The sequence below is a fragment of the Streptomyces sp. ACA25 genome, from assembly GCF_028200735.1.
Taxonomy (GTDB): domain Bacteria; phylum Actinomycetota; class Actinomycetes; order Streptomycetales; family Streptomycetaceae; genus Streptomyces.
In genome coordinates this window covers 56,412-113,530 of the sequence record NZ_JAQKPV010000003.1, presented here as the reverse complement: position 1 = coordinate 113,530, position 57,119 = coordinate 56,412, and the positions used below count along the sequence as shown (strand labels likewise).

General features: G+C 71.8%; 48 protein-coding genes, 2 tRNA genes, 2 pseudogenes and 1 riboswitch (2 of these 53 cut by a window edge). Of the genes and pseudogenes, 27 read left to right on the top strand and 25 right to left on the bottom strand.

Annotation, left to right across the window (positions count from 1 at the left end; translation table 11 throughout):
- Positions 1-313: the 3' portion of a DUF962 domain-containing protein gene (locus PJ985_RS06650; RefSeq protein WP_271682639.1), read on the top strand. Its footprint begins 53 nt before the window's first position; only the last 313 of its 366 coding nucleotides appear in the window; its start codon lies off the left edge, out of view; its stop codon occupies positions 311-313.
- Positions 314-377: 64 nt separating this feature from the next.
- On the opposite strand, the gene PJ985_RS06645 is transcribed toward PJ985_RS06650, so the two are convergent.
- The 3 genes from PJ985_RS06645 to PJ985_RS06635 all read right to left on the bottom strand — a co-directional run bounded on the left by PJ985_RS06645 (position 378) and on the right by PJ985_RS06635 (position 2,264).
- Entirely contained in the window at positions 378-935 is a 558-nt protein-coding gene (locus tag PJ985_RS06645) for a PIN domain-containing protein (protein WP_271682638.1), read from the bottom strand.
- A 4-nt stretch (positions 936-939) separates the two neighbouring features.
- A complete protein-coding gene (locus PJ985_RS06640) occupies positions 940-1,395 on the bottom strand; it encodes a helix-turn-helix domain-containing protein (RefSeq protein WP_271682637.1) in 456 nt (151 codons plus the stop codon).
- Between the two features lie 275 nt (positions 1,396-1,670).
- Positions 1,671-2,264, bottom strand: coding sequence for a dihydrofolate reductase family protein (locus PJ985_RS06635; protein ID WP_271682636.1), 594 nt, complete (start codon positions 2,262-2,264; stop codon positions 1,671-1,673).
- 272 nt (positions 2,265-2,536) lie between these two features.
- Here PJ985_RS06635 and PJ985_RS06630 point away from each other — a divergent pair, with 272 nt between their 5' ends.
- Together PJ985_RS06630 and PJ985_RS06625 are read left to right on the top strand one after the other, a co-directional pair.
- Positions 2,537-3,133 (top strand): Uma2 family endonuclease, encoded by a 597-nt coding sequence (locus tag PJ985_RS06630; protein ID WP_271682635.1) that lies wholly within the window; start codon positions 2,537-2,539, stop codon positions 3,131-3,133.
- A gap of 27 nt (positions 3,134-3,160) precedes the next feature.
- The gene (locus PJ985_RS06625; RefSeq protein ID WP_271682634.1) at positions 3,161-4,516 is read left to right on the top strand and encodes an MFS transporter; all 1,356 of its coding nucleotides are present in this window, start codon (positions 3,161-3,163) and stop codon (positions 4,514-4,516) included.
- Position 4,517: 1 nt separating this feature from the next.
- On the opposite strand, the gene PJ985_RS06620 is transcribed toward PJ985_RS06625, so the two are convergent.
- The 9 genes from PJ985_RS06620 to PJ985_RS06580 all read right to left on the bottom strand — a co-directional run bounded on the left by PJ985_RS06620 (position 4,518) and on the right by PJ985_RS06580 (position 14,551).
- Positions 4,518-5,309 (bottom strand): LPXTG cell wall anchor domain-containing protein, encoded by a 792-nt coding sequence (locus PJ985_RS06620; RefSeq protein ID WP_271682633.1) that lies wholly within the window; start codon positions 5,307-5,309, stop codon positions 4,518-4,520.
- Between the two features lie 161 nt (positions 5,310-5,470).
- Positions 5,471-5,983, bottom strand: coding sequence for a hypothetical protein (locus PJ985_RS06615; RefSeq protein ID WP_271682632.1), 513 nt, complete (start codon positions 5,981-5,983; stop codon positions 5,471-5,473).
- Positions 5,984-6,023: 40 nt separating this feature from the next.
- Positions 6,024-6,614 carry an aminoacyl-tRNA hydrolase gene (gene pth, locus PJ985_RS06610; RefSeq protein ID WP_271682631.1) on the bottom strand — a complete coding sequence of 197 codons (591 nt, stop codon included), beginning with the start codon at positions 6,612-6,614 and terminating at the stop codon, positions 6,024-6,026.
- A gap of 117 nt (positions 6,615-6,731) precedes the next feature.
- Positions 6,732-7,319 (bottom strand): 50S ribosomal protein L25/general stress protein Ctc, encoded by a 588-nt coding sequence (locus PJ985_RS06605; RefSeq protein ID WP_271682630.1) that lies wholly within the window; start codon positions 7,317-7,319, stop codon positions 6,732-6,734.
- 213 nt (positions 7,320-7,532) lie between these two features.
- Positions 7,533-8,510, bottom strand: coding sequence for a ribose-phosphate diphosphokinase (locus PJ985_RS06600; RefSeq protein WP_271682629.1), 978 nt, complete (start codon positions 8,508-8,510; stop codon positions 7,533-7,535).
- 141 nt (positions 8,511-8,651) lie between these two features.
- Complete coding sequence (glmU, locus tag PJ985_RS06595) at positions 8,652-10,115, bottom strand: bifunctional UDP-N-acetylglucosamine diphosphorylase/glucosamine-1-phosphate N-acetyltransferase GlmU (RefSeq protein ID WP_271682628.1); 1,464 nt, start codon at positions 10,113-10,115, stop codon at positions 8,652-8,654.
- Positions 10,116-10,246: 131 nt separating this feature from the next.
- Positions 10,247-11,164 (bottom strand): cellulose-binding protein, encoded by a 918-nt coding sequence (locus PJ985_RS06590; protein ID WP_271682627.1) that lies wholly within the window; start codon positions 11,162-11,164, stop codon positions 10,247-10,249.
- 129 nt (positions 11,165-11,293) lie between these two features.
- The gene (locus PJ985_RS06585) at positions 11,294-13,576 is read right to left on the bottom strand and encodes an SUKH-4 family immunity protein (protein WP_271682626.1); all 2,283 of its coding nucleotides are present in this window, start codon (positions 13,574-13,576) and stop codon (positions 11,294-11,296) included.
- Between the two features lie 6 nt (positions 13,577-13,582).
- The gene (locus PJ985_RS06580) at positions 13,583-14,551 is read right to left on the bottom strand and encodes an HNH endonuclease (protein ID WP_271682625.1); all 969 of its coding nucleotides are present in this window, start codon (positions 14,549-14,551) and stop codon (positions 13,583-13,585) included.
- 42 nt (positions 14,552-14,593) lie between these two features.
- Between PJ985_RS06580 and PJ985_RS06575 the strand changes: the two are divergent.
- Together PJ985_RS06575 and PJ985_RS06570 are read left to right on the top strand one after the other, a co-directional pair.
- Positions 14,594-15,112, top strand: a pseudogene (locus tag PJ985_RS06575) (YwqJ-related putative deaminase); the annotation flags it as partial.
- 132 nt (positions 15,113-15,244) lie between these two features.
- A pseudogene (locus tag PJ985_RS06570) lies at positions 15,245-15,697 on the top strand (SUKH-3 domain-containing protein); the annotation flags it as partial.
- Between the two features lie 101 nt (positions 15,698-15,798).
- Here the strand turns inward: PJ985_RS06570 and PJ985_RS06565 are convergent.
- From PJ985_RS06565 to PJ985_RS06550, 4 genes are all read right to left on the bottom strand, one after another.
- Positions 15,799-16,821, bottom strand: a complete 1,023-nt coding sequence (locus tag PJ985_RS06565) for a nucleoside triphosphate pyrophosphohydrolase (RefSeq protein WP_443033431.1) — start codon at positions 16,819-16,821, stop codon at positions 15,799-15,801.
- Positions 16,818-17,471 (bottom strand): SurA N-terminal domain-containing protein, encoded by a 654-nt coding sequence (locus PJ985_RS06560; RefSeq protein WP_271682624.1) that lies wholly within the window; start codon positions 17,469-17,471, stop codon positions 16,818-16,820. The genes PJ985_RS06565 and PJ985_RS06560 overlap by 4 nt, the downstream gene beginning before the upstream one ends.
- A 127-nt stretch (positions 17,472-17,598) precedes the next feature.
- Positions 17,599-18,888 carry a DUF6716 putative glycosyltransferase gene (locus tag PJ985_RS06555; protein WP_271682623.1) on the bottom strand — a complete coding sequence of 430 codons (1,290 nt, stop codon included), beginning with the start codon at positions 18,886-18,888 and terminating at the stop codon, positions 17,599-17,601.
- Positions 18,889-19,031: 143 nt separating this feature from the next.
- Positions 19,032-20,276, bottom strand: coding sequence for an acyltransferase family protein (locus tag PJ985_RS06550; protein ID WP_271682622.1), 1,245 nt, complete (start codon positions 20,274-20,276; stop codon positions 19,032-19,034).
- Between the two features lie 313 nt (positions 20,277-20,589).
- On the opposite strand from PJ985_RS06550, the gene PJ985_RS06545 reads away from it, so the two are divergent.
- The 4 genes from PJ985_RS06545 to PJ985_RS06530 all read left to right on the top strand — a co-directional run bounded on the left by PJ985_RS06545 (position 20,590) and on the right by PJ985_RS06530 (position 25,451).
- The gene (locus tag PJ985_RS06545) at positions 20,590-21,378 is read left to right on the top strand and encodes an ABC transporter ATP-binding protein (RefSeq protein ID WP_271682621.1); all 789 of its coding nucleotides are present in this window, start codon (positions 20,590-20,592) and stop codon (positions 21,376-21,378) included.
- Positions 21,375-23,957: an ABC transporter permease gene (locus tag PJ985_RS06540; protein WP_271682620.1), complete on the top strand. Its 2,583-nt coding sequence runs from the start codon at positions 21,375-21,377 to the stop codon at positions 23,955-23,957. Before PJ985_RS06545 ends, PJ985_RS06540 begins: the two co-directional genes overlap by 4 nt.
- Positions 23,958-24,207: 250 nt before the next feature.
- Positions 24,208-25,185, top strand: coding sequence for an SPFH domain-containing protein (locus PJ985_RS06535; RefSeq protein ID WP_271682619.1), 978 nt, complete (start codon positions 24,208-24,210; stop codon positions 25,183-25,185).
- Positions 25,182-25,451 carry a hypothetical protein gene (locus PJ985_RS06530; protein WP_271682618.1) on the top strand — a complete coding sequence of 90 codons (270 nt, stop codon included), beginning with the start codon at positions 25,182-25,184 and terminating at the stop codon, positions 25,449-25,451. Before PJ985_RS06535 ends, PJ985_RS06530 begins: the two co-directional genes overlap by 4 nt.
- A 218-nt stretch (positions 25,452-25,669) precedes the next feature.
- On the opposite strand, the gene PJ985_RS06525 is transcribed toward PJ985_RS06530, so the two are convergent.
- The gene (locus PJ985_RS06525) at positions 25,670-26,194 is read right to left on the bottom strand and encodes a hypothetical protein (protein WP_271682617.1); all 525 of its coding nucleotides are present in this window, start codon (positions 26,192-26,194) and stop codon (positions 25,670-25,672) included.
- 199 nt (positions 26,195-26,393) lie between these two features.
- Between PJ985_RS06525 and mfd the strand changes: the two genes are divergently transcribed.
- Complete coding sequence (gene mfd / locus PJ985_RS06520) at positions 26,394-29,927, top strand: transcription-repair coupling factor (RefSeq protein ID WP_271682616.1); 3,534 nt, start codon at positions 26,394-26,396, stop codon at positions 29,925-29,927.
- Positions 29,928-30,074: 147 nt separating this feature from the next.
- On the opposite strand, the gene PJ985_RS06515 is transcribed toward mfd, so the two are convergent.
- On the bottom strand, positions 30,075-30,734 hold the full coding sequence (locus PJ985_RS06515) for a DUF4352 domain-containing protein (RefSeq protein WP_271682615.1): 660 nt from the start codon (positions 30,732-30,734) through the stop codon (positions 30,075-30,077).
- A gap of 193 nt (positions 30,735-30,927) precedes the next feature.
- On the opposite strand from PJ985_RS06515, the gene PJ985_RS06510 reads away from it, so the two are divergent.
- The 3 genes from PJ985_RS06510 (at position 30,928) to PJ985_RS06500 (ending at position 34,746) form a co-directional block, all read left to right on the top strand.
- Complete coding sequence (locus tag PJ985_RS06510) at positions 30,928-32,760, top strand: N-6 DNA methylase (RefSeq protein WP_271682614.1); 1,833 nt, start codon at positions 30,928-30,930, stop codon at positions 32,758-32,760.
- A 79-nt stretch (positions 32,761-32,839) separates the two neighbouring features.
- Positions 32,840-33,484, top strand: coding sequence for a hypothetical protein (locus tag PJ985_RS06505; protein WP_271682613.1), 645 nt, complete (start codon positions 32,840-32,842; stop codon positions 33,482-33,484).
- Positions 33,481-34,746: a serine/threonine-protein kinase gene (locus PJ985_RS06500; protein WP_271682612.1), complete on the top strand. Its 1,266-nt coding sequence runs from the start codon at positions 33,481-33,483 to the stop codon at positions 34,744-34,746. The genes PJ985_RS06505 and PJ985_RS06500 overlap by 4 nt, the downstream gene beginning before the upstream one ends.
- 88 nt (positions 34,747-34,834) lie before the next feature.
- On the opposite strand, the gene PJ985_RS06495 is transcribed toward PJ985_RS06500, so the two are convergent.
- Positions 34,835-34,905 (bottom strand) — tRNA-Gln (locus PJ985_RS06495).
- A 286-nt stretch (positions 34,906-35,191) separates the two neighbouring features.
- On the opposite strand from PJ985_RS06495, the gene PJ985_RS06490 reads away from it, so the two are divergent.
- The 9 genes from PJ985_RS06490 (at position 35,192) to PJ985_RS06450 (ending at position 45,686) form a co-directional block, all read left to right on the top strand.
- A complete protein-coding gene (locus PJ985_RS06490; protein WP_271682611.1) occupies positions 35,192-36,550 on the top strand; it encodes a sensor histidine kinase in 1,359 nt (452 codons plus the stop codon).
- A gap of 69 nt (positions 36,551-36,619) precedes the next feature.
- Positions 36,620-37,840, top strand: coding sequence for a cytochrome P450 family protein (locus tag PJ985_RS06485; protein ID WP_271682610.1), 1,221 nt, complete (start codon positions 36,620-36,622; stop codon positions 37,838-37,840).
- A 182-nt stretch (positions 37,841-38,022) separates the two neighbouring features.
- Positions 38,023-38,970: a transglycosylase family protein gene (locus tag PJ985_RS06480; protein ID WP_271682609.1), complete on the top strand. Its 948-nt coding sequence runs from the start codon at positions 38,023-38,025 to the stop codon at positions 38,968-38,970.
- A 259-nt stretch (positions 38,971-39,229) separates the two neighbouring features.
- A riboswitch (cyclic di-AMP (ydaO/yuaA leader) is annotated at positions 39,230-39,398 on the top strand.
- 3 nt (positions 39,399-39,401) lie between these two features.
- Positions 39,402-40,118 (top strand): transglycosylase family protein, encoded by a 717-nt coding sequence (locus PJ985_RS06475; RefSeq protein WP_271682608.1) that lies wholly within the window; start codon positions 39,402-39,404, stop codon positions 40,116-40,118.
- Positions 40,119-40,349: 231 nt separating this feature from the next.
- Positions 40,350-41,630 carry a phosphopyruvate hydratase gene (eno, locus tag PJ985_RS06470; RefSeq protein ID WP_271682607.1) on the top strand — a complete coding sequence of 427 codons (1,281 nt, stop codon included), beginning with the start codon at positions 40,350-40,352 and terminating at the stop codon, positions 41,628-41,630.
- 187 nt (positions 41,631-41,817) lie between these two features.
- Positions 41,818-42,318: an FtsB family cell division protein gene (locus PJ985_RS06465; protein WP_271682606.1), complete on the top strand. Its 501-nt coding sequence runs from the start codon at positions 41,818-41,820 to the stop codon at positions 42,316-42,318.
- 97 nt (positions 42,319-42,415) lie between these two features.
- A complete protein-coding gene (locus PJ985_RS06460; RefSeq protein WP_271682605.1) occupies positions 42,416-43,027 on the top strand; it encodes a DUF501 domain-containing protein in 612 nt (203 codons plus the stop codon).
- Positions 43,024-43,983, top strand: coding sequence for a Ppx/GppA phosphatase family protein (locus PJ985_RS06455; protein ID WP_271682604.1), 960 nt, complete (start codon positions 43,024-43,026; stop codon positions 43,981-43,983). Before PJ985_RS06460 ends, PJ985_RS06455 begins: the two co-directional genes overlap by 4 nt.
- Before the next feature lie 293 nt (positions 43,984-44,276).
- Complete coding sequence (locus PJ985_RS06450) at positions 44,277-45,686, top strand: NAD(P)/FAD-dependent oxidoreductase (protein ID WP_271682603.1); 1,410 nt, start codon at positions 44,277-44,279, stop codon at positions 45,684-45,686.
- A 138-nt stretch (positions 45,687-45,824) separates the two neighbouring features.
- Here the strand turns inward: PJ985_RS06450 and PJ985_RS06445 are convergent, their stop codons facing one another.
- Positions 45,825-46,604, bottom strand: a complete 780-nt coding sequence (locus PJ985_RS06445; protein WP_271682602.1) for an ABC transporter ATP-binding protein — start codon at positions 46,602-46,604, stop codon at positions 45,825-45,827.
- Positions 46,605-46,979: 375 nt separating this feature from the next.
- Between PJ985_RS06445 and PJ985_RS06440 the strand changes: the two genes are divergently transcribed.
- The 3 genes from PJ985_RS06440 (at position 46,980) to PJ985_RS06430 (ending at position 48,758) form a co-directional block, all read left to right on the top strand.
- Positions 46,980-47,062: transfer RNA gene (locus PJ985_RS06440), tRNA-Leu, on the top strand.
- 393 nt (positions 47,063-47,455) lie between these two features.
- Positions 47,456-48,310 (top strand): Bax inhibitor-1/YccA family protein, encoded by an 855-nt coding sequence (locus PJ985_RS06435; protein WP_271682601.1) that lies wholly within the window; start codon positions 47,456-47,458, stop codon positions 48,308-48,310.
- A gap of 109 nt (positions 48,311-48,419) precedes the next feature.
- Entirely contained in the window at positions 48,420-48,758 is a 339-nt protein-coding gene (locus PJ985_RS06430; protein ID WP_271682600.1) for a hypothetical protein, read from the top strand.
- Between the two features lie 112 nt (positions 48,759-48,870).
- Here PJ985_RS06430 and PJ985_RS06425 read toward each other — a convergent pair whose 3' ends face one another.
- From PJ985_RS06425 to PJ985_RS06415, 3 genes are all read right to left on the bottom strand, one after another.
- The gene (locus PJ985_RS06425; protein WP_271682599.1) at positions 48,871-49,866 is read right to left on the bottom strand and encodes a hypothetical protein; all 996 of its coding nucleotides are present in this window, start codon (positions 49,864-49,866) and stop codon (positions 48,871-48,873) included.
- Between the two features lie 230 nt (positions 49,867-50,096).
- Positions 50,097-51,317: an acetyl-CoA C-acetyltransferase gene (locus tag PJ985_RS06420; RefSeq protein ID WP_271682598.1), complete on the bottom strand. Its 1,221-nt coding sequence runs from the start codon at positions 51,315-51,317 to the stop codon at positions 50,097-50,099.
- A 104-nt stretch (positions 51,318-51,421) separates the two neighbouring features.
- Positions 51,422-52,477, bottom strand: a complete 1,056-nt coding sequence (locus PJ985_RS06415) for an SGNH/GDSL hydrolase family protein (protein WP_271682597.1) — start codon at positions 52,475-52,477, stop codon at positions 51,422-51,424.
- 158 nt (positions 52,478-52,635) lie between these two features.
- Here PJ985_RS06415 and PJ985_RS06410 point away from each other — a divergent pair, with 158 nt between their 5' ends.
- Positions 52,636-54,018: a cystathionine beta-synthase gene (locus tag PJ985_RS06410; RefSeq protein ID WP_271682596.1), complete on the top strand. Its 1,383-nt coding sequence runs from the start codon at positions 52,636-52,638 to the stop codon at positions 54,016-54,018.
- A 306-nt stretch (positions 54,019-54,324) separates the two neighbouring features.
- Here the strand turns inward: PJ985_RS06410 and PJ985_RS06405 are convergent, their stop codons facing one another.
- Positions 54,325-54,750, bottom strand: a complete 426-nt coding sequence (locus tag PJ985_RS06405; protein WP_271682595.1) for a hypothetical protein — start codon at positions 54,748-54,750, stop codon at positions 54,325-54,327.
- Positions 54,751-54,854: 104 nt separating this feature from the next.
- Between PJ985_RS06405 and PJ985_RS06400 the strand changes: the two genes are divergently transcribed.
- Complete coding sequence (locus tag PJ985_RS06400) at positions 54,855-55,730, top strand: MurR/RpiR family transcriptional regulator (RefSeq protein WP_443033429.1); 876 nt, start codon at positions 54,855-54,857, stop codon at positions 55,728-55,730.
- A gap of 48 nt (positions 55,731-55,778) precedes the next feature.
- On the opposite strand, the gene PJ985_RS06395 is transcribed toward PJ985_RS06400, so the two are convergent.
- On the bottom strand, positions 55,779-57,119 hold the 3' portion of the coding sequence (locus PJ985_RS06395) for a hypothetical protein (protein ID WP_271682593.1). It continues 261 nt past the right edge of the window; the window shows 1,341 of its 1,602 coding nt (coding positions 262-1,602); its start codon lies off the right edge, out of view; the stop codon is at positions 55,779-55,781.

Below are 57,119 nucleotides of genomic sequence, written 5' to 3'. Positions count from 1 at the left end.
CATGCACTCCAAGCCCGCCACCCGCTGGGTGCACTGCGCCGGAACGCTGACCGGGCTTGCCCTGTCCGCCTACGGGGTCCTCAGCGGTCGCCGGAGGCTGCTTCCCGCGCTGCCGCTCGTCGGCTACGCGTCCGCCTGGACGGCGCACTACCTGATCGAGGGCAACAACCCGGCGACCTTCGGCCATCCGGCGTGGTCGCTGCGCGGCGACGCGGAGATGATCCGCATGATGCTCGCCGGGCGCGATGCCGAGCTGTCCGAGATCGCCGGGAAGTGGCTCGCCCAACACCCCGAGGACCGGCCTCGCCGCTAGCTCACGCCCTGGACAACGCGCTCTCCTCGACCCTGCGGGAGGATGAGCGCAGCCTGATCGTCGGCTACTGGCCGGCGCGGAGGGCGGCGGTGGACTCCACAAGGCCGTCTCGCTCCAGGCGACCGAGCACGTCTGCCGTGGTGCCGGGTGGGTATCGCCAGGAGTCGGCAATCTGTTGCACGGCTGCGAAGACACGTTGGCGGTCGAGATCGATCTGGGCGAGAGTGAAGTCATCTGCGGAGACAGCTTCGATGTTCCACGGCGCCAGCGTCTCCTCCGGGAAATCCCTGAGGTTGTTGGTCACGATGAGCTGAGCCCGAGATTTGATCGCGGCAGCGAGGACGTGGTGGTCCTTCACGTCGGGGAGCTGGAGTGCGGACTCCAGGGGTTCGTAGTCCTTGACGAGGCAGTCCCGCACGGCACGCATCATCAACTCGCGCGTGCGGGCCAGCTTCGCCGGATTGAGCTCCGGACGGTTCGCCTGGAGGTTCGTGAAGACCTCGTCAAGGATCCGATCTGTCCATTTCGCTTGCACGAGCCCCGCCTGGGCTATGCGGATGAGCAGATCGCGGAGCGTGCTCGGGTACAGGACGCAGGCGTCATAGATGACAGTGAACGCCACGGGCTCAGATCAGTCCCATCTCCTGGTTGACGGCAGTGAGCTCGTCTGCCGCTTCCCGGCGCTTCCGGTCGTCGTGCCGCTGGTACTCGAGTAGTGACTGTGCCTTGATTCTGCGGTGAGTGCCGACCTTCCGGTAGTCGATTTCGCCGGCCTCCAGAAGCCCGATCAAGAACGGCCGGGACACGTTCAGCATGTCGGCTGCCTGCTGTGTGGTCAGCTCCGCATGCTCGGGAACGATGGAGACGGCGCGACCGGCCGCCATGTGGCTCAGCACCGTCGCCAGAAGTTCCACAGCCTCGCGCGGCAGCTCAAGATCGGCATCACCCTCCTCGATCCGGACGTGGATCCGTTCGGCGTCGGAGGAGCGGGCGAGGGACTTCTTCACAGGTGCCAGGGCCCGCGCCGCAAAATCGGCATTCGCCCCGGGCGGGGGGGTGGGTCGAGCAGTCGAGGCGCTCATGAGGTGACCGTCCCTTCGTGCGCCGGCAAGGTCGTCTCCGCATTCTGTAGATGCATTATCCGCAACAGACGAAATAAGCGCAACAGCGGCTGCTCGTTGCGGCCAGGTCGTACCGCAGCGCACGGCGCGAACCGCCGCGCCATCCTCCATGTTCTGACGCCGGCCGTGAGCAGTGATGAGCTGGGTGAGGTCACCTAGGTGCCCGGGCGCGATGCCGAGCTGTCCGAGATCGCCGGGAAGTGGCTCGCCCAACACCCCGAGGACCGGCCTCGCCATCAGTCCAAGCCAGGGGAGGGCTTCCGGTCGTAGGACAGCACCGCGCAGCCGCTGCCGAAGGTGAGGCAGTCGGTCAGCGTGAACTGGTGCGGGTGGAAGCCGGTCACGAAGGCCGGTATCCCGGACCCCGTGACCACCGGGTACTTCTTGATGACCAGCCGGTCGATCTCCGGCAGCAGCTGTCCGGCCAGCTGCCCGCCGCCGCACAGCCAGATGCCCAGCGGGCTGTCCTCCTGCTTCAGCTCCCGCACCTTCGCGAGCGGGTCACCGGCCACGATCTCGACCGCCGGGTCGGGCTGCTCCGTCAGGCTGCGGGAGAACACGTACTGCCGCAGATGGGCGTACGGGCTGGTGATGCCGACGTCCAGGGCGGGCTGGTAGGTGCCGCGCCCCATGACGAGGGTGTCGAACCGCTGGTTCTCCGTGTCGTCGATGCCCAGCTGCCGGCGGACATGCGTCGGCAGGACCTCCGGGTGGTGCGCGGTCATGTGCGCGACGTGGTCGTCGGAGACCGGGTAGAAGTCGATCTCACCCTCCGGGCCGGCGATGAAGCCGTCCAGGGAGATCCCGACGTAGTAGGTGAGAGGGCGCATGCGGGTCCTTCCGAGGTGAGAGAGCAGACAACCACCATCCTTGGAGTGCCGCGGCGGTGGTGATCATCGAGCATCTCACCCTGCCTGCCCGCCTCGCATGGTTACCGGCTTCCTGGACCGGCTGTTGCCCAGGCACCTGGTCACCGCCGTCGACCCGGAGGGGCCAGGGCACAGCCCTCGGCGGGTCAAGCCCTTACCCGGCTTTCACTCCTACAGGTGGTGTCTCGGCTCCGCCCGCCCGTTACTGTGAACTCTCAGGCATCATTTCGTCCATGGGAGCAGTCATGACCGCTCAGCCGCAGCACCAGTGGCCGGTGCCGCCGCCGGACGGCTACACCGTGGACGACCTACTGACGTTGCCCGACCTCCCGCCGCACACAGAGCTGATCGACGGGAGCCTGGTCTTCGTGAGCCCGCAGCGGGATTTCCACAGCGTGGTGATGTACATGCTGGAAGCGGGTCTGCGCAGCACCGTCCCCCGGGACCTGCGGGTGCGCCGGGAGATGACGGTCGAGCTGGACCGGCGCAACGCACCCGAGCCCGACGTGCTCGTCGTCCGCGCCGAGGCGGTCACCGGCCGGCGTCAGGTCCGCTACCGCGCCGCTGACGTGGTCCTGGCGGTGGAGGTGGTCTCACCCGACTCCGAGTCGAGGGACCGGGACACCAAGCCGCGCAAGTACGCCGCCGCCGGCATCCCGCACTTCTGGCTGGTGGAGATGGGCGGCCCCGCCGACCACCCCGTGGTCCACGTCTACGAGCTGGACGTGCTCACCCGCCGGTACACCCCCACGGCCATCCACCGTGACCGCCTCAAGCTGAGCGTCCCCTACGGCATGGACATCGACCTCACCACCATCGACGAGCTGTAACACCGCATGGCCTGATCCTGACGAACCATGGCCCTCGGGCCACTCGTTGCGCGGGTGCGCCCACCGCAGGATCGACGGGTGACCCAGACCCTCGCTCCCCGCCCCCGCACGGCTCACCGGATTCACCCCGCCTGGTGGGTGGCCGCCGTCTCCTTCGTCGTCCTCATCGGTGCCGCCGGTTTCCGGGCCACCCCGGGGGTGTTCATCGAGCCGCTGCACGACGAGTTCGGCTGGTCGCGCGGCGGCATCTCGTTCGCCATCTCGGTGAACCTGCTGCTCTACGGCCTGACCGCGCCGTTCGCCGCCGCCCTGATGGACCGTTACGGCATCCGCCGCGTCGTCGCCTGCGCCCTTGTCCTCATCTCCGCGGGCAGCGGCCTCACCGTCTTCATGACCAGCCAGTGGCAACTCGTCCTGTGCTGGGGCTTCCTGGTCGGTCTCGGCGCGGGCTCGATGGCCCTGGCCTTCGCCGCCACTGTGGCCAACCGGTGGTTCGTCGCCCGGCGCGGCCTGGTCACCGGCATCCTCACCGCCGGCGGCGCGGCCGGAAACCTGGTGTTCCTCCCGCTGGTGGCGCTGCTGGTCGAGGGGCCCGGCTGGCGGGCCGCCGCCCTGGCGGTCTCCCTGACCGCGCTGGCCGTCGTCCCCCTGGTCCTGTGGTTCCTGCGCGACCGGCCCGAGGATCTCGGGACGCGGCCCTACGGTGCCGGCGAGGACTACGTCACCCCGCCACCGCCGGCGGTGAACGCCGCCAAGCGAGCACTCAGCTCCCTCGCCGCCGCGGCCCGGACCCGGGTCTTCTGGCTGCTCGCCGGCACCTTCGCGATCTGCGGTGCCTCCACCAACGGCCTCATCGGCACCCACTTCGTTCCCGGTGCCCACGATCACGGCATGGCGATACCGGTCGCCGCCTCGCTCCTCGCGCTGATCGGCGTGTTCGATCTGGTCGGCACCGTCTTCTCTGGCTGGCTGACCGACCGGTACGACCCGCGCCTGCTGCTCGCCGTCTACTACGCGCTGCGCGGCCTGTCGCTCCTGCTGCTCCCCATGCTGTTCGCGGAGAGCCTGCAGCCGCCCATGCTGTTCTTCGTGATCTTCTACGGCCTGGACTGGGTGGCCACCGTGCCGCCGACCATCGCCCTCTGCCGGGAGCACTTCGGTGCCGACGGCGCGGTCGTCTTCGGCTGGGTACTCGCCTCCCACCAGCTCGGAGCCGCGCTGGTCGCCTCGGGCGCCGGAGCGATCCGGGACGTCACCGGCTCCTACGACCTCGCGTGGATGTCCGCCGGGGTGCTCTGCGCGCTGGCAGCCCTCATGGTCATGGCAATACGGCGGCCCCGCTCCGAGGAGCAGGGCCGCCGTATTGCCAGTACTACCGTGTGAGTCAGGCCTGCGCGGAGGCGTTCCGGCGACGGAGCGCCAGGTAGCCGCCGGCCGCCAGCAGCACCGCGGCGCCACCGATCAGCGCGCCGGTCGGGGTGCTGGAGCCGGTCTCGGCCAGCTCGGTGTCGTCGCCGCCACCGATGCCGTCGTCGCCCTTGTCACCGTCGGGCGTCTTGCCGTCGGTGCCCTCGTCGCCGCCGGTGGTCTCGTCCCCGGTGGTCGCCTCGTCGCCGGTGGTGGCTTCGTCGCCGGTGGTGCCCTCGTCGCCGCCGGTGGTCTCCTCCCCGGTCGTGCCCTCGTCGCCGCCACCGGTGGTCTCGTCGCCGGTGGTGCCCTCGTCGCCGCCGCCGACGGTCTCCTCCTCGCCCTCACCCGGGCAGGTGTGCGAGAGATTGAAGACGGCCCGGTCCCGGTCGCCGCCCTTCAGCTTCGCCTCGGCGTGCACCAGCACCGCACCGACCTCGGTGCCGATGTACGCGTGCTTGCCGCTCGGCGGGCCGAAGTCCCCGTAACGCAGGACGAAGGTCTCCTCCACGCCGTCCACCTCGAAGGTGGCCGTGAGCTTGTAGAAGTTGGCCTGACCCCTGGTGACGAAGTGCCACCCGTCCTGCCCCGGACCGATGGGCGGGCACTCCTCACCGTTCGCGAACTCAGGATCATCCGCGGTGATCGGCGTCTCCTGGTGCAGGTCAGCCTTGTACCAGCTGGTGGCTGCGGCCGGCGCGGCGGCAGCGGTCAGCATGAGCGCGGCAGTCGCTGAGGCGACAGCGACACTCGAGAGAGTCAAACGCATGGTGCCATCCATATCCAGGGGGACAGAAACGTGTGGGGAGCTGGCTCAGCCTTTAGTTTTCAGCCATTCTTGGCAAGGGCGCGATGTCAGGAAGGTCTGATCTGCGGCTCTTGCTCCACGCGGCCCGTGTAACGATTCCGTATCTCCTCGTTTGGTTGTACTCACCAAAGCAAAATTGTGGACGCCATCATCACAATTCCGACTCCAGCAGTGATCCATGCCGTGCGGAACCACCGCAAACCACCGGCGATCACGATGCCGGCCAGGATCAGCGCACCTGCCAGCGGAAGCGCCCCGTAGAGCGCCCCGCCCAGGCCGGTGCGCACCGCCTCCGTGGTTCCGGGGCGCAATGCGACGCTGAGCGTGTCACCCGCTTCGCGGCCGATGGGCTGCTCCAAAGTGGCCGATTCTTGTGTCTCGCCGCCGTCACTGTCCGGCGTGAAGGAGCCGGTGCACTCCTCCCGGTCACACTCCTGGAGGGACAGCGTGCCCCGTTCGCGGCCGTCGGGCTCCAGCGCGTTCCGCACGTCACCCCACGAGGACCAGCCGCCGGCCGCCACCAGCAGCGCGACCACGGCGAGCAGCAGCACCAGGCGCATCAGCAGCAGCGCGCCGAAGGCGCTTTGCCCGATCCGTCGGCTCCGGCTGGGCTTGGACTGACGGGTGGCAGGCATGCGCAGAGTTTCAGCCACCCATTGCCGCCGGTCAAGCGGATCAGCTGTGGTAGGCGTTCTGGGCGCGTTCCAGACCCTGGGTGATCAGGGTTTCGACGGCGTCGGCCGCGCGGTCGACCAGGAAGTCGAGCTCCTTGCGTTCAGCGCTGGAGAAGTCCTTCAGCACGTAATCCGCCACGTCCATCCGTCCGGGCGGACGCCCCACGCCGAACCGGACCCGGTAGTAGTCCCGCCCCAGGGTGCTGGTGAGGGACTTCAGCCCGTTGTGACCGTTGTCGCCCCCACCGAGCTTCAGCCGGAGGGTGCCGAAGTCGATGTCCAGCTCGTCGTGGATGACGATCAGGCGGGACACCGGAATCTTGTGGTAGCTGCTCAGCGCTCCCACGGGCCCGCCGGAGACATTCATGAAGGACATCGGCTTGGCGAGCACGATCCGGTGGCTTCCGGTGCCCGGGGTGCCGAGGCGTCCCTCGCAGACCAGGGCGCGGGACTTGTGCGCCTTGAACCGGCTGCCCATCCGGGCGGCGAGCAGGTCCGCCACCATGAAGCCGGCGTTGTGCCGGTTGGCGGCGTACTGCGGTCCGGGGTTTCCCAGGCCGGCGATCAGCCAGGGCTGCGCTTCGTCCGTCACGTCCAGTCTCCTCCTCTGTCCTCAGCCTCCTGAGCGTACTGGGCACGGCGACGGGGCCCCGCATCCGCGGGGCCCCGTCGCCGGCTGCGCAGGAATCGGTCCGTCTGCGCGGGAAATTCAGACTGCGGTGGTCTCTTCGGCGTCGGCCTCCGCGCCCGGCTCCTCGGCCTGTGCGGAGAGGACCTGCAGCACCGGCTCTTCGCCGTCGATGGCCAGGGTGGTCCCGTCGGGCAGCGGGACGTCCTTGGCCAGCACCTGGTCGCCGGAGACCAGGCCCTGGATCGAGACGGTGACCGACTCCGGGATGTGCGTGGCCTCGGCCTCGACCGGCAGCGCGTTGATCACGTACTCGAGCAGGTTCTGGCCGATGCCCAGCTCGCCCTCGGTGTGGATCGGCACGTCCACGTTGACCTTCTCGCCCTTCTTGACGACCAGCAGGTCGAGGTGGACGAGGAAGCCGCGGATGGCCTCACGCTGAATGGCCTTGGGGATGACGAGCTCCTTGCGGCCCTCGATGTCCAGGGTGATCAGCACGTTGGACTTCTTGAGCGCCATCATCAGGTCGTAGCCCGGCAGCGTCACGTGCACGGGGTCGGTGCCGTGGCCGTAGATGACGGCGGGGACCTTCTCGGCCTGGCGGATACGGCGCGAGGCGCCCTTGCCGAACTCCTTGCGGACCTCGGCGGTGATCTTGACGTCGGCCATGACTGCACTCCTCGTAGAGCTGCGAACGGGACAGTCACCCGGCCCGATCGGACCTGCTGCGAAGAGCGCGTCGATAACGGAGCGCCGTGGGGCCTCCCTCGCCGAGCAACCCTGCGAGTCTACCGGGAGGCCGGACCCGCACGGAAATCGGTCGACCCGTCCGCCACCGGCCACGGCGCGGCGGCGGACGGGGTGACCCGGCAGCGGCAGCGGTTACGCGTCGCCCTCGAACAGCGAGGTCACCGAACCGTCCTCGAACACCTCACGGACCGCCCGCCCGATGGTCGGAGCCAGCGACAGCACCGTGATCTTGTCGAGGTTCAGCTCATCGGGGGTCGGCAGCGAGTTGGTGAAGATGAACTCGCTCACCCGGGAGTTCTTCAGCCGCTCCGCCGCCGGGTCCGACAGGATCCCGTGGGTGGCCGCCACGATGACGTCCTCCGCGCCGTTCGCGAACAGCGCGTCAGCGGCGGCGCAGATCGTTCCGCCGGTGTCGACCATGTCGTCGACGAGGACGCAGACCCGGCCCCGGACATCACCGACCACCTCGTGCACCGACACCTGGTTGGCCACGTCGGGGTCACGCCGCTTGTGCACGATGGCCAGCGGAGCGCCCAGCTTGTCGCACCAGCGGTCGGCGACGCGTACCCGCCCGGCGTCCGGGGAGACCACCGTGAGTTTGTCGCGGTCCACCCGGCTCCCGATGTACTTGGTGAGCAGCGGCAGCGCGAAGAGGTGGTCCACGGGGCCGTCGAAGTAGCCCTGCACCTGGTCGGCGTGGAGGTCCACACTCAGGATGCGGTCGGCGCCCGCGGTCTTCATGAGGTCGGCCATCAGCCGGGCGGAGATCGGCTCCCGGCCCCGGTGCTTCTTGTCCTGCCGGCCGTAGCCGTAGAACGGGATGATCACGGAGACACTGCGAGCCGAGGCGCGCTTCATCGTGTCGATCATGATCAGCTGTTCCATGATCCACTTGTTGATCGGTGTGGTGTGGCTCTGGATGAGGAAGCAGTCCGCACCGCGCACCGACTCCTGGTAGCGCACGTAGATCTCGCCGTTGGCGAAGTCGTAGGCCGTCGTCGGGACCAGCCCCACGCCCAGCTCGTGTGCGACCTCTTCCGCGAGGGCGGGGAAGGCGCGGCCGGAAAAGAGCATCAGCTTCTTCTCGCCGGTCGTCTTGATCCCGGTCACAGCAAGTCTCCTTGGCAGTCCATAAGTACGGGTGGACGGATCAGCGGGTCCCATTGCTGCGGCGACCCCCGGATGTCACATTCCGGCCACCTGGGAGGGGCACCCCTACGTTACGCCCCGCTGGTCGGAGCCTTGCACCGGTCAGCCGTTCCCGTCCTCTTCCGGCCCTCCTCCGGCCGCCCGCTCGGCGGCCTGCGCGGCGGCGCTGCCGGGACGCTTGCGGGCCACCCAGCCCTCGATGTTCCGCTGCTGGCCACGGGCGACGGCCAGTGAGCCGGGCGGGACGTCCTTGGTGATCACAGAGCCGGCGGCGGTGTAGCAGCCGTCGCCGATGGTGACGGGCGCCACAAACATGTTGTCCGAACCGGTCCGGCAGTGCGAGCCGATCGTGGTGTGGTGCTTGGTCTCCCCGTCGTAGTTGACGAAGACGCTGGCAGCACCGATGTTCGAGTGGTCACCGATCGTGGCGTCCCCCACATAGGTGAGATGCGGCACCTTGGTGCCCTCACCCAGCGTGGCGTTCTTCATCTCGACGTAGGTGCCCGCCTTGGATTTGGCGCCCAGCCGCGTGCCCGGCCGCAGATAGGCGAAGGGTCCCACGGAAGCCTGCGCACCGATCTCGGCGCCGTCCGCGACGGTGTTGCGGACGACCGCGCCCGCACCGACGAGGGTGTCGGTCAGGCGGGTGTGCGGCCCGACCTCGGCGTGCGCGGCGAGGTGGGTGCGTCCCAGCAGTTGCGTGCCGGGGTGGACCAGGGCGTCCGGCTCGAAAGTGACCGACGCGTCCACCCAGGTGGACCCCGGGTCGATGACGGTGACGCCGGCGAGCATCGCCTGCTCCAGCAGCCGTTCGTTCAGGATCCGGCGGGCCTCGGCGAGCTGCACCCGGTTGTTGATGCCGAGGATCTCCCGGTGATCCGCGGCCCGGGAGGCCCCCACCCGGTGTCCCTCTCCACGCAGGATGCTCAGCACGTCCGTGAGGTACTCCTCACCCTGGCTGTTGTCCGTGCGGACCTTGCCCAGCGCCTCCGCCAGCAGCCGGCCGTCGAAGGCGAAGACCCCGGAGTTGATCTCCTGAACGGCACGCTGCACCGCGTCGGCGTCCTTGTGCTCGACGATCTCGGTGACGGCACCGTCCGCGCCCCGCATGATCCGGCCGTATCCGGTGGCGTCCGGCACCTCGGCCGTCAGCACGGTGACGGCGTTGCCGTCGCCGGCGTGCGTGTCCGCCAGCGCCTGGAGCGTCGCGGAGGTCAGCAGCGGCGTGTCACCACAGGTCACCAGCACCGTGCCGGCCAGGTCGGCACCCAGCCCGGTCAGTGCCTCCAGCCCCATCCGCACGGCGTGCCCGGTGCCGTTCTGCTCGTGCTGGACAGCGGTGACGAGATCCGGGTCGAGCGCGGTGAGGTGCGCGGTGACCTGTTCCCGGGCGTGGCCGACGACGACCACGAGGTGCCCGGGGGAGAGCGCGCGGGAGGCGGCGGCCACATGGCCGACCAGGGACCGGCCGCAGATGTCGTGCAGCACCTTCGGGGTGGCCGACTTCATGCGGGTCCCCTCACCCGCTGCGAGAACAACGACGGCTGCGGGGGGAACAGAACTCACGAGATGTGCCCTTCGAGTGCGGGGGGCCGGTCTGGGGTACCAGAAACCCTACCGGCAGGTCCCGCCCCTCCCCGCCTGTCTCCGCCTGCCCGTCCCGGCCCTGCCGCCGCTCGCCGGGCCTGCGGTCGGGCTCACTCCCGGTCGGATTCCGGGCCGGTCGACTGGCTGGGCAGCGTGCGGCCGGTCAGCGCGGACAGGCTGCTGCGTACATGGGCCATGTGCTCCCGGATCTCCTCGGCCCGCTCGGCGTGCTCCCGGACGATGCGCTCGGTCTCCCGCTCCACCTGCTGTTCCCGCACCCGGGCCTGCAGCAGCAGCTCGTGCGCCCGGGCCTCGGTGTCCTCCTCCTGATTCCGGTGGATCTCCTGGGCATCCGCGAGCTTCTGCTCGGCCTCGGCGAGCACGGTGTCCGCGTGGTGTTCCAGCTCGGCGATCCGCTCCTCGGCGGCCGCCTCCCCGCGGGTGATCTCCTCCTCCAGCGACTTGAAGGCGGCGGTCTGCTCCTCGGTCCAGCCGATGTCCACCGACCCGCAGCGCCGTGTCACCTCGGCCAGCGCCTGCTCGGCCTCCGCGCGCTGGGCCCGGGCGTACTCCTGGGCCTCCGTCCGCAGCGCCTCGGCCCTGGCCCGGGCGGCGTCCAGCACGCTGTCCGCGGCGGCCCGGGCCGCCGCGATCCGCCGGTCCGCCTCCAGCCGGGCCGCTTCGCGCAGTTCCCGCACCTCCGCTCCGGCACGTTCCTGGATCTCCTGGGCCACGGCCTCGCCCGCCTCGCGGATCGCCCCTGCCTCGGCCACGGATTCGGTGAGCAGCAACTGGGCCCGGGGCCCCAGCGACTCGAATCTCGCCGGCGGCAGGGAGGCCGCTTCCTTCGACAACTGCTCGGCCTTCTGCGACATCTCCTTGGCCAGCACGGTGAGCCGGGCGAGCCGCTCCAGGGCCCGGTCGCGCTCCTCGCCCAGCGCGGCCAGGTGGGCGTCCGCCTGCTCGGGACGGTAGCCGCGGCCCCGTCGGACCCGCAGAAATCCGTGCGGTGAGGTGGCGGAAGTCATGTGCAGGCTCCTTTGCATGGGCTTATGCGGGCGAATCCGCACGAGTGCGACACTTCGCCCACCAGCATGCAGCAAAAAGCCGCCCGGACCGTGATGACCGGGCGGCCTGTTGCGGAGGAAATGCGTCAACTACAGCAATCCGTCCCACATCTGTTCCAGCAGGACGGACCACCAGCTCTCCGGATCGGCGAGAGCCTGCGGGTCCAGAGACGCCAACTGCGCCTGGAAGTCGGTGGTCCAGCGGCCCGCCTGCTCCTGGTTCAGGCCGTACCGCAGCCGCCACATCCGGCCGAGCAGAGCCATGCAGCGCACGAACTGCGGCAGCGAGGCGTTGACGAACTGCGGCGGCACGACCTGGCCGCCGGGACCTGCTTCCAACGGCACCGCGACGATGCAGGCGGTGCCGTACTGGACGCACAGCTGACGGCCGAAGTCGTTGCCCAGGGCCAGGTACGAGCCGGCATCCGGAGCGGGCTGGATCCCGCGTTCCACCGCCAGCTCCGCCAGGGTGGGCACCGGACGGCCCGGCTGGGCCTGGGCCCAGAAGAACGGCCCGATCTCCAGCGGCACACCCGCCCACACCAGGGTGTGGGCGACGATCTCGGGAACGCCCTGCCGGGACACCGCCTGCTGGTCGTAACGGAACACGCCCTGCGGCCCGTACGCCTGCGCCAGCTCCTGACCGATCACGTCGAGGCCGACGGCCGGGGCCGGCTGCTGCTGCGGCAGCGGCGCCCGCACCGGTGCCGCGCGCGGCGGGCCGTCCGCGAACTGCTCCAGCTCGTCCTGGTGCTCCACCAGGTGCCGGACCCCGGCCTGCCGGCCGGCGAGCTCCTGGCCGTAGGCGGCCGTGTGGGTGATCCGGACCTGCGGCCAGGTCTCGCGGACCATCCGGGCGCAGTAGCCACCCGGCAGCTCGCAGGACTGCAGTTCGGTGTGCAGCTCCAGCACCTGCTGCGGCGGGACCCCCATTCCGTGCAGCTCGTGCAGGAGCTGCCACTCCGGGTGCGGCAGCCCGGGCGCGGACCGGCGGATGAGCCGCTGCTCCGACCCGTCCGGGGCGCGGAAGCGGAGCACCGCCATGTATCCGGAGCCGACCGTCGGCCGGTCCGGCTGCTGCGGGTAGCCGTAGGCGCCCGGGGGCGGGGGAGTGGCTGCGCCGGGCGCAGGTGCGGCCGGTCCCGGCGGGGGCGTCGCGGTGCCCGGGGGTGGCGCGGTCGGCGGCAGGGTGACTCCGGGCTGGGCCAGCATGGTGGCCGCCTGGTGCACGCCGCCGCCCTGCGCGCCCGGCGGAGGCGGCGTCCGCGGACCGGCGGACGGGGACTCGGGCGCCGGTGGGGGCGGCGGGGTGCCGGGGCCCCGGCCCGCGCCGCTTCCCGCTTGCGGCAGCTGCGACTTCAGCTCGCTCGCGGAGACCATCTGGGTCGGCACGTACCCGCTCGCGTCGGAGCCCGAGCCGTCCCGGGCCGGGGAGGGCTTGGCGCCCGGGGCACCGGGGGCGCCCGGCGGGGGCGGCACCGTCGGACCCCGGGAGCCCGGAGCGGACGGGGTGGCGGCCGGTGCGCCGGGTGCCTTCGGCGGGGTGAGGCCGAATGCCTTGGCGGTGTCGGCATCGGCGAGATCCGCGGCTCCGCGCGGCCCGGGGGAACCCGGCGTCACCGACGGGTCGGGAACGGCGGGGTGCACCGCGGTCCTGGGCAGAACACTTCCCTGCGGGAGCAAGGCGGTCCTTGCCTCGGACGACTGTTCGCCCGGTGGCGGGGTGCCCGGCCCGGGCTCCGCCAGGGGCGGTGAGAACACGGTCGCGGGGGGAGCCACCGAGGCATCGTCGGAGGCGCTGTCCGAGGTGTCCGCGGAGTCCCAGGGAGAGCTCTCGGCCGCAGCCGGGGCGACGGGCGGGTCTGCTGCGGCGTCCCGGCCTTCGGGGCCGGTGGTCTGCTGCGCCGGTACCGGCACCGGACCGGACGTCCCGGCTGCGGCGGAGCCGGCCGGTGCGGGTGCGGGCGGGGGAGTGCCGGGGGTGTTGCGGGCGCCGGGCCGGTGATCGGGCACCCCCGCCCGGTCCGCCGCGTCCTGAAGCCACTGCGGAGGGGTCAGCAGGAAGGAGGTGGCTTCCAGATCGACGCGCTGGGCGGGCTCCGAGGCCGGGGCCGCTTGTTGCGGAGAGCCGTACTCCTCCTCGTACTGCCGGATCACTTCACCGACCGGCAGGGCGGGCCACAGAGTGGTGTCGCCACTGTCTCTGGCGATCACGAGCTTCCCGCCGCTCGCCGGGGCGTCCGGCCGGCTCTCCGCCCAGGCGACGAAACCGAGATCGAACTCCCGGACCCGGACCTCCCGGTGCAGCTTGTCGGGGACCGAGCCGTTGACCCAGCGTTCCGCGCGCTCCTGAGCCTGTGCGAACGTCACCATCGCGCGTCACCCTCCCACCGGGACGGAACGGGCGAAGCCGCCGTCCACCATCAGATTGGCCACTGTCTCCAGCTCCGGAGGGTTACCGGCCAGGCGCAGCAGGAATTCGTCGAAGTCACCGCCGCAGGGCAGCAGCAGTTGGGCGACCCGCTCCTCCACCCCGAGGCCGTCCCGGTCGCGTGCGTCGTCGTAGGCGCACAGCCAGACCGTGCCGGAGTTGTCCCCCCGGACCTTCACCGCGAGGATCCCGCCGTGCACGAACGCCACCCCCAGGTAGTCCTTGGTGAGGTGGTCGCGCAGGCACTTGTTGATGTAGACGAGGTCGTTGACCGCGGCTTCCTCGCGGAGGGTGAAGAAGGGCTGGTCGAGGAGGAGACCCAGCTCGGCGTCGAGCGCCACTCCCTTGGGCGCGCAGCCGCCCGCCGCCTTCAGGAAGGAGCGGTAGGCCTCGGGCAGCCGGTACCCCAGCTTCGTTTCCGCGGCCAGCACCCGCTCCTCCTCCACGGCGGCCGAGTGCGGAACGGACAGGTGTACGGGCCTGGTGTCGGCCAGCGGCCGGGTGCCCCGCTTGTTCTGGTCCACCGCGGTCGTGGCCAGGCCGCCGTGGTGCCGCAGCAGCGCCTTGACCTCCACCGGCACCAGTTCCAGCCGGCGGGTGCCGGCCACATGGTGCCAGGTCCAGCCGTGCGGAGTGGCCACCGGTGACAGGTCCGCCCACAGCTCGTGCCCCTCGGCGTGCAGCGCGGCGTTGGCGGACACGTAGTCCGTCAGGCGCAGCTCGTCCACGCCGAAGCCCTCCGGGGGTTCGGCGATCTCCGCGGCGGCCCGGGCATACGGTGCGAAGTCCGGGAAACCGTCGTCGTCCACCCGGATCCCCTGCGGGAAGCGCGCGGCCCGGACCGGGTCCGGGAACTGCACGACCTGCCCGGCATAAGCCCGGTTCGGTGGCGCGGTGCCGAGCCGACCTGTCGTCATGGCGTCTGCCCCCTGCTGTCACTCGCTGTTCCGACACAGCCTATGGGTTCCGCGGTCCGGGGGGCACCGTGTGGCAAGCTGGGCGGCTGCGAGAGAGCAACTCGCCTCGGGGGAGAAAGCGCCACCATGCCTACTGAACCGGATATTTCAGACAGTCCTGTGCCGGGAGACCCCCGGCTCGGCTGGGCCCTGCCCGGCACGCCCGTCCTGCGGCATCGCCGCGACGGCATCCTGCCGACCGTCGCCGCGGCACTGTCACTGCCCGGCAGCGACGGACCCCTCACCGGCACCGCGGCCCGCTCCGGTCCGGACCCCGCACTGCACCCGCTGGTCCAGGCGGTGGTGGACGGCCTCGGCAGCGAGCAGCGCGAGCGGCACGGCACCCGGTGCCCGGAAGCCGCGCTGATCTCACGGCACCTCACCGCGGTCGGCGTCGAGCGCCCCGGCAAGGCCAAGCGTGCGCTGAAGAACGCCCGCGTGACCACCCGGCACATCCGGGAGGAGGGGGACCCGCAGCACGGCGAGTACGCCCCGCACTGTCACTCCTGCACCGCTCTGCTGGCCCACTTCGGCGTCCGCAGTGTCAGCCCCACCTCGGAGGCCACCACGGCGCTGCGGCTGCCCGGCCGCCGCGGCTCCGGGCGCAAGGACCCCGAGCCGGCCGAGGCCGCGGACGCCCTCGTCGGTACCGCGCTGCGGAAAGCGGGCTGGGAGCCCGGCCGGCGGGAGAGCGCGCAGGCCGGGCACTGGGCGGGGGTGCTGCGCAGCCACCTGTCACCGGGAGGGCACCCGCACTTCGTCTTTCCCGCCGCCGAAGCCGCCTGGGAGGAGTTCGGCGGTCTCCAGCTGGATCCGGTGCGCCCCGGCGCGGAGTGCGCCGCGAGCCCGGTCCGTATCGACCCGCTGCGCGGCCTGCACTGGGCCCGCACCCTGGGGGACCTCGCCCGCGCCCTGGACACCGAGCTCAGCCCGCTCGGTGAGACCGGCCACCTCAGCCCGGACGGCAACGGTGTCGGCACGGCCCTGCTCGCCGTCGACCGGGAGGGCCGCTCCTACTGCCTGGACCACACCGGCGACTGGTACCTCGGCCCGGACGTCCGGACCGGTCTCGCCACCCTGCTCACCGGCAGCCGTCCCGTCCGGCTCGTTCCCCCGGAGCTGTCCGCCGGGCCGGCCCCGGAGGCCGGAGCCCGGAACGAGCCGGAGGCGTACGGCACGGCGGGTGCGCCGGCCGGGTCAGTGCCGGGTCAGGCCGGGCCTTCCGCCGCCCGGATCGCGTCCCGGTAGGTACGGGCGGCGGTGCGCAGCGCCGTCTCCGGGTCGATGCCCACCGCCTGGGCCTCCGCGGCCAGCGCGAGCAGACGGTAACCGACCGCGTCCCCGGTCGGCAGCGGCACGTCCAGCCCTGCCGTCCGGACCCGCCCGACGAGCTTCGCCGCCAGTGCCAGGCCCGGCTGTCCCAGCGGCACCCCGTCGGTGACCGAGTCCCGCTGCTTCTCCACCGCCTTGGTGCGCAGCCAGTGCGCCTTGACGTCCTCGGCGGTCTCCGCGGTCTCCTCGCCGAAAACGTGCGGGTGCCGGTGGATCAGCTTGGTGACGAGTGTTCCCGCGACGTCGTCGATGGAGAACGGCTCCTCGGCGTGGTCCTCCGCGATCCGGGCGTGGAAGACGACCTGCAGCAGCACGTCGCCCAGCTCCTCGCGGATCTCCTCCCGGTCCCCGGCCTCGATGGCCTCGACCAGCTCGTAGGCCTCTTCCAGCCCGTACTTGACGAGCTCGGTGTGGGTGCGGGCGGACGTCCACGGGCACTGGGCCCGCAGCCGGTCCATGACGTGCACGAGGTCCAGCAGCCGGGCCCCCGGCAGGTCGTAGGAGCCGGGCAGCAGTTCGAGCGCGGGCATGGTCCGGCGGCCTGACCCGGCGAGCCGGGCCAGCGCGTCGGTCAGCGGCTGCTCACCCTCGGCGGACGCCAGCACCACGACCGTGTTCCCGCCCCGGCACTGCTCCAGCAGTTCCCCGGCCGGGACCCCGTCCCCCTCGGCGCTCTCCACGGTGATACCCGCCTCGCGCAGGTAGGGCAGCTGAGGGTGCCCGGGGTCGCGGCACACCACCCGGCCGGCCGCGCGCAGCACCTCCCACGCGGGCCAGGACAGCAGCCCGGGCGCCACCCGGTGGGTGGTGGTCAGCAGGACGAGCCGACCGGGGCCGGCCGCCCCGGAAGAGTCCTGGGGAGGGGAGGAAGGGGAGGCGGCAGAGGAGAAGACGGTCACCCTTCGAGCGTATCGGGACCCTCGCCGAGGTCGGTCCGCAGCCAGGGGACATCGGCGTCGACCAGCGTCACCTGCTCCGCGTCCCACTCGCCGTACCGGGGGTTCACCTCGACCCCCAGGTCCTCGGCGGTGTCGGTCAGCAGCTGGGCGAGCCGCTCGCCGACCTCCTGCTCGGAGGCACCGTCGACCGTGGCGGCCAGGCCCTGGTACAGCAGGTTGACGCGCAGCACCTCGTCGATCTGCTCCCCGGTGGCGGGCAGCCCTTCGCCCGCCAGGGCCCGCTGCTCGAGCTCCTCCGCCCCGCCGGCGCTCTGCTCGGTCATGGCCCGGGCCTGCTGGACCTCGCGCGGTGTGACCGTCACTCCCTGTTGCTCCGCGGCGTGCTCGACGAGCTGCTCGAAGATCAGGTAGTCGACGGCGAAGCGGGTGATGCCCGCGGAACCCGCGAGGAGCTCCTCGGCGTTCTCCTGGGCGCGCTGAGCGGTCCGGACGGCCTCGACCCGGGCCTGGACCTGCGAGACGGAGATCTCCTGGTCGCCGACCACGGCAGCCGCGCCCGGGTGGGCGTCGGTGGTGCAGCCGGTGAGCAGCGGAGCGGCCACGAGCAGCGCGGCGGCGGAGACGGACAGTGCGGACGATCGGCGCTTCACTGAAATTCTCCCGGCGGTGGAATAGGTGCGACGATCGATCTTAAGCAGCCACGGTAGCTGTGACTACCGCCCCCTCCGCGATTCGGTCACCGGCCCGTGGCCGCGTCACCACGTCACCTCCTCACTGTCAGCCCTGGGCCAGCCGCCGGATCACCGGGGCGACCCGGTGGCGTCCCACCCGGTAGAGCCCGCCCGCGCCCCGCTGCACCATGCGGCGCACCGGCCGCAGATGCGCGGGGGGCCGCACGGCAGCCGGGCGCCCGTCCAGGCCGAGCCCGCGCGGGGCGAGCAGCTGTTCCAGGTAGCTCCCGCCGCGCTCCGGGGTGTAGTAGGGGCGCAGCGGCGGCAGCGGTCCGGCGGCCCGCAGCGCGGCCAGCCGCTCGCGGACCGCGCCGAAGGTGTGGTCCCGGCCCACCCCGTGCAGCGCCGCCCAGCCGGGGTCCGCGGTGGGGACCGTCCCGGCGTCCAGGTCGGCCCAGGAGGCCAGGCAGCCGGACTGGAGGAAGTAGTGGTTGCCGAGCGCTTCGCGGACGCCGTAGTCGCTGAGGATCGCGGTGGGGATTCCGCGGTGCAGGGCCTCCATGGCGGCGGTCGAGCTGACCGTGACCAGCAGATCGGTGCGGTCCAGCACGGACCCCATGTCCCCGTGGACCAGGCGCAGGTTCGGCGCGGGAGCCGGCATCGCGTCGTACAGGGCCTGGTAGGAATGACGTTCGATGTGGGTGACGGCTTCGCCCGGCTGGTTCCGCAGCTTGAGGAGCACCTCGCGGTCCGGGTACCGCCGTGCGTGCCGGTCGAGCCGTTGGAGCAGGCCGGAGCGGGCCGTCTCCCCGGCGGGCACCGTCGGCTGGACGGCGAAGCAGACGGTGAACGGCCGTTCCCGGCCGACCGGGGAGGGGTCGTACCGGGCGCCTCCGAGGAACGGCAGCCCGGCCTCCACCACCGAGTCGGGGTCCGCCCCGATGCCGGCGTAGATGTCCCGGAACCGTTCGGCGTCGAAGGCGCTGTTGGCGATGACCAGGTCGCAGCCCGCGCGCAGCAGCAGGCCGTCGACCATCTTCTCGTAGACCACGCCGTAGTAGCCGCTGACCGTGACCGGCCGGTGCCGCCGGCCACGCCAGGCGATCCCCAGGCTGTGCAGGAGGGAGAGCGTGGTGCCGGCGGCGACCCCGAAGATCAGCACATCGGCGTCCGCGGGCCGGGGGTCGTCCACCAGCTCGTGGCAGTCGATGAACCGGCTGTGGTCCGGCTCGATGCCCACCTCGGCGATCTGCCGCGGCGTGGGTGTGGTCCGGGTGCGCACGAAATACGCGTCGAGCGCGTGGTCCGGTGCCACCCGGCGGGCGACGGACGCCGCCCATTTCCAGCGGCTGTCCGAGTCGGCGAGCACGACGGCACGGGGCCCGGCGCTTCCCATCGTCTGTGTTCCCTTCGCTGGGACCTCGCGTCCCGGGTTGTGCTGGGTGCGGGATGCCTCCCGTGGGTTGCGCGGTCCATGAGTACCTGCCGCGCACGACCGGCGACTTGCCGTGCGGTGAACGGGAGGTGACGCGGTGCGGTTCAGCGCCGCTGGCGGGGCACGGCCGGGGCCGGCCGCGCGGCCCCGGGAGCCCCACCGACGTGCCCGGTGCCGCCGGGCGGGCGGCTCGTCCCGGAGGTCTCCGTGCCGGCCGCGCCGGTGCTGTCCCGGCCACCGGTGTGATCCGTCACGTCCGTGCGGTCCGCCACGTCCGGGCCACCCGGGCGTTCCGGGCGCTCGGGCTGATCCGGGCGGAACAGCCAGGGGAGCCGGGGCTGCACCACCGGCCGGGTCAGCAGGCGCACCGGCGGGAGGGCGAGCAGCGAGGCGATCAGCACCGCCAGCAGGACCAGCGCCGCCTGGGACGGCCACGGCCCCACCCAGTCCGTCCCCCAGGTGTTCAGGTACCAGCGCAGCACCAGGGGGTGCAGCAGGTAGATGTACAGGCCGGCGGCGCCCAGCGAGGTGATGACGGGCAGCCGGCGGCGCGGCACGAGCCGGACGAAGCTGAGTGCGACGACCGCGCCGCCCAGGATCAGACCCGCCCGGATCAGCCAGGCGAACGGCGCCTCCCAGAAGGCGCCCTCGCCGTACGGGTTCCGCATGCCCAGCCAGGACAGCTGCACACTGCCCTTGAGGAACCAGGACGCCGTGCCGCAGACGACGAGCACGCCCATCGCGGCGTACCGGCTCCACGCCGCCCGCAGCAGGTCGGAGAACAGCCCTTGGCCCAGCCGCCAGCCCAGCAGGAAGAACGGCAGGTAGGTCAGGGTGCGGGCGAAGGAGAACGTGACGTCGATCTGCTGGACGTAGCCGGAGGCCAGGGCGACGATCACCGAGGTGGTGAAGGGGTGGCGGAGCCGGTCCAGGTACGGCAGCAGCACCCGCCAGAACATCAGGGACAGCAGAAACCACAGACCCCAGGCAGGGTTGACGGTGAAGAACGTCCACTCGCCCGTTTCGCTCCAGTAGCGCATCTGGAGCGTGTGCAGGAAGCCGATCAGCAGGTACGGCACCATGATCGACTCGATGAGCCGACGGGCCTCCCGGGGGGTGACGGCGGCGGCGCTGCTGAAGTAGCCGGCCACCATCACGAAGACCGGCACCCGCATCGCCCAGGTCGCCACGTAGAGCCAGCGCAGACCGTCGAGATCCTTCAGCTGGTCCATGGCGTGCCCCACGACCACCAGGGTCCCCGAGAAGTACCGGATGTTGTCCCAGTGCGGGTCACGGCTCCTGCGCTGCGCGAAGACTCCCCGACGTCGCCAGGCCCCTGCACCCCGCACTCGGTTCCCCTGCTTCCTCCGGCGGTCCTCACCGCTACCGGCCACTCGCCGCGGAGGCTAGCGGCGTGCCGCGGCGCCCGGATGCACCCCGGCCGGACGGTGCGTGAACAGCGGGAGACCGGCCGGCGACGGCCCCTTCCCGGTGCCCCGGCAGCGCCTCCCCCTACCTCACAGGGCAGTGCGGCGGACCGACCCTTAAGGGATCGTGCGACTTTTCTCCTACCTCAGGCTCGTCCTGCGGCAGGACGAGCGCGTCACTACCGGTCCCTAAGCTCAGAGCAATAAGAATGATGTGAAGACAGAGGAGATAATCGTGGCAACGGCTGTAGCGAATCCGGCTACCGGGGGCGGCGGAGGGCACACTGCCGTGGCCGCACGCGCCGAGGGCATCATCAAGGCTTACGGAGAGAACGAGACCCAGGTGCTCGCGCTCGACGGTGTCAGCGTGGACGTGGCGGAGGGAGCGTTCACCGCCATCATGGGACCGTCGGGGTCCGGGAAGTCCACGCTCATGCACTGCCTGGCGGGCCTGGACACCGTGACCTCGGGGCGCATCTGGGTCGGTGACACCGAGATCACCGGTCTGAAGGACCGCAAGCTGACCAAGCTCCGCCGGGACCGGATCGGCTTCATCTTCCAGGCGTTCAACCTGCTGCCCACGCTGAGCGCCCTGGAGAACATCACCCTGCCGATGGACATCGCCGGGCGGAAGCCGGACCCGGAGTGGCTCGACAAGGTGCTCACCACCGTCGGCCTCGCCGACCGCCTCAAGCACCGGCCGTCGGAGCTGTCCGGCGGCCAGCAGCAGCGCGTCGCCGTCGCCCGCGCCCTCGCCGCCAGGCCCGACATCATCTTCGGGGACGAGCCCACCGGAAACCTCGACTCCCGGGCGGGCGCCGAGGTCCTGGGCTTCCTCCGCAGCTCCGTCGACGACCTGGGCCAGACCATCGTCATGGTCACCCATGACCCGGTCGCCGCCGCCTACGCCGACCGGATCATCTTCCTCGCCGACGGCCGGGTCGTCGACGAGATGACCGACCCCACCGCGGACCGTGTCCTGGACCGCATGCGCGGCTTCGACTCCCGGGGGCGCACCTCATGACCGTGGTGAAGACATCCCTGCGCAACTTCTACGCCCACAAGGGCCGGATGATCCTCTCCGGCACCGCCGTCCTGCTGTCCGTCGCGTTCGTCTGCGGCACCCTCGTCTTCACCGCCACCATGCAGACGACCTTCGACAAGCTGTTCGCCGAGACTGCCTCCGACGTGATCATCGCGCCGGAGGACACGGAGGGGGGCAGCTTCGACAGTGCCAGCATGACCGGCCGCCCCGCCACCCTGCCCGCTTCCGTCGTCGACGAGGTGCGCCAGGTCGACGGGGTGGAGGAGGCCACCGGCGTCGCCATGTCCGAGAGCGTCGTGGTGGTGGACAGCGACAACGAGAGCATCGGCCCCACCACCGGCGCCCCCACCATCGCGCTGAACTGGACGGACATCGAGCTGCGCTCGATGGAGCTCACCGAAGGCAGCCTCCCCGACGGGCCCGGCGAAGTGCTCCTGGACTCCCAGAGCGCCGACAACGCGGACCTGTCCGTCGGTGACGAGCTGCGGCTGATCTCCGTCACCGGCGACCACCCCGCGACCATCAGCGGCATCGTCGAGTTCCAGATCACCAACCCCGGTGCGACCCTCGTCTACTTCGACACCCCGACCGCCCAAGAGGTCCTGCTGGGTGACACCGACGCCTTCACCGAGGTGTACGTCGACGGCACCGGAGCGGTCAGCGAGGAGCAGCTGAAGGAGCGGATCACCGCGCTGCTCGGGGAGGACACCTTCTTCATCCGCACCTCCGAAGAGTACGTCGCGGACAATCAGGACGCGCTCGGTGAGGTGTTCAGCATCATCCAGTACGTGCTCCTCGGCTTCGCCGGGATCGCTCTGCTGGTCGGCATCTTCCTCATCGTGAACACCTTCACCATGCTGGTGGCCCAGCGCACCCGCGAGATCGGCCTGATGCGGGCCATCGGCGCAAGCCGCAAGCAGATCAACCGCTCGGTGCTCGTCGAAGCCCTGCTGCTCGGCGTCGTCGGCTCCCTGCTCGGTTTCGCCGTCGGCCTCGGCATCGCCGTCGGCCTGATGACACTGATGAGCGCCCTGGGGATGAACCTCAGCACGGATGACCTGACCATCGGCTGGTCCGTGCCGGTCATCGGGATCATTCTCGGCGTCACCGTCACGCTCATCGCCGCCTACATCCCGGCCCGCCGGGCCGGCCGGATCACCCCGATGGCGGCCCTGCGCGACGCCGGGACCCCTGGGGACGCGAAGGCCGGGCGGACCCGTAGCCTCGTCGGCGCCCTGCTCACCGTAGCCGGTCTCGCCACCCTGGCCGGTACCGCTGGGGTGGACGAGGCAGCCACCGGAAGCCTGCTCCTTGCGGTCGGTATCCCGCTGAGCCTCATCGGCATGGTGCTCGTCGGCCCGGCCCTGGTCGGCTGGGTGGTGAGCGCCCTCAGTGCGGTGCTGCTGCGCGGTTTCGGCTCGGTCGGACGGCTTGCCGAACGCAACGCCCTGCGCAACCCCCGGCGCACCGGCGCCACAGCCTCCGCGCTGATGATCGGACTCGCCCTCGTCTCGGGACTCTCGGTGGTCGGCTCCTCCATGGTGGCCTCCGCCTCGAAGCAGATCGACGAGTCCATCGGCGCGGACTACGTCATCCAGACCAGCAACTGGATGCCGATCCTGCCGGCCGCCACCGAGGCCATCCGCTCCGCTGACAACCTCCGGCACGTCACCGAGTACCGGGGTATGGACAGCGAACTCACCGCTCCGAACGGGGAGACGTTCTCCCGGAACCTTGGTGCCGTCAATCCGACCTACACCGAGGACGTCGCCAGCACGGTCGAGGAGGGCGACCTCGAACAGGCCCTCGCCCCGGGCGGTCTCGCCCTCGACGCCGGAACGGTCGAGACCTACGGCCTCAGCGTCGGCGACGAACTGGCCGTCGACCTCGACGGCGAGGCCAACCCGGTCCTCGAGCTCCGGGCGGTCCTGTCGCTGGCCGACAGCATGGATGGTGACGCCGCCCTGATGGGCATGGCCACCCTCGAGGAGCACGTGTCCGCGGAGGCCATGCCGCTACCGCTCGTCCTCTTCGTCATGGCCGAGGAGGGCCAGCAGGACGCCGCCCGGGCGTCGCTGGAAGAGGCGCTCGCAGGACACCCGCAGATGGAGGTCCGCGACCAGGCCGATTACAAGGAGATGGTCGAGAACGAGGTCGGGGTGATGCTCAACATGGTTTACGGGCTGCTGGCCCTGGCGATCATTGTGGCCATCCTCGGGGTGGTGAACACCCTGGCTCTCTCCGTCATCGAACGGACCCGGGAAATCGGCTTGATGCGGGCCATCGGCCTGTCCCGCCGCCAGCTGCGCCGGATGATCCGCCTGGAGTCCGTGGTCATCGCCCTGTTCGGTGCCCTGCTCGGCATCGCCCTCGGCCTGGCCTGGGGCGCAGCGGCCCAGCAAATTCTCGCGCTGGAGGGCTTCCGGGTGCTGGAGATCCCGTGGGCCACCATCGTCACGGTGTTCATCGGCGCCGCCCTCGTCGGCCTGCTGGCCGCCTTGATCCCCGCGTTCCGCGCCGGGAGGATGAACATCCTCAAGGCCATCGCGACCGAGTGACGACCGTCCCTCCGCACCACGGACCGCCGCCCGCCCCGCCAGGGGCCGGGCGGCGGTCCGCGTTCCGGGTGACCGTCACCACCCGGCGGACCCCCTCAGGCGTGGTACCAGGCCGGCGTGACCGCCTGTCGATCCCCGGGCGGGCGGTCATCTCCACCGACGGCCCCGGTTGCGGCGCCTTCGGTCTGGTCACCGGCCCCCGTGACGTATAAAGTGATATCACTTTGCTAGATCACGCACGGGGGAGACCATGCCCGCACAGCCCGACACCCACGACACGCAAGACACCACCACCGGCCCGGGCCTCCGGCTCGACGCCCCGGAGATGCCCAAGGCGCCGGTGGCCGAGAAGCCGGCGAACAACATCGGCGGCGGGCTGGGCCTGCTCATCGCCGTGCTCGGGCCGCTGCTCGGCCTCGGACTGCTGCTCGGCGGAGTGGCGGTCGGGTTCGACCCCGGGGACCGGCCCGCCGCCGGGGTGCCGATGATCATCGTCGGCGCGCTGCTGACCGTGACCTCCCTCTTCGCCTGGAACGGCGTGAAGATGGTCGCGCCCGGCGAAGCCAGGGTCATCCAGCTCTTCGGCCGCTACGTCGGCACCCTGCGCACCGACGGGCTGCGCTGGGTCAACCCGCTGACCAGCAGCACCAAGATCTCCACCCGGATCCGCAACCACGAGACGGCTGTCCTGAAGGTCAACGACGCGGGCGGCAGCCCGATCGAGATAGCCGCGGTCATCGTCTGGCAGGTGGAGGACACCGCGCAGGCCACGTTCGCGGTCGATGACTACGAGGAGTTCGTCATCACCCAGACCGAAACCGCGCTGCGTCACATCGCCACCAGCTTCCCCTACGAGTCGGACGGCGATCTGTCCCTGCGGGACAACGCCGAGAGCATCACCGACCAGCTCTCCACCGAGGTCGATGTGCGGGTCGGGGCGGCCGGCGTGAAGGTCGTCGAATCCCGCTTCACCCACCTCGCCTACGCACCGGAGATCGCCGCGTCGATGCTCCAGCGGCAGCAGGCCGGAGCGGTCATCGCGGCCCGCCGGGAGATCGTCGACGGCGCCTGCGGCATGGTGGAGTCGGCCATCGCCCGGATCACCGCCCAGGGCTTCGTCGAGCTGGACGAGGAGCGCAAGGCCGCCATGGTCTCCAACCTGCTGGTCGTCCTCTGCGGGGACCGCGCCCCACAGCCCGTGCTGAACTCGGGGTCCCTTTACCAGTGACCGAGGACCCCGCCCGCCGCGCCGCCCGCCGCAAGCAGGTGCTGCTGCGGCTCGACCCGGCCGTCCACGACGCGCTCGCGCGGTGGGCGTCGGACGAGCTGCGCAGCACGAACGCGCAGATCGACTACGTGCTGCGGCGCGCGCTCGGCGAGGCGGGGAGGCTGCCCCGGGCAGTCCGCCCGCCCGCTCGCCGGGGCCGCCCGCCGCGACGGACGGACGACTCCGGAAACCCGGGGCGAGAGCCGGACGACGACGACCCGGCCTGAGGCCGGCCTGCCTGGCCGCAGCCCGCTGCGGCCAGGCTTTCCCGTTGTTCACCGCTCTCGGCCAAGGAAGCCTCGTGCCCGTCGAGATCGGCGACTGCTCGTGCTCCTACCGCAGGAACAGTCCGGTTCTGGTGGACTTCACCCTGCGCTTCGGGCCCGGCACCACCGTCCTTCTCGGTGCCGAAGGACCGCCCGGCTACCGGCGCCCCGGTCCCGGGTCACTGCCAGCCCCACCAGTGGACGGTGGCGCGCGCCGGGTCGGTGACCTCCGCGGTCACGGTCAGCGTGATGAGGCGGTGCCCGTCCGGCATCTCGTGCGCCTGCAGGGGGCCGGAGGTCACCAGGCGGGCGTGCGCCGGCGGCGGCCGGTCCAGCACCCCGTCCGGGACCGGGCCGGTGCCCGGCGCCGCGTGGAAGAAGGCGACCTCGTACGGCCGGGAGAGACCGTCCAGCCCGTGCGCCTCGCGCAGCCAGCGGTGGAACTCCACCCGGGGCACCGTGAACGTGCCGGCGAACGGGCTGTCCCGGCCGAACACGTCGCGCGCGCAGCGCACGGATTCCGCCGGACCGGGCGGTGCGAAACCGACCCGTTCGTACACCTCCCCGCAGTCCGCCGCCCGCCAGTCCGGCCCGCCACTGTCCAGTACCCGGTACGCCGTCACCCCGGCCCAGCCCAGCCCGGCGAGCACGACCCCGAGAACGACCAGCACCGAGGTGATCGCCACCCGTGCGCTCCGGCTCACAGCCACCCCCTCGACGTCACCGACGCACCCCGCCCGCCGCCGGTTGCACCGCTGCCGACCGCGAGGAGCCCGTACGGCGGGGGCGGCGCCGACCGGGAGGCGCGGGCGGCCGGAGGTCGGCGTACGCTGGAAACACCCCGGCCCGCGCGCGTGTCGGGCCCTTCGCGTTGCCCCACATCCCCGGACGGACGCTCATCTGATGTCACTCACCGGCCTGCTCGACGCCGCCGCGCTGGACCCGGCGCTCGCGGAAACCGTCACCGCCGCCGCCGACGGCAACCGTCACCACATCGACCTGGTGGGCCCGCCCGCCTCCCGGCCGCTGGCCGTGGCCGCGCTGGCCCGCTCCTCCGGACGGACCGTGCTCGCGGTCACCGCCACCGGCCGGGAGGCCGAGGACCTGGCCGCCGCCCTGCGCTCCCTGCTGCCCGAAGCGGGCGTGGTGGACTTCCCGTCCTGGGAGACCCTGCCGCACGAGCGGCTGTCCCCGCGCTCCGACACCGTCGGCCGGCGCCTCGCCGTACTGCGCCGACTGGCCCACCCCCGCGCGGACGACCCCGGCGCCGGGCCGGTGTCCGTCGTCGTCGCACCCATCCGCTCGGTACTCCAGCCGCAGGTCAAAGGGCTGGGCGAGCTGCGGCCGGTGACGCTGCGCACCGGAGAGACGGCCGACCTCGGGCACGTCACCGAGGAACTGGCCGCCGCCGCGTACACCCGGGTGGAGCTGGTGGAGCGGCGCGGCGAGTTCGCCGTGCGCGGCGGCATCCTCGACGTCTTCCCCGCCACCGAGGAGCATCCGCTCCGGATCGAGTTCTGGGGCGACGACATCGAGGAGGTCCGCTACTTCAAGGTCGCCGACCAGCGGTCCCTGGAGGTCGCCGAACACGGACTGTGGGCCCCGCCCTGCCGTGAGCTGCTGCTGACCCCCGACGTCCGCCGGCGCGCCGCCGAGCTGGCCGAGCGCCATCCCGAGCTGGGCGAGATGCTGGACAAGATCGCCGAGGGGATCGCGGTGGAGGGCATGGAGTCGCTCGCCCCCGTGCTCGTGGACGAGATGGAACTGCTCCTCGACGTGCTCCCGGCCGGCAGCATGGCCGTGGTCTGCGACCCGGAACGGGTCCGGACCCGGGCCGCCGACCTGGTGGCCACCAGCCAGGAGTTCCTGGAGGCGTCCTGGGCGGCGACCGCCGGAGGCGGCGAGGCCCCCATCGACGTGGGCGCGGCCTCGTTGCGGGGCATCGCGGAGATCCGTGAGCGGGCCCGTGAGCTGGGCCTGCTGTGGTGGTCGGTCAGCCCCTTCGCCGCCGACGCGGAACCGGACGCGGACACCGTGCGGCTGGGCCTGAAAGCCCCGGAGAGCTACCGGGGGGACACCGCCCGCGCACTCGCCGACACCAAGGGCTGGCTGGCCGACGGCTGGCGCGTCGTCTACCTGACCGAGGCGCACGGCCCCGCCGCCCGCACCGCGGAGGTGCTCGGCGGTGAGGGCATCGCGGCCCGCATGGACAACAGCCTCGACGGCACCCTCACCCCGTCCGTGGTGCACGTGGCCTGCGGCTCCCTGGAACACGGCTTCCTCGCGCCCGGCCTGCGGCTCGCCGTCCTCACCGAGACCGACCTGACCGGCCAGAAGGCCGCCGGCCGGGACGGCACCCGGATGCCCGCCCGGCGCCGCAAGACCCTCGACCCGCTCACCCTGGAGCCCGGCGACTACATCGTCCACGAGCAGCACGGCGTGGGCCGCTACGTGGAGATGGTGCAGCGCACCGTGCAGGGCGCGACCCGCGAGTACCTGCTCGTCGAATACGCCCCCGCCAAGCGCGGCCAGCCCGGCGACCGGCTGTTCGTCCCGACCGACCAGCTGGAGCAGGTGACCAAGTACGTCGGCGGTGAGGCACCCTCGCTGCACCGGCTGGGCGGCGCCGACTGGACCAAGACCAAGGCCCGGGCGAAGAAGGCGGTCAAGGAGATCGCCGCCGACCTGATCAAGCTCTACTCGGCGCGGATGGCCGCGCCCGGCCACACGTTCGGGCCGGACACCCCGTGGCAGCGGGAGCTGGAGGACGCCTTCCCCTACGTGGAGACCCCCGACCAGCTCAGCACCATCGCCGAGGTCAAGGAGGACATGGAGAAGTCCGTCCCGATGGACCGGCTGATCTGCGGGGACGTCGGCTACGGCAAGACCGAGATCGCGGTCCGCGCCGCCTTCAAAGCCGTGCAGGACGGCAAGCAGGTCGCGGTGCTGGTGCCCACCACCCTGCTGGTGCAGCAGCACTTCGGCACCTTCACGGAGCGCTACGCACAGTTCCCGGTCCGGGTGCGGGCGCTGTCCCGCTTCCAGTCCGAAAGCGACTCCAAGGCCACCCTGGAAGGGCTGCGCGACGGGAGCGTGGACCTGGTCATCGGCACCCACCGGCTGTTCTCCGCGGAGACGCAGTTCAAGAACCTGGGCCTGGTCGTCGTCGACGAGGAGCAGCGCTTCGGCGTCGAGCACAAGGAGCAGCTGAAGAAGCTGCGGGCCAATGTGGACGTGCTGACGATGTCGGCGACCCCGATCCCGCGGACCCTGGAGATGGCGGTCACCGGCATCCGGGAGATGTCGACGATCACCACCCCGCCGGAGGAGCGGCACCCGGTGCTCACCTTCGTCGGCCCTTACGACGAGCGGCAGATCGGGGCGGCGGTCCGCCGCGAGCTGCTGCGCGAGGGTCAGGTCTTCTACATCCACAACCGGGTGGAGTCGATCGACCGGGCCGCCGCCCGGCTGCGCGGCATCGTGCCGGAGGCGCGGATCGCGATCGCGCACGGCCAGATGGGGGAGGCGGCGCTGGAGCGGGTCGTCGTCGACTTCTGGGAGAAGAAGTTCGACGTGCTGGTGTCGACCACGATTGTGGAGTCCGGCATCGACATCTCCAACGCCAACACCCTGATCGTGGAGCGGGGCGACAACTTCGGGCTCTCGCAGCTGCATCAGCTCCGCGGGCGGGTCGGACGGGGCCGGGACCGCGGCTACGCCTACTTCCTGTACCCGCCGGAGCGCCCGCTGACGGAGACCGCGCACGAGCGGCTGGCCACCATCGCGCAGCACACCGAGATGGGGGCGGGTATGTACGTGGCGATGAAGGACCTGGAGATCCGCGGGGCGGGAAACCTGCTCGGCGGTGAGCAGTCCGGGCACATCGCCGGGGTCGGCTTCGACCTGTACGTCCGGATGGTCGGTGAGGCGGTCGCGGACTTCCGGTCCTCGATGGAGCCGGGGGAGCCGGAGGAGTCGCTTCTCGAGGTGAAGATCGAGCTGCCGGTGGACGCCCACGTGCCGCACGACTACGCACCGGGGGAGCGGCTGCGACTGCAGGCCTACCGGTCGATCGCCGCGGCGAGCACCGAGGAGGACATCCGGGCGGTCCGCGAGGAGCTGACCGACCGCTACGGTCCGCTGCCCGAGCCGGTGGAGAACCTGCTGCTGGTCGCGGGGCTGCGGATGCTGGCGCGGTCGTGCGGGGTCGGTGACATCACCTTGCAGGGCAACAAGATCCGGTTCTCGCCGGTGGAGCTGCGGGAGTCGCAGGAGCTGCGCCTGAAGCGGGTCTACCCGGGCTCCGTGATCCGGGCGAACACCGGGCAGGTGCTGGTGCCCCGGCCCACCACGGCCCGGGTCGGCGGCAAGCCGCTGGTGGGCCGCGACCTGCTGTCCTGGACCGGGGAGTTCCTCACCACGATCCCCGGCTCCTGACCCGCGCCCGGGGCCGGTCCGGCTGCCGGCCGGGCCGGCAGGCGGCGCACCGGAGGGGCCGGCGGAATGACCGGCCCCTCCGGTGCGCACGGGTGGTCGGCGGAGCGCCCGTCTCCGCCGACCAGCCGGTGGGCCGGAACGGACCGCTCAGAACGAGAAGTCCCAGAAGGCGGGTTTGGCGTCCCAGTCCAGGCCGGGCTCGATTTCCAGGCTGAGGGAGCCCGCGTCGGCCGGCACGTCGAAGGCGATGGTGGTGGTCGCCTTCTGTCCCGGCCGCACGGTGCCGAGCATGTCGGCGCCGATGCCGCTCGCGCTGTCGTGGATCTGCTCGGCGCTCACCCCGTCGTCCCCGGCCCGGGCCGTGAAGATCAGCCAGTCGGCGTCGACGTCCTCGTTCCCGGTGTTCTCGATGGTGACGCCGAAGGTGTAGGAGTCATTGCCCTCGGTGTGTCCGGCCGCCCACTCGTCCGGGGTGAACGCCTCCGGCTCCGACACGGTGACCTTGAGCCCGCTGTCCCAGGCCGCGGTCTCTCCGCCGGCCAGTGTGCGGTCGTCGCCACCGCCTTCGTCGTCACCCTCTTCGCCGCCGTCGTCCGCCCCCTCGTCCGTGGTCTTCTCCTGGGAGCTGCTCCCGTCCTTCTTGGGCTCGTCGGCCTCGCAGGCGGTGAGCCCGCCGATGGCGAGGGCGGCGGTGGCGAGGCCGGCGAGCGCCAGCATCCGCTTGCGGGCGAACCGGCGCGGTACCGGCCGGCCCGCGGTCGCCTCGGTGATCTCTGAGATGGCGGTGGTGTGCTGCTCGGCGGTCATGGCGGTGCTTCCCCTCCCGGAACGACTCCGACCCCCTCCGGGTCGGCGCGTTAACTACAACATAAGCTGTGAACCGAGTCAACAAGTGATCCACGGGGTGTTGGTGCCCTCCCGTGTATCGGTAGGGTCACGGAGACGCGGCGACAGCCCGCCCGCCGTGAGAAGCCCACCGATGCCCGGGAAGTGAGTCCACGTGACGGCACCACAAGCCGAGGTCACCGCCGCGGGCATCGCCCGCCTGGCCGGCGTCGGACGCGCCGCCGTCAGCAACTGGCGCCGCCGCCACCCGCACTTCCCCCGTCCCGTCGGAGGCACCGACAGCAGCCCCACCTTCGCCCTGGCAGAGGTCGAACAATGGCTCCGCGACCACGGCAAACTCATCGAGGTCCCGCTGAACGAGCGCGCCTGGCAACTCCTCGCGGCCGACCCGGCAGGGCCCGCCGAAACCCTCTGCTGCCTCGGTGAACAGCTGCTCCACGGTGACCGGCCGGCCGGGGCCGGCCCCCTGGCCGACGCCGTCGCGGCCCTCGCCGCGGAGAGCAGCCCCGCCGACGCCTTCGCCTTCCTCCTCGAGCGCTATCTGGACACCCACTCCCGGCAGTTCACCCTCACCCCCCGCCCCACCGCGGAACTCATGGCAGCCCTGGCCGGCCCCACCGACTCCGTGCTCGACCCCGCCTGCGGCTCCGGCGCCCTCCTCGCCGCCGCCCGAGGACACGGCGACGCCACCCGGCCCGCCGCACTCCACGGTCAGGACAGCGACCCCGTCCTCGCCCGCCTCTGCGGCCTGCGCCTCGCTCTCCGCGATCCCGCGGACGTCCGGATCCGCACCGGCGACAGCCTCCTCGCCGACGCCTTCCCCGGGGCCGCCGTCGGCACGGTCCTGTGCCACCCGCCCTTCAACGAACGCCACTGGGGCCACGACGAACTCGTCTACGACGACCGCTGGGAATACGGGCTCCCCGCCCGCGCCGAATCCGAACTCGCCTGGGTCCAGCACGCCCTCGCCCGGCTCCGCCCCGGCGGAACCGCCGTGCTCCTCATGCCCCCCGCCGCCGCCTCCCGCCGCACCGGCCGCCGTATCCGCGCCACCCTGCTGCGCCGCGGGGCCCTGCGCGCGGTGCTCGCCCTGCCGGCCGGCGCAGCCCCGCCCCACAGCCTCCCCCTCCACCTCTGGATCCTTGTCAAACCCGGCGGCGCCCCCGCCCCGGAGCCCCGCCTGCTCGTCGTCGACACCGCCACCGCCCACCGGTCCACCGGCGGCAACCCTCTCGACCGGCCCGCGCTCTCCGCGGCCCTCCTCGACGCCTGGAGCGCCTTCACCGGCCCGGGTGAATTCACCGCCCTCACCGGCCTGCGGCGCGCCCTTCCCGTCATGGACCTCCTGGACGACGAGGTGGACCTCGCCCCCGCCCGGCACCTGCCCCCGTCCGCGGACCTCACCGGCGGCGAGGCACTCACCCGCGTCCAGCACGAGCTGCGAGCCACCCTCCGCAGCACCCACGACCTCGCCCCCGAGGTGCCGGGCACGGACACCCCCGCACCCGGACCGCGCTGGTCCAGCCTCACCATCGGCGAACTGGCCCGCACCGGCGCACTCGAACTCCACCAGCCGGGCGGCGGCCCCGAACCCGAACCCCGCCCCGGAGACGTCGTCGTTCCCCTCCTCCCCGGAGACCCGGCCCGGGTCCTCACCGGCGCCGGTCCCGACGGGGCACCGCTCGGCCGACACGTCTGCCTGCTGCGCCCCGACCCGGATTTGCTCGACGCCTGGTTCCTGGCCGGGTTCCTGCGTGGCACCGGAAACACCCGGCAGGCAGGCAGCTACGCCTCCAGCGCCACCCGCATCGACATCCGGCGCCTCAAGGTGCCCCGCCTGCCCCTGGAGGCCCAGCAGCAGTACGGACGGCGCTTCCGGGAACTGGCCGCGTTCGAGGACGCTCTGCGGCAGGCGGCGGAGCTCGGCCACAGACTTGTCCAGGGCGTGGTCGACGGATACACCGAAGGCACCCTGCCACCGGGCTGAACGGCTATCCTCATAGCCGCGCAGCACCGGGCGGTTCCCCGCGGGAAGGGCCGGACAGTTCCAGGCGGAGGGGGAGCCGATGAACGGCCCGGCAGTCAGACGGATCGCCGTGCGGGTGTTCTTCGCCGCCTTCCCCCTCGCTTCCCTCGGGCTCCTCGCCTGGGTGCCCGCCCTGCGCTTCGCGGTCATCCGCCGGCGTGCCGCCGACTGGGCCGTGGCGGTCCTGGCCGGGGTGCTGACCGCGGTCTACATCGCCGTCATGGTGTCCGTCCCGGAGGGCCCGGACGCGGAGATCAGTGACGGCGCCGCGCTGTACGTCCTCGGTTTCCTCCTCGCCACCACCGTGCACGCCGTCCTCGGTGACCGGTTCGTCCGCCCGCACCGGCCGAAAGCGTGGCCCGGCTCCCTCCCGCCCGCCGGATCCGCCTGGACCCCACCGCCCCGCACCAGCCCCTGGCCGTACGGACCGGCACCGTCCCCGACCGCGGAGACCATGGCCTGGAGCCCGCCGCCCGGGAGCGCCGTCCCGTACCCGGCGCCGCCCGCCCACCCCGGTCCGTCGGCACCGGTCCCCACCACCGTGGAGCGTCCCCCGCCGGTCCGGGCTCCGGCACCCCCGCCCGCGCACCCCGCACCTCCGCCCGCCTCGCCCCGCATGCGGCAGGTCGCCGCCGAGCTGGACGAGCTCGACAACCTCCTGCGCGACCAGGACGGCAGACGGTGAGCGCGCCCCGCGTGATCGGCGGCCGCTACGAGCTCGCCGAACCCCTCGGCAAGGGCGGCATGGGAGAGGTGTGGGCCGGGCGCGACACCGCGCTCGGCGGCCGGCGCATCGCCGTCAAGCTGCTGCACGCCGACCGGATGGCCTCCCTGTCCGGGACCACCGACCCCGAAGAGCTGCGCCGCCGCTTCCTCCGGGAGAGCCGGGCCACCGCCCGCATCGACCACCCCGGGCTCGTCGCCGTCCATGACGCCGGACGCGACGGCGATGAGCTCTTCCTCGTCATGCAGCTCATCGAGGGCAGCGACCTCGGGGACCACCTCGCCGAGAACGACCCCTACCCCTGGGCCTGGGCCGTCGCGGTCCTCGCCCAGCTCAGCTCGGCCCTTGTCGCCGTGCACGCGGTCGGGGTCATCCACCGCGACCTGAAGCCCGGCAACGTCATGGTCCGCCCCGACGGCCGGGTCACCGTCCTCGACCTGGGGATCGCCGCCGTCCGCGGTGACCTCGAGGACACCCGGCTCACCCGCACCGGCAGCCTCCTCGGCACACCCGTCTACATGGCCCCCGAACAGGCCCTCGGCGGCCCGCCGGTCGGCCCTGCGGCCGATCTCTACGCACTGGGCACCATCGGCTTCGAGCTGCTCACCGGCCGGCACCCCTACACCGCCCCGAACGCGGCAGGTCTCCTCTACAAGAAGCTCCACGAGGAGCCGGTTCCCCTCCTCCGGCTGCGTCCCGAGGTTCCCGAGCAGCTGGCGGGCCTCGTACACCGGATGATGGCCAGGACCCCGGAAGAACGGCCCGCCGACGCGTACGAGGTGCACGCCGCGCTCATGCCCATGCTCCCCGGCCCGGACCCCCGCTCGGCCCCCGACCGGCCGATGGACCCCACGAGGCCCTTCCGCCACCCGATGGCTCCGTGGCCCGCCCGTCGCCACCCGCATGCACCCGACCTCAGCACACTCGTCGGCCGGGTGAAGGGCCTGCTGGCGGACGGGGAGTACGACCAGGTCGCCGATCTCCTCAGCCGGGCGCTGCCCCTGGCCGTGGCGCAGTACGGCGAAGCATCCACGGTGGTCCGCACCCTGCGCAAGCACTACGCGGCCACCCTGCTGGACACCGGCCGGTACGCCCGCGCGCTCCCTGAAATCCAGCGTCTGGCGCAGGAGTTCACGCGCGAGCGAGGGCCGTACGACTCGGTGGTGGCCCAGCTGTGGGCCGACGAGCAGCTCTGCCTGCGGCAGCTCGGCCGCCTCACCTGACCGGCCGGGCCGGGACGCAAGCGCCACAAGGGGCGAGAAACAAAGGAGCGAGTGGCGGGAAGAGGCCACTCCGCACGCGGGAAAGAAGCTCCGCCGCCAGGACTCGAACCTGGACAAAGGGAGTCAAAGTCCCTCGTGCTGCCATTACACCACGGCGGATCGAGGCCGACTCGACCGAGCATGAACCCGGTCGCCGCCCCGGCACCCCACACTATGCCAGCCCACCTGCCCTCGAGACGACCGGCATGGACCTCACGGTGCCGCCGGAGGGATCGCGCACCCCACGCACCACGACGGTTGCTTCCTGGTTCCGGCGACGTTTCCCGGAGCTCTCCGTGAGCGGTTCACCGACCCGGGTGACCGGCTCCCGCGAGCTGTTCCGACAGCGCCGGAATGCCCCGCACCGCTGTGAAAACGGGTGGACCCCGGCCGTAGTCTGGTCGTCATGACGGACACGGGGGCGGACAGGACGGAGCGGCAGGCGGGGTGGGGGTGGTGGCCCCGGCGCCGGAGTGCGGTGCTGGATGCGGGGCTGGCCACGGTATCGGCGCTGGAGTGTGCCTTGCAGGGCCTCAGTTTCGCCCAGCGCACCGGCCTGCCGGTGCCGTTGGTGGTCGGTCTGGGGGCGCTGGCCGGGGGCTCGCTCATCGTGCGGCGCCAGTGGCCGGTAGCCGTGATACTCGTAGCGATCGCGGTGGTGCCCGCCCAGATGGGCAGCACCCTGGCGATGATCGGCCTGTACACCCTGGCCACCACCGAGGCGCCCCGGCGCATCATCGCTGCCCTCGCGGGGATGGTCGGCGCAGGCGTCATGATCATCATGTATCTGGCGATGTACCACGGGGCGGACGCCCCCCACGCGGCGCCGCTGTGGTTCACGCTCCTGGTGGCCTCGCTGTTCGCCATCGTCTCCGTGGTGCCGCCGGTGCTCCTCGGGATGTATGTGCGGGCGCGGCGGCGGCTGGTGGAGTCGCTGCGGGAGCGTGCCGACGGCCTGGAGCGGGAGCTGGCGCTGCTGGCCGAGCGGGCGGAGGAGCGGGCCGAGTGGGCGCGGCGCGAGGAGCGGACCCGTATTGCCCGGGAGATGCACGATGTGGTGGCGCACCGGGTGTCGTTGATGGTGGTGCACGCGGCGGCGCTCCAGGCGGTGGCGCTGCGGGACCCGCAGCAGGCGTCGAAAAACGCCGAACTGGTCGGGGACATGGGCAGACAGGCGCTGACGGAGCTGCGCACGATGCTCGGTGTGCTGCGGACCGAGGACCGCAAGCCGGTGCGTACCGGGCCGGCCGGGCCGGGCGAGGACTCCGGCGCCGGGGTGCCCGGCGTCCCGCGTCAGGTGGAGCGGCAGGTGGCGGGACCGCCGGTGACGGACCGCGTCGAGGGGCCGTCTCTGGGGGAGCTGGCGGCGCTGGTGGAGCAGTCCCGGGATGCCGGGATGGTGGTGGAGCTGGCGGTGGAGGGCGAACCGCGCCTGTACGGGGCGCATGTGGAACGGACGGCGTTCCGGCTGGTGCAGGAGGCGCTGACGAACGTGCACAAGCACGCGTCGGGGGCGGAGGTCCGGGTGCGGGTGGCGCACCGGGCGGGTGAGGTGGCGGTGCTGGTGCAGAACGAGGCGCCCGCGGGGGCGGAGCCGGGCAGCGAGGCCGGGATGGGGCTGCCGAGCGGGGGCAACGGTCTGCTGGGCATGCGGGAGCGGGTGTCGGCGCTGGGGGGCGGTTTCGTGTCGGGACCGACGGAGGCGGGGGGTTTCCGGGTGTCCGCGGTGATCCCGGACGGGCGGCCGGAGCCGGTCGCCGGTTAGTTTCGCACCGTGCGTGATCCCTCTTCGGCGGTGCCCGGTGCGCCGTCCTCCGGTTGTCCTGTCCCTGCGATGCCCGCGCTCTTCACCCGGGAGTTCGGCGCCGACCCCTACCCGGCGTACGCCTGGCTGCGCGAGCACGCGCCGGTGCACCGGGCGGTGTTGCCCAGCGGGGTCTCGGCCTGGCTGGTGACCCGGTACCCGGACGCGCGGCAGGCGTTGGCGGACCCACGGCTGAGCAAGGATCCGGCGCGGCACAGCGCGGCGGCGCACGGTCAGGGCCGGGTGGGCATCCCGGGGGAGCGCAGCGCCAATGTGATGACGCACCTGCTGAACATCGATCCCCCGGACCACACCCGGCTTCGGCGGCTGGTTTCGCGGGCGTTCACGCCGCGCCGGGTGGCGGAGTTCGAGCCGCGGGTGCGGGAGCTGACTGATGCCCTGATCGACCGGTTCGCGGGCCGGGGTGAGGCGGATCTGCTGCATGATCTGGCGTTTCCGCTGCCGATCTATGCGATCTGTGACCTGCTGGGGGTGCCCGCCGAGGACCAGGAGGACTTCCGGGAGTGGGCGGGGATGATGCTGCACACCTCGGGACGGCGCGGCGGAGTGGGGCGGGCCGTGAAGAAGATCCGCGCCTATCTGACCGAGCTGATCCACCGCAAGCGCGGGGAACCGGGGGACGATCTGCTGTCCGGGCTGGTCCGGGCGTCCGACCGCGGGGAGCAGTTGTCCGAGGAGGAGGCGGCGGCGATGGCTTTCATTCTGCTGTTCGCCGGGTTCGAGACCACCGTCAACCTCATCGGCAACGGGACCTGCGCGCTGCTGCGGGCGCCGGCGGAACGGGAGCGTTTCCAGCGGGCGGTGGCGGAGGGGGACGACCGGCTGGTGGACACGGCGGTCGAGGAGCTGCTGCGGTTCGACGGGCCGGTGGAGCTCGCGACGTGGCGGTTCGCCACGGAGCCGTTGCTGCTGGGCGGGCAGCGGGTGGAGCGGGGGGAGCCCGTGCTGGTCGTACTGGCGGCCGCGGATCGGGACCCCGAACGCTTCGGTGAGCCCGACCGGTTGGACCTGGGGAGGCGGGACAACCCGCATCTGGGGTACGGGCACGGGAGTCACTACTGTCTCGGTGCTCCGCTGGCCCGGCTGGAGGCCCGCACGGCGCTGACGCGGCTGCTGGGCAGGCTGCCCGACATGCGACTCGCGGTGGATCCTGAGCAGTTGCAATGGCGCGGGGGACTCATCATGCGCGGACTGCGGTCACTGCCGGTGGAGTTCACGAAGGAGAAGTGACGGTAAGTCAGCAGTGTGATCTGTACGTGATACTCGCGGGACCGGGTTGTGATCCACCCTGTGACCGGGCTAGGTTCAGCCCTCGACCGTAACTCTGCACACATGAGAGGCCCCAGATGCTCTCCGGGACCGGCCGTCATCGTCGCCCTCGCCAGGCTCCTGCTTTTCTCGTCACCGCGGGGGTGACGAGTGCCGGGCTCGCGCTGCCATTGCTGGGAGCGGGTGCTGCCCAAGCCGCCACCGGGGAGACTTGGGACGCCGTCGCCACCTGTGAAAGTGACGGGGCATGGAGCGCGGACACCGGCAACGGGTACTACGGCGGGCTTCAGCTGCCGCTGAGCCTGTGGGAGGAGTTCGGCGGCAAGGAGTTCGCCGACCGCCCCGACCTGGCCAGCCGTAGTCAGCAGATCGAGGTGGCCGAGCGGATTCTCGCCGAGCAGGGCCTGCGTGCCTTCCCCAGCTGCTCGCTGGGCACCGGCCTGTCGCAGGAGCACCGCGCGGCGCGGGCGGGCACCGTGGAGGAGCACGCGGAGGAGTCCGCTGCCGGAGTGGAGCCGGGTGGTTCCGGCGGGACGGACGGCACGACCGGTGCCGAAGCGGCGCCCGGCGGCACGGACGGGGAACGCGGCACCCAGGAGGCGCAGAGCCGGGACGGCGAGGTGCTGCCGGGTGCCGGGGACCGGAAGCCGGCGGAGGAGCCCGGCGCGGCCGGGGCCGCCGAGGGGGCCGGGCCGGCCCGTGACGCGGCCGGGGAGCCGGAGGAGGACGTCGACGGGGGCGCGGGGGAGGCCTCCGCCGCGCAGGACGGTGACCCGTCCGGGGAACGCGCGGGCGGGAAGCACCGGGGGACTCCGGCCGAGGAGGAGTCCGGCCGGGCGGAGGAGTCCGGTGAGGCCCGTCACGCGGATCGCGGGGAGGAGCGGAAGCCCGGGGTGGCGGAACCCGGTGTCGAGGAGGAGACCGGTGCCTACGAGGTTCTGCCGGGTGATTCGCTCTCGGACATCGCGGCCGAGCGTGCTCTGGCCGGTGGCTGGCCCGCTCTGTACCAGGCGAATGAATCGGTCATTGGGGACAATCCGGATCACATATTGCCGGGTCAATCGCTCAACCTGGACATTACGGCGCGTTAGATTCCCAGCGGTCAGAGCGATATCGACGCCTTGTCGGTGTGACCATCATCTCGGCTTACGCCGGGAGTGTTCTGTTTGTGCGATAGGTCCGCGTGTGGCTTGACCTGCGAAGACGAACCACTTCGGCCGTCAAGTCCAGGCGCGCCCGTGATCTTCATCGTTCTTGAATCGTGACCGCTCTGTGCCTAGTGTCGCCATCGCTCGTCCAGTCGGGCTCTCCGGGTCGCACGCCGAATCCTGCCGCCGCCCCGGAGAACGCACCAGCGCACCACCGAAGGCAGGAGCGGGGGACCCAGGTAAGTGCCGTCCCCGGACCGCGGTCCGGAACGGCTTGGGGTGAAGCCGGAAGCGGAGAGATCCGCCCCGGCCGGGCAACCTCACTAGCCCGAACCCGACAGCTCACCTCGTAGGCGTCGGTGAGAAGGACCACCATGCTGTTTTCCGGTAAGGGCCGTCACCGTCGTCCCTCCAAGCCCACCCGTATCATCGCGGCCGCCGGTGTCACCGGTGTCGCCGTAGCGCTCCCCGTCCTGGGGGCCGGCAGTGCCCAGGCAGCCTCCGTCGAGACCTGGGACGCCGTCGCTCAGTGCGAGTCCACCGGCAACTGGTCGATCAACACCGGCAACGGCTTCTACGGCGGCCTGCAGTTCCAGCAGTCCAGCTGGGAAGCGGCCGGCGGCACCAAGTACGCCCCGCGTGCCGACCTGGCCACCAAGGGCCAGCAGATTGCCGCCGCCGAGGTGCTGCTGTCCATGCAGGGCCCCGGTGCCTGGCCGAACTGCGGTCCGAAGGCCGGTCTGTCCTCCAACGGTCCGGCCCCGAGCGTCAACACCGGCGGTGGCAAGGCCGTGGCAGCTCCGGAGCAGTCCGCCCCGAAGCAGTCCGCCCCGAAGCAGTCCGCCCCGGAGCAGTCCGCGCCGAAGCAGAGCGCACCCAAGCAGTCCGCGCCGAAGCAGAGCGCCCCGCAGCAGCAGGCTCCGGCCGCGAGCGCGGCGTCCGGTGAGATCCACACGGTCCAGGCCGGTGACACGCTCTCCCTGATCGCCCAGTCCCAGGGCACCTCCTGGGAAGAGCTGTACGCGGCCAACGAGTCCGTCATCGGCGGTGACCCGAACCTGATCCACCCCGGGCAGAAGCTCGCTCTCTGATCCGGTCCGCCCCGTGCGCGGGGTGGGTGCCCGGGTGCGGGGGGTGGCGGACACAGTCCGTCCCGCCCCGCACCCGGGTTTTCTTCACCACATAAACAAAAAGATGCGCCCGCCTGTGAGCTGGGCTTTTGCCGGGACGCGCGACCCATCCGACGGGCGGGCGAACCAACAGGCACCGGGAGACGGTTAGGCTCGGAGCGCTGAAGACCGACCCACACGAAGGAGAACCTCGTGCCGTCCATCGACGTCGTCGTAGCCCGGGAGATCCTCGACTCACGAGGCAACCCCACCGTCGAGGTCGAGGTCGGCCTCGACGACGGCAGTACCGGCCGGGCCGCGGTGCCCTCCGGTGCCTCCACCGGAGCCTTCGAAGCACTGGAGCTGCGTGACGGCGACCAGAGCCGCTACAACGGGAAGGGCGTGGAGCGTGCCGTCCTCGCCGTCATCGAGCAGATCGGCCCGGAGCTCGTCGGGTACGACGCGACCGAACAGCGCCTGATCGACCAGGCGATGTTCGACCTGGACGCCACCGCGGACAAGTCCTCGCTCGGCGCCAACGCGATCCTCGGGGTTTCCCTGGCCGTGGCGCACGCCGCCTCCGAGTCCTCCGACCTGCCGCTCTTCCGCTACCTCGGCGGACCGAACGCGCACGTGCTGCCCGTTCCGATGATGAACATCCTCAACGGCGGCTCGCACGCCGACTCCAACGTGGACATCCAGGAGTTCATGATCGCGCCGATCGGCGCAGAGTCCTTCTCCGAGGCCCTGCGCTGGGGTGCCGAGGTCTACCACAAGCTCAAGTCCGTGCTGAAGGAGCGCGGCCTGGGCACCGGCCTGGGTGACGAGGGCGGCTTCGCCCCGAACCTGGGGTCCAACCGGGAGGCACTCGACCTCATCCTGGAGGCCGTCAAGGCCGCCGGCTACACCCCCGGCCAGGACATCGCGCTCGCACTGGACGTCGCCGCCTCCGAGTTCTACAAGGACGGCTCCTACCACTTCGAGGGCGAGACCCGGTCCGCCGAGCAGATGACCGCCTACTACGCCGAGCTGGTCGCCGCCTACCCGCTGGTCTCCATCGAGGACCCGCTGTTCGAGGACGACTGGTCCGGCTGGCAGAGCCTGACCGCCGAGCTGGGTGACAAGATCCAGATCGTCGGCGACGACCTCTTCGTCACCAACCCCGAGCGCCTGGGCCGCGGCATCGCCGAGAAGTCCGCCAACTCCCTGCTGGTCAAGGTCAACCAGATCGGTTCACTGACCGAGACCCTGGACGCCGTGGAGCTGGCCCAGCGCAACGGCTTCACCTGCATGATGTCCCACCGCTCCGGCGAGACCGAGGACGTCACCATCGCGGACCTGGCCGTGGCCACCAACTGCGGGCAGATCAAGACCGGCGCCCCGGCCCGTTCCGAGCGGGTCGCCAAGTACAACCAGCTGCTGCGCATCGAGGAGAACCTCGACGACGCCGCGGTCTACGCCGGCCGCGGCGCCTTCCCCCGCTTCACCGGCTGAGCGGCGGAGCCGTCCGGCGCGGGCCCGGGCACGCGCCCGCTGCCTGCCCGTCACCACCGGTCCCCGGTCACCGTCACGTACGGTGGCCGGGGACGGCTTTGCGTCCGCTGCCCGCCCGGGACCTGCCGGCTCCCCGCGCGGCGCCAGTACGGAAGCCGGCCACAGCGGGTGACTCCAGGGAGGCGATGTGACCCCGGGCCGGAACCGGTTCTCCACCACGACCAGGATCAAGGTCCTCGGCGAGCAGGCGGCGGCCCGGGTCTACCGGGCCCAGAACCGCCGGTTGCGCCGGACGCCCCGCCGCAGCCGGCTCACCGGCCGGGCAGCGCTGCTGGCGCTGGTCGTCTGCGCCCTGATCGTGGCGCTCGCCTACCCGCTGCGGCAGTACATCGGGCAGCGCGCGGAGATCGGCGACCAACGGCGGCAGGCGGAGGAGGCACGTCAACGGGTGGAAGAGCTGCGCGACGAGAAGGCACGGTGGCAGGACCCCGCCTACGTCGAGCAGCAGGCCCGCCGTCATCTGCACTTCGTGCGGCCCGGGGAGACCGGGTTCCTCCTGCCGCGGGATCCCGGCGAACCGGATACCGCGGACGAGGAGCGCCGGGACCGCCACCGGGGGGCTGCGGCCCAGCGGCCCTGGTATGACAACCTCTGGGACGGTGTGGACCGGGCCGACCGGCCGCGCTGACGGCCCGCCGGCGGACCCTGCGTGCCGCGTCCGCCGGCCCGGAGAACCGCGCCCCGCCGCCGGCCGTTGCCGGTGGTCCCCTGTGAAGGAGCTGCCGATGGAAACCCCGCCTCCCCGGACCGACCCCGCCCCGCCCACCGCGGCCGACATCGACGCGTTCCGCCGTCAGCTGGGCCGGCCGCCACGCGGGTTGCGGGTCATCGCGCACCGCTGCCCGTGCGGCAACCCGGACGTGGTCGAGACCGCCCCGCGGCTGGAGGACGGCACCCCGTTCCCGACGACGTACTACCTCACCTGCCCGCGGGCCGCCTCCGCCATCGGCACGCTGGAAGCGAACGGCGTGATGCGGGAGATGACCGCACGGCTCGCCGCGGAGCCGGAGCTCGCCTCCCGGTACCGGGCCGCGCACGAGGACTACCTGGCGCGCCGGGACGCCATCGAGGTGCTGGCCGGGTTCCCCAGCGCGGGAGGCATGCCGGACCGGGTGAAATGCCTGCACGTCCTGGTCGCGCACTCGCTCGTCGCCGGACCCGGCGTGAACCCGCTGGGCGACGAGGCGCTGGGCATGCTGTCCGAGTGGTGGCGCAAGGGGCCCTGCGTGACCCCGGAGGGAGCCGGAGAGGGCAGCGGGACGGGCGGCCCGCCAGATAGTGAACCAGATCACAAGCCGGAGCCGCGGGAAGGTCACCGCGAGAGGGGCGACGCATGACCAGGGTCGCCGCGGTCGACTGCGGGACGAATTCCATCCGGCTGCTCGTCGCCGACCTCGACCCCGCCTCCGGCCGGCTCACGGATCTCGAGCGGCGGATGGAGATCGTCCGGCTGGGCCAGGGGGTGGACCGCACCGGGCGGCTCGACCCCCTCGCGCTGGAGCGGACGCTCACCGTCTGCCGCACCTATGCCGAGATGATCAGCGGATACGGGATCCCGCCCGGCCGGGTCCGGTTCGTGGCGACCTCCGCCTCGCGGGACGCCGAGAACCGCGCCGACTTCGTGCGCGGCGTGCGGGAGATCCTGGCAGTGACCCCGGAGGTGATCAGCGGGGACGAGGAGGCCCGGCTGTCCTTCACCGGCGCGACCCGGGAGCTCGCCGGCCAGGCCGGGATCGCCGCCCCGTACCTGGTGCTGGACATCGGCGGCGGCTCCACCGAGTTCGTGCTCGGCGCATCCCGGGTGACGGCGGCCGGCAGCGTGGACATCGGCTGCGTGCGGCTCACCGAACGACACTTGCTGCGGGACGGGAGAATCTCCGACCCGCCGTCGCCCGGTGAGATCGCCGCGATGACCGCCGACATCGGGACGGCGATCGAGGCCGCCGGGCGGAGCGTGCCGGTGACCGGGGCCCGGACCCTGATCGGGCTGGCCGGATCCGTGACCACGGTCGCCGGGATCGCGCTCGGACTCGGCCACTACGACTCCGCGGCCATCCACCACAGCCGGCTCGGAATCGACCAGGTCCAGGAGGTCACCCAGCGGCTGCTGACGTCGACCCACGCCGAGCGCGCCGCGATCCCGGTGATGCACCCGGGACGGGTGGACGTGATCGCGGCCGGGGCACTGGTGCTGCGCACGGTCATGGAGCGCACCGGCATCGGCGAGGTCCTCGTCAGCGAGCACGACATCCTCGACGGCATCGCCTGGAGTGCCGTCCCGGAGACTTCGTGAAGATGTTCACATGAGAAATTGCTCCGGAGTGCCCGCTCGGTGAGATGCGCGTGGTGCAGGCACCGCGCGGGCGTCTCCGCGAGCCCGGTGACGCGGACACGGGTGCTCCGGAGCGACCCTGCGGAGCCGGCGCTCTGCTCGGCATCGTCCCAGTTCAGCGCCGGTTTTCCAGAGGCCGTGAGGGGTTTCCGCGACGCTCGTCCGAGGCGGGCCGGCGGAGTTTAGCAGAGGTGTCCGCCGACCTTGTGAACCCCCTCACGAGCACCGCCTCGCGCGGGGTGGATACTCAAGTCATGAGCACCACGGAGCGTCCTCGAATCCTCGTCGTGGGTGGCGGGTACGTCGGCCTGTATGCCGCGCGTCGCATCCTGAAGAAGATGCGCTACAGCGAGGCAACGGTCACCGTCGTCGACCCGCGTTCGTACATGACGTACCAGCCCTTCCTGCCCGAGGCGGCGGCCGGGAGCATCTCGCCGCGCCACGTGGTGGTGCCGCTGCGCCGCGTCCTGCCTCAGGCCGAGGTGCTCACCGGCCGGGTCACCGGAATCGACCAGGACCGTCGGGTCGCCACTGTCGCGCCGCTGGTCGGCGAGGCGTACGAGGTGCCCTTCGACTACCTGATCGTGGCGCTGGGCGCGGTCTCCCGCACCTTCCCGATCCCCGGCCTCGCCGAGGTGGGCATCGGCATGAAGGGCGTGGAGGAGGCCATCGGCCTGCGCAACCATGTGCTGGAGCAGCTCGACAAGGCCGACTCCACGACCGACGAAGAGGTCCGCCGCAAGGCGCTGACCTTCGTGTTCGTCGGCGGTGGCTTCGCCGGTGCGGAGACCGTCGGCGAGGTCGAGGACATGGCCCGCGACGCCGCCACGTACTACCCGGGCATCAGGCGCGAGGACATGCGCTTCGTCCTGGTGGACGTCGCCGACCGGATCCTGCCCGAGGTCGGCCCCAAGCTCGGCGAGTGGGGCCTGGAGCACCTGAAGAAGCGCGGTGTCGAGTTCCACCTGAAGACCTCGGTCGAGTCCTGCGTGGACGGCCACGTGGTGCTCAGCAACGGCGTCGTGGCGGACTCGAACACCGTGGTCTGGACGGCCGGTGTGAAGCCCAACCCGGCGCTGGCCCGCTTCGGCCTGCCGCTGGGCCCCCGCGGCCATGTCGAGGTCGAGCCGACCCTCCAGGTCAAGGGAACCGCCACGGTATGGGCGGCCGGCGACAACGCGCAGGTACCGAACCTGGTGGCGGGAGAAGGCGACTGGTGCCCGCCCAACGCCCAGCACGCCCTGCGCCAGGCCAAGCACCTCGGTGACAACGTCATCGCCGCCCTGCGCGGCTTCCCGCAGGTCGACTACAAGCACGCCAACAAGGGCGCGGTGGCCGGCCTCGGGCTCCACAAGGGCGTCGCGATGATGCGGTTCGGCAAGCTGACGATCAAGCTCAAGGGCCGGCTCGCCTGGTACATGCACCGCGGCTACCACGGTATGGCCGTCCCGACCTGGAACCGCAAGATCCGGGTCTTCGCCGACTGGACCCTGGGGATGTTCCTCAAGCGCGAGGTCGTCTCCCTCGGCGCCGTGCAGAACCCCCGCGAGGAGTTCTACGAGGCCGCCCGTCCGGTCTCCGCCGCCGTGTCCGGGGCCGGTCAGGGCCCGGCTGCTCCGGCCGGCCGCAAGACGGAGGAGCGGCACCGGGCCACCGCGGGCTGAACGTGCCCCCGGTCCGCACGAGCCGCGGCCCTGTCCTGACCGGCCGAAGGGCCGGTCAGGACAGGGCCGCGGCTCGTGCGGCGTTCCGCCGGTGCGCGCACCGTGAGCGCGCGGCGCGGGGACGGCAGGCGACCGTGTCTAGGCGGAGCCGCCCTGGTTCTCGTACCGCTTCATGTACTCGAGGATGCGCTCGGTGGTGGGGTCGGTCATCTCCTCGACGACGCGGCCGTCGGCGAGAAAGATGATCCGTTCGGCGTACGCGGCGGCCAGCGGGTCGTGAGTGACCATCACCACGGTCTGGCCCAGTTCCCGCACGGAATTGCGGAGAAAGCCGAGGACCTCGCTGCCGGAGCGGGAGTCGAGATTGCCGGTGGGCTCGTCGCCGAAAATGATGTCGGGCTTCGACGCGAGAGCACGCGCCACGGCGACGCGCTGCTGCTGGCCGCCGGACAGCTCGGCGGGCCGGTGCCTGAGGCGGTCGCCGAGCGCGAGGGTGGTGATCACCTTGTCCAGCCACTCCGGGTCCGGCTTCCGGCCGGCGATGTCCATCGGGAGCGTGATGTTCTCGAGGGCGTTGAGCGTGGGCAGCAGGTTGAACGCCTGGAAGATGAAACCGATCCGGTCCCGGCGGAGCTGGGTGAGCTTGGTGTCCTTCAGCCCCGTGAGTTCGGTGTCCCCGATGCGGGTGGAGCCGCCGGAGACGGAGTCCAGCCCGGCCATGCAGTGCATCAGGGTGGACTTTCCCGAACCCGAGGGGCCCATGATGGCGGTGTACTCGGCCTGCCGGAACTCCACGGAGACATGGTCGAGAGCGAGTACCCGGGTCTCTCCCGCACCGTAGATCTTGGTGAGATCCGTGGCCCGGGCGGCCACCGCCCCGCGGGACGTGCTGGGTGTGTCGGCGACGCTGGTGGACACGGCTGGGTCTCCTGTCGGACGTCGGTGCGCGGTCTTCGGGTTCCCATCATGGGCCGGAGGGGCCCGGCCCGGATCGGCCCCGCTGCTGGTTCCGGTGTGGTCCTGAGAGCTACCCGACGCAGGTACCCCTCATCCTCAGGGATGACACCCGCCCTGAGGGGCAGGTCACGCAGAGGACAGCTTTGCGTCATTCCGGGAGCGCCCAGGCGGTGAGCTCGCGAGCTCACCACGTGCACGGACGTGTTGACACCCCGTCAAGACCTCATAAAATCAGACAACATCGTTCTGGGGCAGGGCTGTTCGGGGGAAAGTCACAGATAAGCTACGTGACGTACCCGTGGCGTGACCGCGCCCGGTACGGCCTTGGGGGGCTGTGCCCGGATGGTGGAATGGCAGACACGGCGAGCTTAAAACTCGCTGGCTTTCGGGCCGTGCCGGTTCAAGTCCGGCTCCGGGTACCCCAGAGCCACCGGCCCCACGAGCGCAACCGCATGACTGGGCGGAGTGCCCTCCGGGGCACTGTCGGCCACCGCCAGGCATCCCGGTGAGGCTCTTCGTTCTTCCGTCGCCCCGGGTGGACCGCGCGGAGTCCACCTGCGGGCCCGCACCGCGTAGAATCCGGTATCACCCCCGCTGAGAGGGGCAGCGCCGGCTTGAGTCGTCTCCGGGGCCCGGTCAGTGACGGCGCGTCACCCGGTTGCCGGTTGCCGCGGGTCCTCCGATGGCGGGAACCTTGCGTAACGGAACAATCACCACCCTTTCCAGCGTTGGTTGGAGTGCACTACCGTGCGGTCTTTGCTAAAGCATTACTCTGGACGCAAGGCCGTGCCGTTCGGCCATGGAGGAGTGAGATGAGGAGCAGCAACCCGGTCTTCACGCGTCGGGGGTTCAGTCGGGAGAGTGGCTACGCCGGCTTCAACGCCGGACAGCCGCAGACCGGGACTCCGTATGCGGGCAGCCCGAACAATCCGTACGCACAGCCCGGCAATCCGTATGCGCAGCCGCAGGCCGGTCCTGACGGGATGATGCAGCAGGGCGCGGGGACGCGCCCGGGCGTGATGACGATCGACAGTGTCGTCTCGCGCACCGCGATCACCCTGGGCACCGTGGTCGCCACCGCGACGGTTGCCTGGATCATGGACCTGCCGATCGGTATCGGCATCCTCTGCGCCCTGGTGGGTATGGGGCTCGGGCTGTGGCAGGCGTTCAAGAGCGAGCCGTCGCCCCCGCTGATCCTGGCCTACGCGGCCGTCCAGGGTGTCTTCCTCGGCGTGATCAGCAACTACGTCAACCAGTGGGTGCCCGGCGCGGCCATGCAGGCTGTGATCGGCACGATGGCGGTCTTCGCCGGTGTGCTGTTCATGTACAAGCAGCGCATCATCCGGGTGAACGCCCGGTTCACGAAGTTCGTGATGGCCGCGGCTGTCGGCTTCATGCTGCTGATGGCGGTCAACATGATCGTCGCCTTCATCGGCGGCGGCGACGGTCTCGGCCTGCGCAGCGGTGGTCTGGGCATCCTGTTCGGTGTCCTGGGCATCATCCTGGGTGCCTGTTTCCTCGCGCTCGACTTCAAGATGGTCGAGGACGGTGTCGCTTACGGTGCCCCGGAGAAGGAGTCCTGGCTGGCCGCGTTCGGTCTGACCATGACCCTGATCTGGATCTACCTGGAGTTCCTGCGCCTCATCGCCATTCTGCAAGGCGACTGACGCACACTCCGGCAGCCCGCTGCCGGATACCACGGAGAAGGGGCCGGCCCGGTGACCACCGGGCCGGCCCCTTCCTCATGGCGCGCTCCGCGCTCGTATGCTCGCTCCCATGCCCGATCCCGCCCTGCCCCGCCCCGCTGTCGACCCCGAGGCGCTGGACGCCGCCGTCGATGTCCTGGCCGACCGGCTGCGGAGGCTGCCGGAGAGCGCTCTGCGGCGTGGCGCGGCCGCGGACGGCCTGGCGGTCGCACGGGAGCTTGCGCGGCGCGCACAGCGCCTTGAGCGGCCTGCGGAGGAGCCGCGGGAGCTGCCGGAGGCGGGGGTGTTCGCGGTGGGCGACCAGGTGGCGGTCGCGGGCCATGACCTGGCGCAGGCGTTGCGGGCGAACCCCGCGGTGTCCCGCGGGGAACTGACCGGGGTTCTGGAGCTGATCAGGGGCGCGGGGTGACCCTGCCACGGTCACGGCACCGGCGCGGCCCCGGACGCACAGAAGCCCGGACCGGCCCCGGAGCACGGGGACACGGGCCGGGCCATCGCCGGAGGGGGCGGAGGGAGCCGGATCAGGCGGTGACCACCCGGTCGGCGAGCAGGTAGACACTGTCGTCACCGCAGGAGAAGGTCAGCGCGTAGGCGCCGGAGATCCCCGAACCGCCCATCAGGACAGGGGCGCTGCCCTCGCGGACCGCCGCCGCCAGCCGCAGGGCGATCTCCTGGTGGCCGGGGGACATGCACAGCGTGGTGCCGTCCTCGAAGAGGTAGATGTCGAGGGTGCCGAGCGGACCCGGCCGGACGTCGGCGAGCGGGGTGCGGGACTCGGCGAGCTGGGCCAGCTGCTGACGGGTGTGCAGCCGTTCCTCGGCTGTCTCCTCGCCGTCCGCCTCCGCGTCGGAGCCGGACCGGCCGGTGGCGCCGTCGGTGGCGGACGCCGCGTCGGCGCTCCGGGGCCGGTTCTGCTCCACCGGCTCGCCGGCCAGCGTGTAGCCGGGGTGGGAGGGGTGCCGTCGGCGGGCGGCGGACAGCTCGGCCGACTCGCCCTCCTCGCTCAGCTCCGGCGCGGGGGCCCGGTCCGGGGAAGCCTGCCGGGGAACGAAGGCCACGCTGTCGCCGGGGCGCTGCCAGTGGTCCTCGGCGTCATTGCCGCTGTGCGTGGTGCCGGGCAGGTCGCCGAGGGCGCAGCCCTCCAGCAGGGCTTCGAGCAGCAGCTCGTCCGTATCGTCGGGCTCGTCGCCGCCGGACACCCGGTACTCCAGGCCGCGGCCGGCCAGCAGCGGACCGGTGTGTCCGGCGTGCCGGGCCTCCTGCTCCGCCCAGAAGGCGCGGGCCTCGGCCAGCTCCCGCTCCCGTTCGTCGGCGAGGGCGTCCGTCACGGCGGCCCGGATGATCTCCTCGTCCGGTACCGGTCGAGGGTTCACGAGCCGGTCGGCGGGCGGGCCGGCGAACGTGTGGCGGAGTGCGGCGACCTCCTCGCGCAGCCCATGGAGGGCGCGCACGGCGGACGCAGCCAGGGCCACGGCAAGCCCTGCGACGAGCAGCAGGATGACGGATATGACGCTCACGGACGACTCCCAGGTGCGTACGGTCCCCTGAATTCCTATCCCAGGTTTCCGCAGTCCCGCCACGGGGAGCAGTGCACAACGTCATGAATGGGACGGGTACATCGTCCCTGGCCGTCGGACCCCGCTTCGCTGACCTGCGGTGATGGAGATCGTATCGGTGCGGGTCACATCCCGGGGCCGCTTCGGTATCGCTGTCATATACCTGCCCCGGGATGTGAGTCCGGTCACTGTCAGCTCAGGCGTTCCAGCACCATGGCCATGCCCTGACCGCCGCCGACGCACATCGTCTCCAGCCCGAACTGCTTGTCGCGGGTGCGGAGGCCGTTGATCAGGGTGCCGGCGATCCGGGCGCCGGTCATGCCGAAGGGGTGCCCGACGGCGATGGCGCCGCCGTGCACGTTCAGCCTGTCCAGATCGATGCCCAGGTCCCGGTAGGACGGGATGACCTGGGCGGCGAACGCCTCGTTGATCTCGACCAGGTCGATGTCGCCGATGGACAGCCCGGCGCGGGAGAGCGCCTGGCGGGATGCCTCGACCGGCCCGTAGCCCATGATCTCCGGGGACAGGCCGGAGACGCCGGTGGAGACGATCCGGGCCAGGGGGGTGATGCCGAGCTCACGGGCCTTGGTGTCGGACATGATCACCAGGGCTGCGGCGCCGTCATTGAGCGGGCAGGCGTTGCCGGCGGTGATTCGGCCGTCGGGGCGGAAAACCGGCTTGAGGCCTTGGACGCCCTCCAGTGTGGTGCCGGCCCGCGGGCCGTCGTCGGTGGAGACCACCGTGCCGTCGGGCCGTGTCACCGGGGTGATCTCCCGCTCCCAGAAGCCGTCCGCGATGGCCTGTTCGGCGAGGTTCTGCGAGCGGACGCCGAATTCGTCCATCTCCTGGCGGGACACGTCCTTGAGCCGGGCCAGGTTCTCAGCGGTCTGGCCCATCGAGATGTAGACGTCCGGGAGGGCGCCGTCCTCGCGGGGGTCGCGCCAGGTGTCGCCGCCCTGTTCCGCGCGCTCGGTGGTGCGGGCCTCGGCGTCCGCGAACAGCGGGTTGTGGGTGCCGGGCATGCCGTCCGACGTGCCGTTGACGCTGCGGGAGACCATCTCGACACCGGCCGAGATGAAGACGTCGCCCTCACCGGCGCGGATGGCGTGCATCGCCATCCGGCTGGTCTGCAGGGAGGAGGAGCAGTACCGGGTGACGGTGCAGCCCGGCAGGTGATCCATGCCCAGCTGGACCGCGACGACCCGGCCCAGGTTGTGGCCCTGCTCGCCGCCGGGCAGCCCGCAGCCCAGCATCAGGTCGTCGATGTCGCGGGGGTCGAGCTGCGGCACCTTGGCGAGCGCGGCCCTGATGATGTCGGCGGTCAGGTCGTCCGGACGGATGTCCTTGAGGGAACCCTTGAACGCCCTTCCGATCGGGGAACGGGTGGCGGAGACGATCACTGCTTCGGGCATCGGATGATCTCTTTCGGTGAGGGTGGGTGAGTCGGTGCGAGCGAGCCGACGGCCCTCCCCGCGGAGGGCCGTGCGCCGGAAGCTACCCCCGCGCAGAGCTCAGGTCACGATTCACCGTATGTGATTCCAGCCTCTTTTCTAAGCGCTTGCTCAGTCTCTTCGGCTCCGTCCCGCGCCTCTTCGCTGAGCTGCCGCCTCCTGCGGTGCTTCAGCAGCGCCCAGGGCGCGCGGCGCCGGGAGTCCGCCGCGGTGACCTCCGTGCCGCTCTCCGCGACCGCCGCGACCGCCGCGCGCTCGACCGGCAGGATGCTCTCCCGGCGGGCCGCGTCGACTTCCTCGTCCTCCGGCCAGACCTCCAGCGACGCGCACAGCGTCGGCAGCATGGCCATGGCTGTGGTCGCGTACCCCTCCGCCGACGGGTGATACCGGTCCGGCCCGAACAGCTCCCGCGGATTCGCCGCGAACTCAGGCCCCAGCAGGTCACCCAGCGAGACCGTCCGGCCGCCCAGCTCCACCACCGCGATGGTCTGCGCGGCGGCCAGCTGCCGGCACATCCGGCGGGCGAACCAGCGCAGCGGCTGCGCCACCGGCTCCACCGAGCCGATGTCCGGGCAGGTCCCGACGACCACCTGGCAGCCGGCGGTGCGCAACCGCGCCACGGCTTCCGACAGGTGCCGCACCGACTCGGAGAGCGACACCCTCCCGGTGATGTCGTTGGCGCCGATGATGATCACGCAGACGTCCGGCGCGGGCGCCCGCCCCGGGTCGGTCAGCAGCAGTGACACCTGCCGCTCCAGATCCTCGGACTGCGCCCCGGAGAGCGCCACGTTCGACAGCTCCACCGTGCGCTCGGAGACCGCGGCCAGCCCCGAGGCGAGCAGCGCGGCCGGGGTGCGGCCGGCCCGCTGCACCCCGAGCCCGGCCGCGATGGAGTCGCCGAGGACACCGAGCCGCCACGGCGGCCGGGGCTGCGCGGCGAACGCCAGGCCGTAGAGCCCGTCGGCCACCGGCGGCTCGTCGTCATTGACCCCGATCGACCGTCTGGCAAGCCGTGCCTCCGTCAGCAGCAGCCCCAGTGCCATACCGCCCAGCAGGCTGACGCTGCCGCCCCCGTAGGCCGCGGCGGTCGCGATCCGCCGGGCCACCCTCGCCGTCGACATGCCCCGTCCGCCTCCCGCTCGTTTGTCCCTGTCCCGTCCTACCCCGTTCGTGCCCCCCGTGATGCACCGCGCAACGCGCGTCCATGTGCACACTCGAGGGCAATAGAGTGCTGTCCGGTGGGCGGACAGCAACTGCCCCGGGATGTGCGGAGACCACAGTGCAGTATCACGAGTCGATGATCGACCTTGTCGGCAACACCCCGCTGCTCAAGCTGACCAGCGTGACGGAGGGGATCCAGGCCACCGTTCTGGCGAAGGTGGAGTACTTCAACCCCGGGGGGTCGGTGAAGGACCGGATCGCCCTGCGGATGATCGAGGCCGCCGAGGCCTCGGGCGCATTGCAGCCGGGCGGGGTGATCGTCGAGCCGACCTCCGGCAACACCGGTGTCGGCCTGGCGATCGTCGCGCAGCAGAAGGGCTACCGCTGTCTTTTCGTCTGCCCGGACAAGGTTTCCACGGACAAGATCAACGTCCTCAGGGCCTACGGGGCGGAGGTGGTGGTCTGCCCGACGGCGGTGGACCCCGACCACCCCGACTCCTACTACAACGTGTCGGACCGGCTGGTGCGGGAGACCCCCGGCGCCTGGAAGCCGGACCAGTACAGCAACCCGGCCAACCCCCGGTCGCACTACGAGACCACCGGCCCCGAGCTGTGGAAGCAGACCGACGGCCGGATCACCCACTTCGTGGCAGGCGTCGGCACCGGCGGCACGATCAGCGGCACCGGCCGCTACCTCAAGGAGGCCAGCGAGGGCCGGGTCTCGGTCATCGGTGCGGACCCGGAGGGCTCGGTCTACTCCGGTGGCTCCGGACGCCCCTACCTGGTGGAGGGGGTCGGCGAGGACTTCTGGCCGGACGCCTACGACCGGGAGATCGCCGACGAGATCGTCGCCGTCTCCGACAAGGACTCGTTCCGGATGACCCGGCGGCTCGCCCGCGAGGAGGGACTGCTGGTCGGCGGCTCCTGCGGGATGGCGGTGGTCGGGGCGCTGGAGGTCGCGCGGCGGCTCGGTCCCGAGGACGTCGTCGTGGTGCTGCTCCCGGACGGCGGACGCGGGTACCTCAGCAAGATCTTCAGCGACGAGTGGATGGCCGACTACGGCTTCCTGGACGGCGGCGAGCCCGAGACCCGCGTCGGCGACGTGCTGCGCCGCAAGGACGGCGGCCTGCCCTCGCTCGTCCACATGCACCCCGAGGAGACGGTCGGCGAGGCCATCGAGGTGCTGCGCGAGTACGGCGTGTCGCAGATGCCGATCGTCAAGCCCGGGGCCGGGCACCCGGACGTGATGGCGGCCGAGGTCACCGGATCGGTGGTCGAGCGCGAGCTGCTCGACGCGCTGTTCGCCAAGCGCGCCACCCTGGACGATCCACTGGAGCAGCACATGAGCGCCCCGCTGCCGCACGTCGGGTCCGGCGAGCCGATCGCCGACCTGATGGCCGTGCTGCAGGACGCGGACGCGGCGGTCGTCCTGATCGAGGGGAAACCGACGGGCGTGGTCAGCCGTCAGGACCTGCTCGCCTTCCTCGCGGCGGGAAACTGATCCCGGGCTGTCATGGCGTGGCAACGCCCGCTTAACGACGGCCCGGCAGACTGACGGATGTCGGCGACCAGAAACTTCCGGAGCGGCTCCCGGATCTCCAAGGTCGCCAGGACGCCGGTCGTGAGCCGGCCGGCGTCGTGTGCGGGGACCGCCGTCGTCCCACCCCCGGTGCTCGCACCAGGGTGCGGCGGTCCCCGCCCCCTCGTGTCCGCCGTGCGGTTCCCGGCCGCCACGGCGGAGTGTGCGCACCCCGGCTCCCCGGCCGGATCAGGGCGGCCGGGGAGCCGGCCGGGTGCCCCGCGCCGCCTACTCCCAGTCGCTGCCTTCGCCGCTCCTCCTGCGCAGCCGGCGGAACTCACCGGCGTGCGCGTAGCAGACGTTGACCCCCACGATCCCTGCCCAGCAGACCAGCAGCCCCGGAAGGCCGGCCTGGGTCGCGGCGACAGCCGACAGCGGCACGGCGAGCACCAGGGAGAGCGCCGCGAGCCCGAAGGCCGGGCCGGGGCCCCGGCTCTCCCCGGCGGGCGGCCCGCCCGGGCCCCGTCTGCCGAGGACCAGTTGCTGTTCGGCCAGCTGCCGCCGGACCCGCTGGTCCACGGTGCTGTCGATGCGCTGCCCGACCTTCTCCAGGAACGAGTCGACCACTTCCGATTCGTAAGTGTCCCCGAGCTCCTTGCGGGTCTGCACGGCGGCGTCGAGGTCCTTCTTCAGCTCAGGGTCACGGCTTGTCATGGCCCGCACGTTAGACGGAACGGGGCCGCACCGCACGGGGGCTGACCCCACTCTTGTCTCCCGCTCCCCAGGGGCCGCGGCCCGCCGACCGACTGCATAGAATTATGCAGATGAGTGAGGCGAGTGCACAGCTGCTGAAACTGTTCGAGGGGCACCGGCTGACCCCCACCCAGCGGCGCATCGCGCAGTGCATGGTCCGCCGGGCCGGGGAGGCGCCGTTCCTCTCCAGCGTGGAGCTCGCGGACCTGGCGGGCGTCAGCCAGCCCTCGGTGACCCGCTTCGCGGTGGCCCTCGGTTTCGACGGCTACCCGGCGCTGCGCAAGCAGCTCCGGGAGAATCTGCGGCAGCTCCGCGAGGCGGGCCCGGACGGCACCGGCGGGGAGGGCGGTGAGCCGGCCGCGGAGGCGCCCAACGCCTATCAGCAGGCCATTCACGCCGAGATCGACAATCTGCGGCAGCTGGCCGCCTCGCTCGCCGACCCCGCCCCGGTGGAACAGGCAGGGCGGCTCCTCGCCGCCTCGCGGCCCCTGCCGGTGCTCGGCCTGCGGGCAGCCGCCGCGCAGGCCCGCGGCTTCGCCTTCTTCGCGGTCAAGGTGCACCCGGACATCCGGCTGCTCGACGAGGGCGGCACGATGCTCGCCGACCGCATCGAGGCAGCCGCCGCAGCCGGAGCGAGCGCGCTGCTGTGCTTCGCGCTGCCCCGGCACCCGCGCGAGGTGGGGGAGGCGCTCGGACTCGCCCGCGCGGCCGGGCTGCGCATCGTCACCGTGACGGACAGCGCCTTCACCCCGGTCGCCGCCCCCGGAGACCTGCTGCTGCCCGCCGCGGTCGGGACCGGGCTGTCCTTCGACACCGCCTGCGCCCCCATGGTGCTGGGCCGCGTGCTGCTGGAGGCGATGTGCGACGGCCTCCCCGGCGCGCAGGCCCGGCTTGAGGAATTCGACACCCGGGCCGCCGCCCGCGGGCTGTTCCTGGACTGAGGGCGAGCGGAGCCGCCCGGGGCCCGCTCACCGGGCCCGCGGAGCGGCTCACGGGTCCTGCGGCGGGGTGCCGAACGGCCGGGAGACCGGGGCTCCCCAGTCCCGCCAGGCCGGGCAGTCCAGCGCGGGACGGCCGTCCAGAAAGCGGTTGACCTCCTGGTGGAACACCGCTCGGATCGGCAGGTACGGATGCGCCACCCGCATCGGGCAGGCGTTGCGGTCCACCGGCAGGTGCCAGCCGTCGGGCATGAGCGGCAGGTCCGTCGCCGAGGTCATGGACAGCGAACGGACATCATCGGGCAGCGGCTCGGCGATGATCGAGGAGGCCGCGTCCGGGGTGGCCAGGATCTCCTGGGCCAGGGGCGCGTCCGGATCGAAGTCGAAGTCGACGAGGTCGGCGAGGGGAATGAGCAGCCGCAGCAGGTCGCCGGCCACCCGGCCCTCACCGTCATCGTCCGCCGCCGGGTACCCCACCGGGCTCTGCGGGAAGGGCCCCACGAACAGGGCGGCGTCGACTTCGGGAGCCACCCCGCTCGCCAGTGCCTGCCAGACCACCCAGACGGCCTGCGAGTGCCCGGCCACCACCAGGGGGCGCGGCAGGTCGGCGATCTGTTCGGCGAAGATCTCCACCTGCTCCGCCAGCGGCCGCTGGGTGTCCTCCGGCGTGTAAGGGGCCCCGGTGGTGATCGGGCAGGTGGCGACCCCGCGTGGCTGGCCGTCCCCGGGACCGGAGTAGGAGAAGTAGAAGGTCTGCTCGCAGGTGTAGCCCAGCGTCTCGATGTCCGTCTCGAAGATCGCGCCCCGGCCGGAAGCGGAATTGATGCCGGACATCAGCAGTACCGAGCCTTCCCGCGGCTCGGGCACCGGCCCGTCGTCCACCGCCCCGCGGGTCACGGTGAAGACGGTGCCGGCCACGGCGAGGGCGAGGGCCGCCGCGGCCAGCCGGCGCAGCGGACGGTGAGGGGCCGGGCGCGCCAGGAAGGTGATCGCCACCCCGGTGGCCAGTGCCGAGACCGGGATCAGCGGGATGGTCAGCACGGGGAAGTTGTCGGCGAGGACCCCAAGGAGGATCAGCACCAGGGCGTAGGGGATCAGCACCTCCACCCGCAGTCCGTGCCGCCAGCTGCGCGTGAACGCGGTGCGCAGCCGCTCCTCACGCTGCCAGGGCATCGGGGCGGTGAGGAACCAGGTGAGGGCCAGCAGTGTCATGGCTGCCCAGAACAGCCGGGAGTACAGCAGGGCGCTGGCCATGAACTCCAGCTGGGCCGCGAGCAGCAGCGGCAGTGCGGCGACCGCGTAGAACAGCGCGGCGAACCGGGCCCGGCGCCAGGTGAGGCCGCCGAGCAGAAGGCAGAGCACCACCACCCGGACGGCCAGCACCACGGCCAG

Bases quoted from the DNA above. Each gene is read 5' to 3' on its own strand.
- PJ985_RS06640 (WP_271682637.1), bottom strand. From the start codon at position 1,395: ATGAGCGCCTCGACTGCTCGACCCACCCCCCCGCCCGGGGCGAATGCC.
- PJ985_RS06635 (WP_271682636.1), bottom strand. From the start codon at position 2,264: ATGCGCCCTCTCACCTACTACGTCGGGATCTCCCTGGACGGCTTCATC.
- PJ985_RS06630 (WP_271682635.1), top strand. From the start codon at position 2,537: ATGGGAGCAGTCATGACCGCTCAGCCGCAGCACCAGTGGCCGGTGCCG.
- PJ985_RS06625 (WP_271682634.1), top strand. From the start codon at position 3,161: ATGGCCCTCGGGCCACTCGTTGCGCGGGTGCGCCCACCGCAGGATCGA.
- PJ985_RS06620 (WP_271682633.1), bottom strand. From the start codon at position 5,309: ATGCGTTTGACTCTCTCGAGTGTCGCTGTCGCCTCAGCGACTGCCGCG.
- PJ985_RS06615 (WP_271682632.1), bottom strand. From the start codon at position 5,983: ATGCCTGCCACCCGTCAGTCCAAGCCCAGCCGGAGCCGACGGATCGGG.
- PJ985_RS06605 (WP_271682630.1), bottom strand. From the start codon at position 7,319: ATGGCCGACGTCAAGATCACCGCCGAGGTCCGCAAGGAGTTCGGCAAG.
- PJ985_RS06590 (WP_271682627.1), bottom strand. From the start codon at position 11,164: ATGACTTCCGCCACCTCACCGCACGGATTTCTGCGGGTCCGACGGGGC.
- PJ985_RS06585 (WP_271682626.1), bottom strand. From the start codon at position 13,576: ATGGTGACGTTCGCACAGGCTCAGGAGCGCGCGGAACGCTGGGTCAAC.
- PJ985_RS06580 (WP_271682625.1), bottom strand. From the start codon at position 14,551: ATGACGACAGGTCGGCTCGGCACCGCGCCACCGAACCGGGCTTATGCC.
- PJ985_RS06555 (WP_271682623.1), bottom strand. From the start codon at position 18,888: ATGGGAAGCGCCGGGCCCCGTGCCGTCGTGCTCGCCGACTCGGACAGC.
- PJ985_RS06540 (WP_271682620.1), top strand. From the start codon at position 21,375: ATGACCGTGGTGAAGACATCCCTGCGCAACTTCTACGCCCACAAGGGC.
- PJ985_RS06535 (WP_271682619.1), top strand. From the start codon at position 24,208: ATGCCCGCACAGCCCGACACCCACGACACGCAAGACACCACCACCGGC.
- mfd (WP_271682616.1), top strand. From the start codon at position 26,394: ATGTCACTCACCGGCCTGCTCGACGCCGCCGCGCTGGACCCGGCGCTC.
- PJ985_RS06515 (WP_271682615.1), bottom strand. From the start codon at position 30,734: ATGACCGCCGAGCAGCACACCACCGCCATCTCAGAGATCACCGAGGCG.
- PJ985_RS06505 (WP_271682613.1), top strand. From the start codon at position 32,840: ATGAACGGCCCGGCAGTCAGACGGATCGCCGTGCGGGTGTTCTTCGCC.
- PJ985_RS06490 (WP_271682611.1), top strand. From the start codon at position 35,192: ATGACGGACACGGGGGCGGACAGGACGGAGCGGCAGGCGGGGTGGGGG.
- PJ985_RS06485 (WP_271682610.1), top strand. From the start codon at position 36,620: ATGCCCGCGCTCTTCACCCGGGAGTTCGGCGCCGACCCCTACCCGGCG.
- PJ985_RS06475 (WP_271682608.1), top strand. From the start codon at position 39,402: ATGCTGTTTTCCGGTAAGGGCCGTCACCGTCGTCCCTCCAAGCCCACC.
- PJ985_RS06460 (WP_271682605.1), top strand. From the start codon at position 42,416: ATGGAAACCCCGCCTCCCCGGACCGACCCCGCCCCGCCCACCGCGGCC.
- PJ985_RS06455 (WP_271682604.1), top strand. From the start codon at position 43,024: ATGACCAGGGTCGCCGCGGTCGACTGCGGGACGAATTCCATCCGGCTG.
- PJ985_RS06450 (WP_271682603.1), top strand. From the start codon at position 44,277: ATGAGCACCACGGAGCGTCCTCGAATCCTCGTCGTGGGTGGCGGGTAC.
- PJ985_RS06435 (WP_271682601.1), top strand. From the start codon at position 47,456: ATGAGGAGCAGCAACCCGGTCTTCACGCGTCGGGGGTTCAGTCGGGAG.
- PJ985_RS06430 (WP_271682600.1), top strand. From the start codon at position 48,420: ATGCCCGATCCCGCCCTGCCCCGCCCCGCTGTCGACCCCGAGGCGCTG.
- PJ985_RS06420 (WP_271682598.1), bottom strand. From the start codon at position 51,317: ATGCCCGAAGCAGTGATCGTCTCCGCCACCCGTTCCCCGATCGGAAGG.
- PJ985_RS06415 (WP_271682597.1), bottom strand. From the start codon at position 52,477: ATGTCGACGGCGAGGGTGGCCCGGCGGATCGCGACCGCCGCGGCCTAC.
- PJ985_RS06405 (WP_271682595.1), bottom strand. From the start codon at position 54,750: ATGACAAGCCGTGACCCTGAGCTGAAGAAGGACCTCGACGCCGCCGTG.
- PJ985_RS06400 (WP_443033429.1), top strand. From the start codon at position 54,855: ATGCAGATGAGTGAGGCGAGTGCACAGCTGCTGAAACTGTTCGAGGGG.